The sequence below is a fragment of the Paenibacillus sp. FSL H7-0756 genome, from assembly GCF_038006765.1.
Classification (GTDB): Bacteria; Bacillota; Bacilli; order Paenibacillales; family Paenibacillaceae; genus Paenibacillus_AQ.
The window spans coordinates 1,726,660-1,777,748 of record NZ_JBBOVT010000003.1; the positions used below are offsets into that span (position 1 = coordinate 1,726,660).

The 51,089-nt window shown below is 54.2% G+C and carries 46 protein-coding genes; 34 read left to right on the plus strand and 12 right to left on the minus strand.

The genetic code is table 11. The features are described 5' to 3' along the window. Positions 1–852: 852 nt before the first annotated feature. The gene (locus tag NST04_RS33305; protein ID WP_341188021.1) at positions 853–1,836 is read right to left on the minus strand and encodes a zinc dependent phospholipase C family protein; all 984 of its coding nucleotides are present in this window, start codon (positions 1,834–1,836) and stop codon (positions 853–855) included. Positions 1,837–2,043: 207 nt separating this feature from the next. Between NST04_RS33305 and NST04_RS33310 the strand changes: the two genes are divergently transcribed. Continuing rightward, entirely contained in the window at positions 2,044–2,811 is a 768-nt protein-coding gene (locus NST04_RS33310) for a methyltransferase domain-containing protein (protein WP_341188022.1), read from the plus strand. A gap of 77 nt (positions 2,812–2,888) precedes the next feature. On the opposite strand, the gene NST04_RS33315 is transcribed toward NST04_RS33310, so the two are convergent. The 3 genes from NST04_RS33315 to NST04_RS33325 are packed head-to-tail and all read right to left on the minus strand — an operon-like array spanning position 2,889 to position 5,940. Next, a complete protein-coding gene (locus NST04_RS33315) occupies positions 2,889–3,368 on the minus strand; it encodes a GNAT family N-acetyltransferase (protein WP_341188023.1) in 480 nt (159 codons plus the stop codon). Continuing rightward, the gene (locus NST04_RS33320) at positions 3,368–5,179 is read right to left on the minus strand and encodes a family 20 glycosylhydrolase (RefSeq protein ID WP_341188024.1); all 1,812 of its coding nucleotides are present in this window, start codon (positions 5,177–5,179) and stop codon (positions 3,368–3,370) included. The genes NST04_RS33315 and NST04_RS33320 overlap by 1 nt, the downstream gene beginning before the upstream one ends. Further along, a complete protein-coding gene (locus NST04_RS33325; RefSeq protein WP_341188025.1) occupies positions 5,176–5,940 on the minus strand; it encodes an SIS domain-containing protein in 765 nt (254 codons plus the stop codon). The genes NST04_RS33320 and NST04_RS33325 overlap by 4 nt, the downstream gene beginning before the upstream one ends. Positions 5,941–6,548: 608 nt before the next feature. Here NST04_RS33325 and NST04_RS33330 point away from each other — a divergent pair. The 7 genes from NST04_RS33330 to NST04_RS33360 all read left to right on the plus strand — a co-directional run bounded on the left by NST04_RS33330 (position 6,549) and on the right by NST04_RS33360 (position 15,451). Beyond that, positions 6,549–7,484, plus strand: a complete 936-nt coding sequence (locus NST04_RS33330; protein ID WP_341188026.1) for a carbohydrate ABC transporter permease — start codon at positions 6,549–6,551, stop codon at positions 7,482–7,484. A 67-nt stretch (positions 7,485–7,551) separates the two neighbouring features. Next, complete coding sequence (locus NST04_RS33335) at positions 7,552–8,340, plus strand: carbohydrate ABC transporter permease (protein ID WP_341188134.1); 789 nt, start codon at positions 7,552–7,554, stop codon at positions 8,338–8,340. A gap of 63 nt (positions 8,341–8,403) precedes the next feature. Next, positions 8,404–9,765 (plus strand): ABC transporter substrate-binding protein, encoded by a 1,362-nt coding sequence (locus NST04_RS33340; RefSeq protein ID WP_341188027.1) that lies wholly within the window; start codon positions 8,404–8,406, stop codon positions 9,763–9,765. 124 nt (positions 9,766–9,889) lie between these two features. Next, complete coding sequence (locus NST04_RS33345; protein ID WP_341188028.1) at positions 9,890–11,689, plus strand: cache domain-containing sensor histidine kinase; 1,800 nt, start codon at positions 9,890–9,892, stop codon at positions 11,687–11,689. A 20-nt stretch (positions 11,690–11,709) separates the two neighbouring features. Then, the gene (locus tag NST04_RS33350) at positions 11,710–13,353 is read left to right on the plus strand and encodes a response regulator transcription factor (RefSeq protein ID WP_341188029.1); all 1,644 of its coding nucleotides are present in this window, start codon (positions 11,710–11,712) and stop codon (positions 13,351–13,353) included. 149 nt (positions 13,354–13,502) lie between these two features. Next, the gene (locus NST04_RS33355) at positions 13,503–14,282 is read left to right on the plus strand and encodes a glucosamine-6-phosphate deaminase (protein WP_341188030.1); all 780 of its coding nucleotides are present in this window, start codon (positions 13,503–13,505) and stop codon (positions 14,280–14,282) included. Then, a complete protein-coding gene (locus tag NST04_RS33360) occupies positions 14,279–15,451 on the plus strand; it encodes an N-acetylglucosamine-6-phosphate deacetylase (RefSeq protein WP_341188031.1) in 1,173 nt (390 codons plus the stop codon). The genes NST04_RS33355 and NST04_RS33360 overlap by 4 nt, the downstream gene beginning before the upstream one ends. A gap of 219 nt (positions 15,452–15,670) precedes the next feature. On the opposite strand, the gene NST04_RS33365 is transcribed toward NST04_RS33360, so the two are convergent. The 3 genes from NST04_RS33365 to NST04_RS33375 all read right to left on the minus strand — a co-directional run bounded on the left by NST04_RS33365 (position 15,671) and on the right by NST04_RS33375 (position 17,236). Continuing rightward, the gene (locus tag NST04_RS33365; protein ID WP_341188032.1) at positions 15,671–15,805 is read right to left on the minus strand and encodes a hypothetical protein; all 135 of its coding nucleotides are present in this window, start codon (positions 15,803–15,805) and stop codon (positions 15,671–15,673) included. A 411-nt stretch (positions 15,806–16,216) separates the two neighbouring features. After that, complete coding sequence (locus NST04_RS33370; RefSeq protein WP_341188033.1) at positions 16,217–16,786, minus strand: YdeI/OmpD-associated family protein; 570 nt, start codon at positions 16,784–16,786, stop codon at positions 16,217–16,219. Positions 16,787–17,110: 324 nt separating this feature from the next. Beyond that, positions 17,111–17,236: a hypothetical protein gene (locus NST04_RS33375; protein WP_341188034.1), complete on the minus strand. Its 126-nt coding sequence runs from the start codon at positions 17,234–17,236 to the stop codon at positions 17,111–17,113. 207 nt (positions 17,237–17,443) lie between these two features. Between NST04_RS33375 and NST04_RS33380 the strand changes: the two genes are divergently transcribed. Continuing rightward, a complete protein-coding gene (locus NST04_RS33380; RefSeq protein WP_341188035.1) occupies positions 17,444–19,525 on the plus strand; it encodes a methyl-accepting chemotaxis protein in 2,082 nt (693 codons plus the stop codon). On the opposite strand, the gene NST04_RS33385 is transcribed toward NST04_RS33380, so the two are convergent. Both NST04_RS33385 and NST04_RS33390 read right to left on the minus strand, forming a co-directional pair. Then, positions 19,505–20,404: an NAD-dependent epimerase/dehydratase family protein gene (locus NST04_RS33385; RefSeq protein ID WP_341188036.1), complete on the minus strand. Its 900-nt coding sequence runs from the start codon at positions 20,402–20,404 to the stop codon at positions 19,505–19,507. The two genes, NST04_RS33380 and NST04_RS33385, sit on opposite strands and share 21 nt — an antisense overlap. Before the next feature lie 55 nt (positions 20,405–20,459). Further along, on the minus strand, positions 20,460–21,230 hold the full coding sequence (locus NST04_RS33390) for an RNA polymerase sigma factor (RefSeq protein WP_341188037.1): 771 nt from the start codon (positions 21,228–21,230) through the stop codon (positions 20,460–20,462). 137 nt (positions 21,231–21,367) lie between these two features. Between NST04_RS33390 and NST04_RS33395 the strand changes: the two genes are divergently transcribed. Together NST04_RS33395 and NST04_RS33400 are read left to right on the plus strand one after the other, a co-directional pair. Next, on the plus strand, positions 21,368–21,985 hold the full coding sequence (locus tag NST04_RS33395) for an ATP-dependent Clp protease proteolytic subunit (RefSeq protein ID WP_341188135.1): 618 nt from the start codon (positions 21,368–21,370) through the stop codon (positions 21,983–21,985). A 19-nt stretch (positions 21,986–22,004) separates the two neighbouring features. Beyond that, entirely contained in the window at positions 22,005–22,211 is a 207-nt protein-coding gene (locus tag NST04_RS33400) for a hypothetical protein (RefSeq protein ID WP_036702456.1), read from the plus strand. 168 nt (positions 22,212–22,379) lie between these two features. On the opposite strand, the gene NST04_RS33405 is transcribed toward NST04_RS33400, so the two are convergent. After that, on the minus strand, positions 22,380–24,203 hold the full coding sequence (locus NST04_RS33405; protein ID WP_341188038.1) for an acyltransferase: 1,824 nt from the start codon (positions 24,201–24,203) through the stop codon (positions 22,380–22,382). 111 nt (positions 24,204–24,314) lie between these two features. Here NST04_RS33405 and NST04_RS33410 point away from each other — a divergent pair, with 111 nt between their 5' ends. From NST04_RS33410 to nspC, 3 genes are all read left to right on the plus strand, one after another. Next, positions 24,315–25,166 (plus strand): AraC family transcriptional regulator, encoded by an 852-nt coding sequence (locus tag NST04_RS33410; protein WP_341188039.1) that lies wholly within the window; start codon positions 24,315–24,317, stop codon positions 25,164–25,166. A gap of 528 nt (positions 25,167–25,694) precedes the next feature. Next, a complete protein-coding gene (locus NST04_RS33415) occupies positions 25,695–26,894 on the plus strand; it encodes a saccharopine dehydrogenase family protein (RefSeq protein ID WP_036702452.1) in 1,200 nt (399 codons plus the stop codon). Positions 26,895–26,920: 26 nt separating this feature from the next. Then, on the plus strand, positions 26,921–28,057 hold the full coding sequence (gene nspC, locus NST04_RS33420; protein ID WP_341188136.1) for a carboxynorspermidine decarboxylase: 1,137 nt from the start codon (positions 26,921–26,923) through the stop codon (positions 28,055–28,057). 351 nt (positions 28,058–28,408) lie between these two features. Here nspC and NST04_RS33425 read toward each other — a convergent pair whose 3' ends face one another. Next, positions 28,409–29,941: a stalk domain-containing protein gene (locus tag NST04_RS33425; RefSeq protein WP_341188040.1), complete on the minus strand. Its 1,533-nt coding sequence runs from the start codon at positions 29,939–29,941 to the stop codon at positions 28,409–28,411. A 192-nt stretch (positions 29,942–30,133) separates the two neighbouring features. On the opposite strand from NST04_RS33425, the gene NST04_RS33430 reads away from it, so the two are divergent. Continuing rightward, entirely contained in the window at positions 30,134–30,757 is a 624-nt protein-coding gene (locus NST04_RS33430; RefSeq protein WP_341188041.1) for a deoxynucleoside kinase, read from the plus strand. Then, a complete protein-coding gene (locus NST04_RS33435; RefSeq protein WP_340754917.1) occupies positions 30,754–31,407 on the plus strand; it encodes a deoxynucleoside kinase in 654 nt (217 codons plus the stop codon). The genes NST04_RS33430 and NST04_RS33435 overlap by 4 nt, the downstream gene beginning before the upstream one ends. A gap of 261 nt (positions 31,408–31,668) precedes the next feature. Here the strand turns inward: NST04_RS33435 and NST04_RS33440 are convergent, their stop codons facing one another. After that, positions 31,669–32,088 (minus strand): prepilin peptidase, encoded by a 420-nt coding sequence (locus tag NST04_RS33440; protein WP_341188042.1) that lies wholly within the window; start codon positions 32,086–32,088, stop codon positions 31,669–31,671. Positions 32,089–32,244: 156 nt separating this feature from the next. Here NST04_RS33440 and NST04_RS33445 point away from each other — a divergent pair, with 156 nt between their 5' ends. From NST04_RS33445 to NST04_RS33530, 18 genes are all read left to right on the plus strand, one after another. Continuing rightward, positions 32,245–33,627, plus strand: coding sequence for a hypothetical protein (locus NST04_RS33445; RefSeq protein ID WP_341188043.1), 1,383 nt, complete (start codon positions 32,245–32,247; stop codon positions 33,625–33,627). Beyond that, positions 33,628–34,512 (plus strand): hypothetical protein, encoded by an 885-nt coding sequence (locus tag NST04_RS33450; RefSeq protein WP_341188044.1) that lies wholly within the window; start codon positions 33,628–33,630, stop codon positions 34,510–34,512. Then, the gene (locus tag NST04_RS33455; protein ID WP_341188045.1) at positions 34,494–35,321 is read left to right on the plus strand and encodes a hypothetical protein; all 828 of its coding nucleotides are present in this window, start codon (positions 34,494–34,496) and stop codon (positions 35,319–35,321) included. Before NST04_RS33450 ends, NST04_RS33455 begins: the two co-directional genes overlap by 19 nt. A 14-nt stretch (positions 35,322–35,335) precedes the next feature. Next, positions 35,336–36,802, plus strand: coding sequence for an ATPase, T2SS/T4P/T4SS family (locus tag NST04_RS33460; RefSeq protein WP_340754911.1), 1,467 nt, complete (start codon positions 35,336–35,338; stop codon positions 36,800–36,802). After that, positions 36,786–37,763, plus strand: a complete 978-nt coding sequence (locus NST04_RS33465; protein ID WP_341188046.1) for a hypothetical protein — start codon at positions 36,786–36,788, stop codon at positions 37,761–37,763. The genes NST04_RS33460 and NST04_RS33465 overlap by 17 nt, the downstream gene beginning before the upstream one ends. Beyond that, positions 37,760–38,641, plus strand: coding sequence for a hypothetical protein (locus tag NST04_RS33470; RefSeq protein ID WP_341188047.1), 882 nt, complete (start codon positions 37,760–37,762; stop codon positions 38,639–38,641). Before NST04_RS33465 ends, NST04_RS33470 begins: the two co-directional genes overlap by 4 nt. A gap of 25 nt (positions 38,642–38,666) precedes the next feature. Further along, complete coding sequence (locus NST04_RS33475; RefSeq protein ID WP_341188048.1) at positions 38,667–38,882, plus strand: hypothetical protein; 216 nt, start codon at positions 38,667–38,669, stop codon at positions 38,880–38,882. A gap of 21 nt (positions 38,883–38,903) precedes the next feature. Continuing rightward, the gene (locus NST04_RS33480) at positions 38,904–39,383 is read left to right on the plus strand and encodes a hypothetical protein (protein WP_341188049.1); all 480 of its coding nucleotides are present in this window, start codon (positions 38,904–38,906) and stop codon (positions 39,381–39,383) included. Positions 39,384–39,406: 23 nt separating this feature from the next. Beyond that, on the plus strand, positions 39,407–39,904 hold the full coding sequence (locus tag NST04_RS33485) for a hypothetical protein (RefSeq protein WP_341188050.1): 498 nt from the start codon (positions 39,407–39,409) through the stop codon (positions 39,902–39,904). Between the two features lie 21 nt (positions 39,905–39,925). Continuing rightward, positions 39,926–40,162, plus strand: coding sequence for an EsaB/YukD family protein (locus NST04_RS33490; RefSeq protein ID WP_340754900.1), 237 nt, complete (start codon positions 39,926–39,928; stop codon positions 40,160–40,162). Between the two features lie 4 nt (positions 40,163–40,166). Further along, positions 40,167–41,003: a DUF5050 domain-containing protein gene (locus NST04_RS33495; protein WP_341188051.1), complete on the plus strand. Its 837-nt coding sequence runs from the start codon at positions 40,167–40,169 to the stop codon at positions 41,001–41,003. 11 nt (positions 41,004–41,014) lie between these two features. Next, positions 41,015–44,908, plus strand: a complete 3,894-nt coding sequence (gene essC, locus NST04_RS33500; RefSeq protein ID WP_341188052.1) for a type VII secretion protein EssC — start codon at positions 41,015–41,017, stop codon at positions 44,906–44,908. 36 nt (positions 44,909–44,944) lie between these two features. Then, positions 44,945–45,271, plus strand: a complete 327-nt coding sequence (locus NST04_RS33505; RefSeq protein WP_340754893.1) for a WXG100 family type VII secretion target — start codon at positions 44,945–44,947, stop codon at positions 45,269–45,271. Positions 45,272–45,304: 33 nt separating this feature from the next. Beyond that, positions 45,305–45,595, plus strand: a complete 291-nt coding sequence (locus NST04_RS33510; protein WP_036702412.1) for a WXG100 family type VII secretion target — start codon at positions 45,305–45,307, stop codon at positions 45,593–45,595. 161 nt (positions 45,596–45,756) lie between these two features. Next, positions 45,757–47,064 (plus strand): hypothetical protein, encoded by a 1,308-nt coding sequence (locus NST04_RS33515; RefSeq protein ID WP_341188053.1) that lies wholly within the window; start codon positions 45,757–45,759, stop codon positions 47,062–47,064. Positions 47,065–47,114: 50 nt separating this feature from the next. After that, positions 47,115–47,924: a copper amine oxidase N-terminal domain-containing protein gene (locus tag NST04_RS33520; RefSeq protein WP_341188054.1), complete on the plus strand. Its 810-nt coding sequence runs from the start codon at positions 47,115–47,117 to the stop codon at positions 47,922–47,924. 10 nt (positions 47,925–47,934) lie between these two features. Continuing rightward, positions 47,935–50,652 carry a hypothetical protein gene (locus tag NST04_RS33525; protein ID WP_341188055.1) on the plus strand — a complete coding sequence of 906 codons (2,718 nt, stop codon included), beginning with the start codon at positions 47,935–47,937 and terminating at the stop codon, positions 50,650–50,652. Positions 50,653–50,681: 29 nt separating this feature from the next. Then, positions 50,682–51,089: hypothetical protein (locus NST04_RS33530; protein ID WP_341188056.1), on the plus strand; the 408-nt coding region annotated here is incomplete at its 3' end.

A 51,089-nucleotide genomic window follows, 5' to 3' on the forward strand; every position in this document is an offset into this window, starting at 1 on the left:
TCCTGCTGCTGTGGAAAAGGTGAGTGTAAATTTGTGTGGAGATGACTTCTTGGAATGATTCGCTGAATGACTTTGATGCTGAATGTGACTGAAGGCTGAATGTATGTGAAAAACAGCATACATTCGCTCGCAAGCAGGTAGAAGGACCAAATGTATGGCAAAAACAGCATAGATTGTGCTCGTAAACAGGCACGCGGTCTGAATGTATGTGGAAAACAGTATACATTCTGCTCGCAAGCAGGTAGATGGACTAAATGTATAGCAAAAACAGCATACATTGCGTTCGTGCAAAGTACCTGAGCAGGTATAGGAGCCAGAGCCGGAGGGCGGTATGGCTTTGTGGTTATTTTAGCTGCTGAGGGGGAAGGAGGGACGTTCGGACAAGCAACGAGTTACTGTAAAGGGAATAGGTGGATTTTGTACACTTGCTGATGAACGAAGGCTCTCTGCTGGAACCACAGTTGGATAAACAACACTTAATTTGCCCGTTTCCTCCAACAGTAGCGAAAACTAACTGGAATAAATGTACAAAATCCACTTGTTACCCGATATTCTTGAGAAACCGGCGAAATAAGATACGTTTTTCCGATTGTTTACGGCAGGCACTCGTTTCCTCCAACAGGAAAAGGGTGCGGAGGTAAAAAGGGCGGGCCAGATATTTGCTGTGGGGCTGCTCCCGCTGCCGGGTTCCTGTTCCCCATCCCCGATTACGATACACGTACCTCCGTTCCTGGTCCCCTGTACCGTGCGCGTACCTAATACCCGCTACTCCTTCAGGCACCCTTGTGTGGCTCCCCGTTCCCGCTCCACTGGACTCGCTCCCCGTTCCTGTACTCCATTCCCCGATCCCCCTCAACTCCCCGGCAGACTTGTCCAGATCGGTTCGGCGTATTGATTCTGCAGATTCATGCTGCAATCCTTGCCGGTATCGTAGGAGCGGTTGCCCAGCACCTGTGCGAATTGCTCCAGGTTGCGCCTTGCCGCAGCGGGGTCCTTGCTCTCCAGCCAATCGGCAAGCGCTCCGAGCACCATCCGGCCTTCCGTAAGAGCCGCCTCCCACAGCTCCCACACCGATTCTGTGCGGACCTCGGAATAGAGTGCGGGATGCCGCCATTCGGAGTGCCGTTCATTCAGATAATCCAGCTGCTCCTCGCGCGCGGTAAGCTTACGGGAGAACAGCAGGCGTGTCCGTCCCCAGGTGATAGCCTTTTTCCAGCCCTTCGGGTCATACAGGCACCGCTGGGCCAGCACCATATCGCGGTAAGAGGTCTGCCAGATCTCCTCAGGCAACCGGGCCATCGCCTCCGGGTAATGCTTAAGGGCTGTAGTGTGAAGGATGCGGTGAACCGGACCGGGCAGGCGGGAGCCGGCGTCGATCAGGGACCAGGCCGGGTTCTGCCACGTGTTGAGCTTCCGCCGCCGGTTCATGAACAAGGTGTCCAGATCAATCTCGAACCGCTGATGATCGCGGTATTGATAGCCCGCTTTCCAGTTAATATAGGGATGGAGATTGCGGTCCAGCAGATGATGGGTGAGGAAGCCTAGGAAGTAGAGCCGGGCCTGATCGCCCTCCGCTCCGCCGAGGTTCCGCGCTGACTCCCAGAAGTCTATAAGTACAGGCCCGCAGCTGCGCGAATGCATCAGATCCCCGAGATGCAGCGCCCCGGCATCCTTGCTCCAAGGGAGAAAGCTGTGATACAGCAGAATATCCGGACCCTGACAGCCAAGATGATAGAGGGGCTTCTGCTGCTCCAGCTGCTGAAGAAACGGAAGACGATTACTGAATTCTCCGGCCAGCTGCCGCCCGTACTCGATATGCATCCAGATATTAGGCATGATCGTTACCTCCTATATGTTCTTGTGTCAGCCGCAACTAAGCATATTTATATATTTTACCCCCTGTATGTAAAAAGAAAATCAGAAATGCCGCATAAAACAGCATGCATTCTTTTACAATTCTGTGAATGAACCCAATATGAAAAATAAAACATACACCGGCACAGATTAGCGCTATCCTGAGAAGACATGATCGGAGGTAAGGAGATGGATCAGCGGTTAACCTTCAACGAGGACTCGGCGAATTATGAGCGCTGGAGGCCGGTCTACTGCGCAGAATTATTCCAGGACATCATCGCTTACTCACACATCGGACCAGGCAAGAAGGCGATTGAGATCGGAATCGGTATGGGGCAGGCGACCCGGCCTGTGCTGGAGACTGGCTGTGAGCTGGCGGCGGTGGAGCTGGGCAGGAATCTGGCGGAGTACACACAGCAGAAATTCCTGGAGTACACAGGGTTCAAGGTGCATCATACATCGTTTGAGGATTTTGCAGCCCGCGCGGGGAGTAGCGATCTTATCTATTCAGGCACCGCCTTTCACAGGATTCCAGAGCAGACCGGCTATCCGAAAGTCTTGCAATTATTGAAGACCGGAGGGGCCATAGCGTTATTCTGGAACCGGCCGTTTGCCGCACGGACAGACGATGAATTACATCAGCAGCTCCAGCAGATATACCGGAAGTTCAGGCCCGGAAGTTCCCCGTTGATTGAGCACGATACGGCAAGGTACAATGTGGTCTCGCAGCGTCTGCATACCTACGGATTCAGAGAGATTGAGCTGAAGCTGTATCATCTGACGAGAGCCTTCTCCTCAGCGGATTATATCGGCTTCCTCAATACCTATTCGGATCACAGAGGAATGCCCGCTGCGGCGAGGTTGCTGTTAGAGGAAGAGATCAGAGCGGCGATCCTGAACAGCGGGGATGTGCTGACGGTTTATGACACGATAGACCTGCATTTGGCCAGAAAATAACACAGCAAACAGCGGCAGCCGGGGACAGAGATGTCCCGGCTGCCGCTATTTGCTGTGCTCACACAATACAATCTTATTTAGTCCATGCTGATCAGGTCACGGAATACGCCGGGAAAAGAATCAGGGACCGCAATCGCACCCACGGTCTTCTCATAGAAAGGGACGGCGTCCGCCACCCAGCCTATAATGGCATAGCCATAACCGCTCTGGTGCATGGCCGACAGGCATTCCAGCAGCAGAGCCTTCCCGATGCCCAGCCCCCGGTAATCCTCCAGCACCCCGGTCGGCCCGAAAAAGTTCTTCACCACGACATCATGGCAGGCGAAGCCGATGACCTCGCCCTGCTTCACCGCAATATAGCAGTGGACGGGCAGATGGGCGAAGGCCGTCTCGCACTCATTCCGCCAGCTGGCTGTGAAATGGCGGCCGACAAAATCCACAATCGCCTGCTTATCTCCGGTCATCGCCCGTTTGATGGCGATCCCTTCACCCCGCAGACGCTCCAGCAGCGCTCCGTTGTCCGGCAAATCGTATAGCTTCACAAGCATATCAGGCATCAAGGTTCCCCCGCTTTCTGTTCTATGATCTCAAGATCGGTTATCATGGCTTGCAAATTGGCCTCGAATAATTCAGGCCGGTAGAACCGGGAGCGGATGAACAGCTCCGCCATCTGCGGCACCAGCAGCTCGGCAAGCACGCTCTGCATTCTTAGCTTGGCCCGCTGGAGATCGCCATAGCCGCTCCGGTATTTGTCCCGGAGGAAGGTCATCACTTCCTCGCTGCCCGGCGACATCGCTCCCCGGAAGAGGAAGGTATGCAGCGGCGAGCGGCGCTGTGCCGGAAGCTCATACTGGATCATGGCATCGATCAGCTCAGCGGTCAAGCGGTTCTTCTTGACCTCGGGCAGAAGCTGCGGAATCAATGCGTAATAGTCAGTGACTGCATAATCCGCCCATTCTTCCCCGCTCAGCCGGTCCGCAGGCAGGCCGTGGAACTGGTGCAGGAACCGTGTCAGGAACGTCGCGGTCTCCGCTCCGGCGTTCCAGCTCTGCTCCGCAGCGAAGACAGCCGGATAACGTGAGGTCTCGAACAATCCGTAGGGGCTGCCTAACGAGAACGGGCACCCCCAGTTCGTATGAATAATACCCTCCAGTTGCTCGGTACGGGCGAGCTGAATCCAGTCCTGCACATTCTTGATCCGGTTATGGATCACCGGATAATTCTGGTCGCCGTTATCGTCCCAGCAGCGGACAGAGGAAGCGCCAAGGGTCTGGATGCCCGCATCCCGCAGCTTGTGGAGAATCTGCCGGGCATCCGCCTTCATCCGGTGCCCGCCATAGATCCAGACAACCACGATCACACGCTTGTCCAGCGCCGCAATCTCCTCTGCTGTAGCCTGCATGATCATATCATGCCAGATCATCGGCTGCTTGCCGAGGCTGAGCGTCTTCTCCGCCAATTGATTGACGAAGCGGATGAACGAAGCCTCGGGGGTAAGCCCGGAGCGCTTGCAGTCCGCGCATGTGCCAAGCGTCCAGACCTCGTCACAGCCGAGGTGAAGATAGCGGCTGTGCGGATGAAGAGCCGCCACCTCTTCCAGAATCCCGGCCATCATCTCGAAGGAGCCGTCGCGGTGCGGGCACAGCTCCGACACGGTCTCCGGGACCTCGCGCAGACCGATGTAGGCCGGATGCTTCAGAATGTATTCCAGATGCCCGAAGGACTGCTGCTTCGGAATCACGGTGACAAAGTGGTCATGTGCGACCTGGAGCAGCCGGCGGTGTTCTTCCTCTGTGAAGGCAAGCTCAGGATGGCGCAGGAAGGCCAGTTCCCGGAACGGCAGCTTGTCCTCATATTCGATAATCAGTGTATTGATCTTATAGTCGGCAAGCTCCGCAATATACTCCAGCAGATGCTCATACGTAGGATAGACGGTGCGCAGATCGAGATAATCGCTGCGCAGCTTCAGCTCCGCCCAGTCGGCAATCGTCACCGCAGGCACGGTACCGCCGCCGCTCCCCAGCAGCTGTTCCAGCGTCTTCAGCCCGTAGAATAGGCCAGGAGCGCTGAGTGCATACAGCTCGATCCGGTCCTTATCCGTAATCAGCACGTAACCGTCATGCTTGCCCTCAACCCGCCGGGCCAGCAGCGGATTGAGCGGAGTCCCCTCCGTGACCAGGGCGAATACACCGCTGCCGCCCTGAGCAGCATGCGCGGTTACCCCGGCGAATATCCGTTCAGCCGCCACCACTAGCCGGACATCCTCCCCGGGGCTCCGTAACTGCACTGCCCAGCCGCGAATTCCCCTGACCTGCTCCGGTCCACGGCTCTGCACCACCTGAGGGGTTGGAATCAGCTGAAAGCTCATAGCCAGCGTACCCGGCCCTTGAAGCGCTCAATGAAGCGGTTATTCCACTCGTCCCCGCCCGGGGCGTTGCCGCTGCGCCAGACCGGCACCTCGATCCCTTTTGCCCCGAGGCAGGCGGCCGTGGTCATCATCAGGGAATTCAGCAGAAAAGCGTTAGCGAAGGTAGAAGTGGAGCCCATCTTCGGCTCAATGCCGTCAATGTGAAGCGCAGCGTCACCAGGCTTGACCTTGCTGTCCAGAACATAATCGCAGAGTGCGTAGAGATTCTGTCCCGAAGGGTGGCGGGCAATATGCTTGGCTGGGGTTGCTTCGGCATGGCCCACGGAGGTCACCGCAATAGTGATCACGCCCCGGCGGCGTGCTTCCAGAGCGGCATCGACACAGGCTGTGTTGATTCCGTACGCATTGGCGATGATCAGAATATCGCCTTGTCCGAGCCGGTTGTCTTCAATGACTAATGTGCCATAGCCGGGAGTGCGTTCAACCGCCATGGAGCGCAGGGCGCCATTCGAGATCATCGTACCTTCATCTAAAATGGCGCTGATATGCATCAGTCCGCCGGCACGGAAGAAGACCTCGGTGGCATTCATATTGGAGTGTCCTCCCGGTCCGTAGAGATAGATCAGCCTGTCCTCTGCAATATGCTCCGCGAGCAGCTCCGCCACCTCCAGCAGCTTGTCCTGCGGCTCACTCCGTATCTCATTCAGCAGTTCGACAATAGTATCCATATAAGCGGACATAATATCTGACTTCACGTTCATCACTATCCCTCCTAAAAGTTTTGTAAGCATAAGCCCCCTGGGTCTCTTCGCCAAACTGGCATCGGAAGCATTTACTTAAGATGTAAGCCTAAGCTTCTGCTTGCCTAGAAGATAACAAACCGGACTGCCTCAGTAAATCAACTATTTTGCGCAAATCGGGACCGTTTTTGACTGATTTGGCCAACCGGATGTCATAGAGGTGCATCAGATGTAATTCTGTGAATAAGGTCTGATCCCGGAGGTTCAGTACAATGAAACTGCACCGGCCGGTCGAGTTTGCTCCTAACGGACCTAAGAGACCCTATTCCCTGGAAAACGCTACTTTTTGCGGGTTAACGGACTGAGTGGAGCTTATCCTCTCTCTATAAGATGTTTAAAGTAGAAATTCCAAGAATAAGGCCCATGGGGTCCGTTTCCTTTCCCAAGTGGAGACTATCCTCCGCAATAAGCGCGCCTCAGTCCGTGATGCCGGGCCAAACACTCTAATGGACAGCTCCCGTCTTCGGCAGGTAAAAATTTTTCCGAACGGGTCAGGATCGTGGCTTATGCCTATTGCCTTACCTTTCTATAATGAGAGATAAGATCACGCAAGAGGGGGGACAGAGCCATTGAAGACGTCAGTTACCTTACCGCAGTCCCGTGAGAAACCAACCGCAGGCAGCAGAAAAAGAAAACGGCTGGAGGCCGGGATGGGATACCTGTTCACCGGTCCGATGCTGCTGGGTGTGCTAGTATTTACGCTAATTCCAATGATATTCTCCTTTGTGCTCAGCTTCACCAAATGGTCGTTCGTCACCGGGTTCGACAAGATCCGGTTCAATGGCTTCGATAACTTCCGCCAGCTGTTCCAGGATGAGGTGTTCCTGAAGTCGCTGGGCAATAACTTCATTATGCTGCTGGCCGTACCGGCCGGAATGGGGATCGCGCTGATCCTGGCGGTAATTATCACGAGTCATGTGTACGCGCCGGGGGCTTTTAAAGTCATCTACTTCATGCCCCAGATTTCCAGTGTCGTCGCGGTAGCGGTCGTGTGGCAGGTGCTCTTCCATCCTTCGTATGGTCCGGTTAACGGCTTCCTGTCAGCGCTCGGCGTGGACCATCCGCCCAAATGGCTGGCCGATCCGTCGTATGCGCTTCCTTCGGTCATGCTGCTGATGATCTGGATCGATCTCGGGGTCTCGCTGATTATCTATATCGCCGGAATCAAGAATATTCCTGCCGATCTGTATGAAGCGGCGACGATTGACGGCGCCTCGAAGCTGGCCCAGTTCCGCTCGATCACCTTTCCGCTGCTGACGCCGACGACCTTTTTCCTACTGGTGACCGGGATTATCGGCAATTTCAAATCCTTCGCCCTGGTCAAGGTGCTGACGGACGGCGGACCGGCCCATTCCACCTCTGTTGTCGTATATGACATGTACCAGACGGCTTTCGTCGATCTTCAGACCGGGTATGCTTCATCCATGGTTATGATTCTGTTCGTCATCGTGCTGGCCATTACCGGCTTGCAGTGGCTGGGGCAGCGCTATTGGGTCAATTACTAGAGAAGGGAGGCACACACCTGTGAGAATAGGCAATCTGGATTGGGGAAAAGCCATCATCACCCTGATCATGGCGCTGCTGGGGATCGTGTTTTTGCTTCCTTTTATATGGATGCTGTCCGCTTCGCTCAAGCCTGAGGCCGATGTATTCAAGTATCCGATTGAATGGATTCCGCAGACCTGGAGGGCGGCCTTCAACTATCATTCCGTCTGGTTCGGCAAAGCCAACTTCACGCTCTATTACTGGAACTCGATCAAGGTCACGGCGCTCACCACGCTCCTGTCTGTGGGGGTGTCGAGCATGGCCGCTTACGGCTTCACCAAAATCCGCTTCCCCGGCAGAAATGCACTGTTCGTCCTTGTGCTGGCAACCTATATGATTCCTGCGGAAGCCACACTGGTGCCGCTGTTCATCATCTTCCGGTCGACCGGCCTATACGATACGCATCTGGGCCTGATCCTGCTGGGCGGGTTCAGCGTGCTGGGCACCTTCCTGCTCCGCCAGTTCTTCGCTTCGCTCTCGAACGAATATATCGAATCGGCACAGATTGACGGTGCGGGCCATCTGCGCATCTTCACCTTCATTCTGTTCCCGCTGGTCCGGCCCGCGATTGCCACGTATGCGATTCTGCGGTTTATCTGGACCTGGAATGATTTTCAGACGCCGCTGGTCTTCCTGAACAGTAAGACGCTCTACACGCTACAGCTTGGTATGAACGCCTTCGCCGACCGCAACGGAGCCTTCTATTCGCTGATTATGGCGGCTTCGGTCTCGGCTATTGTCCCGCTGCTGATTGTGTTCATCCTTGGGCAGAAGCAGGTTATCGAAGGTATTTCCTTAGGGGGGGTGAAGGGGTGAGGGCGGGCAGGTTCCCGGAAACTGCATAACCGGGTGTAAACCACATTAGAAGGGGTGTTATTGATGAAAAAGAATGTGTTCGCTCTGGTATGGATCGTCGTGCTTCTGGTAGCCCTGGCGGGCTGCGGCAATTCAAACAACACCAATGGCGCAGCTCCCGCTGCTGGCAGTACGGCTGCACCGGAGGCAGGGGAGAGTGCCGCACCTTCCACAGAACCGGTAACGATTAAGGTTGCCAACTGGTCCCCTGCGGCGGATATGGAGCCTGTGCTGAAGGCCTATGAGGATTCACATCCGGGCGTCACCCTGGAATATGTCGAGCTTGCCGACAACGGGGACTCTGTGGCTGGCATGAAAAAGCTGGATCTGCTCGTGGCTTCCGGCGAGAACCTGGATGTGGTGTTCATGCCCGGAGCCACCGACTATTCACAGCGTGCCGGACTTGGCCTGCTGGCTCCGCTGAATGACCTGATCACCAAGGAAGGGATCACGCTGGCTGACGAATACACGATTGATCCATCCGTGGACGGCAAGGTGTATGCACTCCCGGATACGCTTGAGAATTATTTCGTCCTCTTGAACAAGGACAAGCTGGATGCGGCAGGGTTAGCCGTTCCGACGGAATGGAGCTGGGACGACTATCTCGATTATGCAGCCAAACTGACCAGCGGCACTGGCCCCTCCAAGACCTTCGGCACCTATTTCCATACCTGGGCCATGTACTGGGAGCTCGGAATCATCAACCAGGAGAAGGACAATAATCTGGTCAATAACGGTATCGTAAATATTGACAGCGCGGGCATCCGCAAGTCTCTGGAGCTGCGCAATAAGGCTGAGGAATCCGGAGTGGCCGTACCGTATGCCGATACGATCTCCCAGAAGCTCGCATACCGCTCAGAATTCTTCACCGGACATGCCGCGATGATCGTGACCGGCAACTGGATGATCGGTGAAGCCGGCGGGTCGGAGGAGTTCCCGGCTACGTTCACCACCGCGTTCGCGCCGATGCCTTCGAACAGTGCAGGAGAACCGAGCGGGGTCAGTATTGCTAACGGCAACTACGTTGGAATTCTGGAAAAGTCGAAGCATCAGCAGGAAGCGTATGATTTCATCCGCTGGTACTCCACGGAGGGCGAGCAGATGCAGAATGTATATTCTGCCTGGAAGAATCAGGATGTGGACAAGTTCATTGCAGGCGTCAAAACCAAGGCCATGAGCCCGGACAACATTGACGAAACCTCACTGGCCTATGTGATCAAGAATGCGAAGCCTGCTCCCTTAAGTGTGCCGCCGACCTATCAGGGCGAGCTGGAGACAGCCTTTACCAAAGAAACGGAGCTGTTCATTCTGAAGCAGCAGGACCTGGAGACTACAATCAGCAAAGCGCAGGCGGAGCTGCAGAAGATTGTGGACGCCAATAAGTAAAAATTGGCAGGGCTAAACGGCCGGATTTTACCTGAAATCCTGCGGTGAAATCAGCTGCTGGAGGCGGAAAGCTGATATGATAGAAGCATAGACACGATAGTCTGATTGTGAAGGGGGATTGCCATTGCTGCCAAGAGGATGGAGACTCGGTTTTCGCAATAAGCTGCTCGTCGCTTCTCTGCTCTGTCTGCTGCTTCCCGCCTCTATTACCCTGTATATTTCCAATTCCTACACAGAGCATATCCTCCGTTCCCAGGTGATTCAGAATGAACGCCGTTCACTGGAGCAGGAGAGCCTGTACATCTCGAACCTCTTCAGCAATATGGTGCTGGTGGCGAATTATATCCAGTTCGATCCCGGCATTACACTCATTCTCAAAGAAAACTGGCAGCGCAGCAAGCTGCACCAGCCTGATACAGCCAGACATATCCTGGACTTCAAAGAGGTGACCGACAAACTGGTCAGCGTGACCTCCATGATGGAAAAAACGTTCGTGACCGTCCTCACCTCGGACGGGCAATACTACTCCAATTATTCCTACGCTAAGCTCGATGTCGGGGCACTGCTCCAGCAGCCCTGGATGGATACCGCCCGCAAGCAGCCTGCCTTCGAGCTGTACTGGGCAGGCGTGATTGATAATTATATTCCGACCGCAGCAGCCGGCAGCCCGCAGGTGCTTACGATTGCCCGCAATCTCAAGCTGTCCTCCAGTTCAACCTACGCTACGGTGATCATTAGTATCGCTGAGAGCCGGATCAGCCAGATCTTGAGTGATAGCGGGAAGGGACAGCAGACCCTGCTGATTGCGCCGGACGGAACGGTGATTGCCGCCCGGGACAAGTCCCTGCTGGGCCGGCCGTTCTCACTTATGGATGCCGTGAAGCCCGCCGCCGCTTCCAGCTTCATCGATTACCGGGGGGAGCAGTATCTGCTCAGCAGTCTGGAGATCCCTTACGGCAATTACCGGATTGTCAGCCTGGCGCCTTACCGTGAGGCGGTCAGCCGGATCAGTGCGACCCACCGCTGGAGTACGGCGGTGCAGGTGGTTTCGGGTGCTTTTTTCCTGCTGATCCTGGTGCTGCTGGTCAGGCAGTTCACGAAGCCGGTCATCCGGCTCGATCAGGTGGCGGCGCGGGTGGACCGGGGGGAGCTGGGCCTCCGTTCGGGAGTCCGGGGATATGATGAGATCGGGCGGCTGGGCAAATCCTTCGACCATATGCTGGACCGGGTAGAGCGGATGGTTGTCCAGATCAAGGAAGAGCAGGCACAGAAGCGCAAGGCGGAGCTGGCGATGCTGCAATCGCAGATTAATCCCCACTTCCTGTTCAATATCCTGAACTCGATCCGTCTGCGCATTATGATGCGGGGAGATGAGGAGAATGCGGAGCTGCTCTTCTCGCTCTCCCGGCTGCTCCGTATGACGATTCAACAGCGGGATGAATATACTACGCTGCATGATGAGCTGCATATTGTCAGGAGCTATGTGGAGCTGCTGAATTTCCGCCAGTCCGAGGAGGTGGCGCTGGATACAGACTGTACCTCCGAGAGCCTCAGCGTCCGTATCCCCCGCTTCCTGCTGCAGCCGGTCATTGAGAATGCCTACATTCATGGGCTGCGTCAGGCAGGCGGGCGTATTCTGATCCGAACGTGGACACAGGATCACCGGCTGTTCATTGAGATCGAAGACAACGGGCAGGGGATGGATGAGGTCACTCTGAACCGCCTGCGCGCCGAACTAAGCTCCAAGCCGCCGGGCAAGGAAGCAATGCCGCCTGGCAGGCTGGCCCATATCGGAATGTCCAATGTCTATGAGCGTCTGTATCTGACTTACGGTTCAGCCTTCCAGATTACAATGGACAGCAGGGCCGGCGGGGGGACAACCTTCCGGTTCGTGCTGCCCGGGCAGATTCCGGATCAAGCTTAAGGAAAGGGAGCGTGGTAGTGATGTATAGCGTAATGCTGGTGGATGATGATCAGCCGGTACTGGATTTTCTGTCGGCAATGATTCCCTGGGACGAGCTTGGATTCACGCTGCATTCGGCCTGCAAGAACGGTCTGGTTGCTCTGGAGAAGGCCGGGGCGGACATGCCGGATATTGTGATTACCGACATTGGCATGCCGTATATGGATGGTCTGGAGCTGATCCGCGAGCTCAAGCTGCGATGCGGGGAGGTGCGCGTGGTGGTGCTGTCCTGCATGGATGACTTCACCTATGCGCAGCAGGCGGTCAAGCTGATGGTGAGCGACTATATTCTGAAGGAGACGATGAATAGAGAGCTGATCACGAATCTGCTCCGGGAATTAGGCGTGGAGCTGCGCCGCAGGGATGAAGAGAAGGCCCAGACGCTGAAATGGAAAAGCATGGCTGAGCATCAAAAGGGGCTGCTGAAGCAACGGGTACTGGAACGGATCATTGCCCGGGAGCTGTCAGGCAGCGAGTGGCAGAGTGACGCTGCCGAGCTGGGCATTCAGCCTGAGCTCACAGCCCATGTCGCTGTGCTCTGCCGGATCAGCGGAGACAGCGGGGAGGCTCCAGGGGAGGAGCTTGCGCGGATGTCCCTGGTGGCATCGGCGGCTGAGTCGGTGTATCAGGACAATAATGCCGCCCTATGTCTGCCCTACAGCGGCCGTGATTGTGTACTGGTTTTCACCGGCGGTATGGGGAACGGGGCAGAGGCCGGACACATTTCTATGCTTGGCAGGCTACGCTCAGCTATTCAAGCCGTGCCGGGGGTGAGGGCGTCCTTTCAATACCTGTGTATCCCTCGGGGCAGCGGGCATTTTCGCGAGGGGCTGATAGGGCTGCTAACCCAAGGCCGGGAGCATGCCTTCTACCTGAAGCCGGGTGAGCTGGCCGGACTGAAGGAGCTTCCGCCGTTCACCGGGGAGGACCTGTTCACCCGTTACGCCGAGGCTGCGCATGAGATCCGTGAAGCCTTCCTGGAGGAATCAGCGGACAGGCTTGCGGAGCTGCTGACCAAATGGATGGACCACATCCGTCTGAAGCGTTATGCCCCGCGTCAGGTGAAAGAATGGATGCTCAAGCTGCTCTATGACAATCAGATGCGGCTGATGGCCCGCCAGCAGTTCCAGTCCACTTTTTCGCTGGAGCTGCTGCATGATACCCTGGCAGATATTGACGATATCGGCACGCTGGAGAGCTGGTCCCTGGCCTTCTTCTACGAACGGCTTCCTTATATCCGCGAGATGTACCAGGAGACCCGCCGGGAGGAGATTAAGAAGGTAAAGCAATATGTAGACCGCCATCTGAGCCGGAAGATCACCCTGGAGGAGGTGGCGGAATATACGCATTTGAATTCGAGTTATTTCAGCCGTCTGTTCAAGAAGGAGACCGGAATGAGCTTCATCCACTACGTCACCCATATCAAAATGGAGCAGGCCAAGGAATGGCTGGACCAGTCTCCGCAAAGTGTGGAGCAGGTTGCCGAGCGGTTAGGATATGAGAATAAAAGTTATTTCACGAAGCTGTTCAAGCTGCATACTGGAGCTACGCCCGGAGAATTCCGGGGAGAGGAAGGCAGCCGTTCCGCACAACCCCCTGAAGCAAGGAGGCACTACCCATGCTGACGATCAAACCGATTCATACGCTAACGATCAAACCGATTCACACAACCCTCTGAAGCAAGGAGGCATTACCCATGCTGACGATCAAACCGATTCATATGCTGACGATCAAACCGATTCACACAACCCCCTGAAGCAAGGAGGCATTACCCATGCTGACGATCAAACCGATTCATACCGAGCTGTCGGGTGCTATGCTTGTCCGGGTATACAAAAACCGTGCACAGCTTGGAGCTGCTGCCGGACGTGAGGCAGCGGGGGCCATCCGGGCGCTGCTGGCCTCCAAAGCGCAGGTGCGGATTGTCTTCGCCGCCGCCCCCTCGCAGAATGAATTCCTTGCTGAGCTTGCCGCTGCGAAGGAGTTGGACTGGAGCCGGATTACCGCGTTCCATATGGATGAATATACCGGCCTGCCAGAAGACTCGCCGCAGAGCTTCGGCGCCTTCCTACGTATGGCGCTGTTCGACAAGGTACGGCCGGGAACAGTTCATTATCTGAATCCTGCCGCTGGTAGCGAAGCGGAATGCAGGCGTTATGGACAGCTGCTGGCAGAAGCACCTATCGATATAGTCTGTCTTGGCATCGGGGAGAACGGTCACCTGGCGTTTAATGATCCGCCGGTAGCCGATTTCGCTGATCCGCTTCCTGTGAAGCTGGTGGTTCTGGATGATATCTGCCGGAGGCAGCAGGTGAATGACGGGTGTTTTGCCAGTCTGGAGGAAGTGCCGCAGCAGGCCTTGACGCTGACGATTCCGGTGCTGCTGTCCGCGCAATGGCTGTTCTGCATGGTACCGGGCGCTTCCAAGCGCGGTGCGGTGACCCGTACGCTGCATGAAACCATCTCTACGGCCTGTCCGTCCACCATCCTGCGGGAGCATGGAGATTGCCGGATGTTTGTGGACACGGACTCTTTCGGGGCGGTCTTCTCATGAAGCTGGAGGCGCTGCATTACCGGACGGGCGAGCCGGTCCGGCTTACGGTGGAGGAGGGCTTAATTGCTGTTATCGAACCGCTGGAGACGCGGCTGACGCTGGAGGAACAGGCAGAGCTGCCGCTGGTGGCTCCGGGGCTTGTCGATCTGCAGATCAACGGCTATGGCGGACATGATTTCAATCATCCGGCGCTGACGGCAGAGGATGTCAAGAAGGCAGTCCGCGCGGTATGGCGGGAGGGGGTGACCGCCTGTTACCCTACGGTGATTACCGGCGCGCCGTATACCATCCTGGGAGCAATGCGGGCCCTTGCCCGGGCCTGTGACGAGGACGCAGCCAGCGCGGCAACCATCAAGGGCATCCATCTGGAGGGCCCGTTCCTCTCGCCGGAGGACGGTCCGCGCGGGGCGCATGCCCTGGAGCATATCCGGCCGCCGGACACGGCCCTGCTGGATCAGTGGCAGGCGGCCTCCGGCGGGCGCATCGCCATCGTGACGCTGTCCCCCGAGTGGGAGGGGAGCGCGGAGTTCATCCGCCACTGTGTACGGCAGGGGATCACCGTCTCCATCGGGCATACGTCAGCGGATGCCGCGCAGATTGCCGGGGCGGTAGCCGCCGGAGCGCGGCTGTCCACGCATCTGGGCAATGGCGCGCATGCTATGCTGCCGCGCCATCCGAACTACCTGTGGACCCAGCTCGCGGCAGATGAGCTGTGGTGCACATTGATCGCCGACGGCTTCCACCTCCCGGAGGAGGTGCTGAAGGTGGCGATGAAGGTCAAGGGCCAGCGGGCACTGCTGGTCAGCGATGCCGTTGCCCTGGCCGGGCTGGCGCCCGGCAGCTACGACACGCCGGTCGGCGGCCGTGTCGTGCTGACCCCGGCGGGCCGGCTGCATCTCGCCGGCGAGCCCGGGCTGCTGGCGGGCTCGGCGCAGATGCTGCTGCGCCACATCGCGCGCCTCAGCGCCGCGGGCCTGGCCGCGCTGCCGGACGCCTGGGACATGGCGTCCGTGCGCCCGGCAGGCTTCATGGCCCTGCCGGCGGCGGCGGGCCTGGCGGCCGGGGCACCGGCCGATCTGGCGCTGATCCGCCGCACCGGGCCGGGCAGTGCCGGGCTTACGCTGGCGGCGCTGTGCCAGGCCGGCGGCTGGGTGTACCGCCGGGACTGAGCGGCGCGGCGGTAAGGTGTGCACAGGCCCCCAGGTTATGGGGGCCTGTTATGATATGTAAGTGAATCGCTCAAATTGAGCGATTACGGAGGGCTAGAGCGGCAGGGGCTGGGCAAGGCAAGGACAGGGCAAGGACACGGACATGGCTGTTGCGCCAGCGTCTGCACCACGCCAGTAACATTAATAGTAAATGTATTCGGTTTTCCGCATACATTCGTATTAGCATCTGCGCGATGCACGCACTAGCGTCAACGTCTGCGCCAGCACCTGGACCACAAGCTGCATCACATCAGCATCAACATATGTGTACTGAATTAGCCTTATCGTCTGCATCAGCACCAGCCTCACCTTCAACCTCAGCCCCAGCCGCAGGGAACAGTTGGATTTTGGGCACTTGTTCAGGGGCGGAAGGGGGCATAGCGAGTCCGTAGTTGGATAAACGACACTTAATATGCTGGCATCAGAGCCATAGAGGGAGTTCGCACGAACATAAATGTCATAAATCCAACTAAGTTCCGCAAACACTCCAAAGGACCTAGAATAAGATACGTTTTTCCAACCATTATGCATTATGTAATCTCCATCATGTAATACCCATCATGCAGAGCAACCCCCAGTTACTTTCAATGCACCCATCACACATCCCCACACCTACCGCTTGCGCAAACCATTCAGGATCTACATGCCCCAACTGTATGGACAATTTGTCCGAAATCAACCTCACCAACAGAACTAATAATCCACCACAACTACACTCCAACAGAACTAATAATCCAGCAGACGCCCGCCGTCATGCCATTGGCCGTACATTTTGTTCACTCTGGTATTCTCTATGAATTTGTCTAATCTGCGTTCGAACAGCTCCGGCTGGCGGATGTAGCTCTGAATGGTGTCGATCCGCACCCGCTGATACAGCGCCGGGAAAGCCAGGAAATGGCGGTACACCTGCTCGTCCGCCTTCAATCTCTGCTCAATCACGGGATCGATCCGAAAAGCTTCTACATCCATATCCGGCAGGCACCGCCGTCCCTCGGCGCGCATCAGTCCCAGCTTCTCCAGGCGGCGGACGCGCTCCTTATTCAGCTCGGTCCATGAGCTGCGCTTGCTGCGCGGGGATAATCTCTGCGCCAGCTTCGAGTCAGCCCCCGCCTTTTTCACCCCGTCAATCCAGCCGAAGCACAGCGCTTCTTCCACGGCGTCCAGATACAGTATCGTCCCCGGGAGCGGCTTGAGACTGACTTCTATCCAGCAAGAACCCTCTGTGGTGCTGTTCGCCATTAGCCAATCTCTTAATTCTTCTCTTGAAGTAGCTTCAAGCCTATTTTCAATGCTCACTGTTACTCTTCAGTCCCTTCTTGCGTATGCCTTCTGCGCTCTTGCTGGTACAAATCCTGCATATTATACAACTTCTCCCTCATTAAACTAATCCTAATCTGAAAATATTGCACAAAAGGCAGCATTTCCTCTTCTCTAAGGGGTTGGGCGGCGATATTCCTGCATTTTGTGCAACAATCTTTAGAATTACCCTTTTATCGGTATATCAATGTTGCAATTTGTACAACAACCGGGCCTGTCGCTGCAGTCCCACCAGTCGCTGCAGTCCCACCAGTCGCTGCTGTCCCATCAGTGGTTGCTGTCCCATCAGTGGTTGCTGTCACATCAGTCGCTGTTGTCCCACCAGTCGCTGCTGTCCCACCAACCGTTGCTGTCCCACCTTGTCTCTCTGACCCCAACCGGCCGAATCGTCCCGTACAAATAAGCCGTGTTCCTATCCAATAGTCCCAATAGTCCTATTAGTCCTGTCATTCCTTAAATTCTGCACATTTGTTAACAGTATCGCAACAGATTCTTTACGCTGCGCATACATAACTTAGGAGGACAATTAATATCCGGCTTTTACAATTAGAGAGTATTAGCAGAATATACCTATTGCAAAATCAGGCTGGATATGAAGGGATGATACTTTTGAAGGGGAAGCCGCTGCACTTTTCGATGAAATGGAAGCTGATCTTGAGTTTCTCGGCGATTACACTTATTTTTCTGGGTGTGGCCCTGTACCAGGGACATAAAATCAAGCAGGTCGAGCAATCCATGGAACGGCAGAAGAGCGAAATGGAGAATAGAATTACGGTCTCAACCATCACCCAGCAGCTGCAGGAGCTGAACCGTGCGGAGACTTCCTTGGCGGAATCCAGTGACCTGGAGCAGGCCGAACCGTTGCGGGAAAAGCAGCAGCAGCTGTCTGCGGAGCTGGGCAAGGTGAATTTTGAACAGGGTACGCCTGCTTCTGCCAGTTATAAGCTGCTGTCTGCACAAGCAAAGGAATATGGCGCTCTAACGAAAGAACTGGTAACGACGATGTCGGACGAGACCCTTGATCCGCTGAGTGTGCTGGAGACCATAGATGGTATACATACAAAAGCGCTTGCGCTGAATCAGGACATGCTGAAGACCAACAGTGAGCTGTACACCGCTGCCGCTACCCATGCCGATCAGGCCCAGGGTGTCTCCTTCGCTCTGCTGGATGATACGGTATCCATCGTGATGTACGCTGCAATTGCAGTATCCTTGTTCATGCTGGTGCTCGCCTGGCTGCTGATCCGCTCGTTCCTGTCACCGGTGCGCAAGCTGCAGGCGGCGCTCAGACAGATCGCGGAGGGCGATCTGCGGCAGCAGATTAACTCTCCGTACAATGATGAGCTGGGACAGCTGAGCCATCATTTCGACCATATGGTCGGCAGGGTACAGGGGATGCTGCGGCAGACCTTGTCTGCGGCAGGCTCGCTTGCCGATTACGCGCAATCTTTCGAGCAGTCTTCGGCGGTTACAGCGCATACGAACCAGAATATTGTCAGAACCATACAGGAGATTTCGCTTGGGGCAGACCAGCAGGCCAGCCAGTCGGAGCAGAGCACACAGCTCCTGGAGGAGCTGGCCTGCGGGGTTCAGGAGATTACTGACTATACGGATGTCATGTTGACGACAAGTGAAGCCGCTAACCGGAATAGACAGCAGGGCTCGGATACCGTTACAGCGCTGCGCCAGAGCTCCCGGCATTCCCGGGCGTCCATCAGCAAGGTCTACGGGGCGCTGGACAAGCTGGTGAACCAGTCCAAGGATATCTCGCGCATTACCCATTCGATCACCGAAATCTCGAAGCAGACGAATATTCTCTCACTGAACGCCGCGATTGAAGCGGCCAGGGCCGGAGCAGCAGGCAAAGGCTTCGCCGTGATTGCCGATGAGGTGCGGCAGTTGTCTGTGCAGACGAATGACTCCTCGGTGCATATCAGCAGGATTATTCAGGAGCTGCAGGCCGGTATGGAGGATTTTCAGGGGCATATGATGGAGACCCGGGACAGCCTGGAGCAGCAGGACCATCAGGTGGAGCAGACCCTGGCTTCCTTCGCCGCTATCGACGAATCGATTACAGGCATCAGCACACAGATCGGGCAAATTCACAATAAGGTGGAACAGACCCGTACCCTCAATTCGCGGCTTGCCGAATCTGTACATTCGGTTGCGGCAGTAGCCGAGCAGACGGCGGCCGGAGTTCAGGAGGTTAACGCTTCCAGCACCCAGCAGGATCAGGCTATTGGGGACATTGCAAGGCAGGCCGGGGAGATTAATGAAATCTCGCAGCGGCTGTTCCGGGAGATCAATGTGTTCAAAATACCGGAGGCTGCTGAGGACGGAATTACACGGGAAGCAGCATCTGAGCATGAATCAGCAGCAGATTCCGGTTCAAATTCAAGTTCAGCATATGCAGATACAACGGTTCGCGGAAGGGTACAGGCATCGAAAGCGAAGGCGGAAGTGCCGGGGCAGTTGATGCTCGAAGAGAAGCTGGAAGCGGAGACAGCCGGGAGAATCCAGTCCAAGCCACAGCGGGAGATGCATGCGAACCTGACTGAACAGCCGGAAAAAAAGGCAGAAGCCGGAATTCACCGGCCCCTGCCTGCGGGAATACCGGTGCAGGATAAGCCTGCACCCGGCCTGAGTACGCTTGTGAACGAACCGGAGAAAGAGATCTCCAAAGAACTGGAGGAGGAGCTACTGGTCCTGGCGAAGTGAACGGGTCAGCGAAGAGACCAGCTCCGGGAACCACTCTGATAAGGACAGGAAGCTGAAGCCCGCGCTGCGGGCTTTTGCCGTATCCATGAACCAGGATGCACCGATGCCAAAAGGCGATTGGTCGCCTTCCGCCGCTTCACTCTGGACGATAGCGGTCCTTCCGGTGATCTGCTCGATGATGGAGATGACGCCGCCAATGGTGAGGGTGCCGTCCGAGCAGGCGTTCACCGGCCCCGTAACGGCTGAGCCTTCCCGGCCCAGCCAATGCAGGAAAGCAGCCGCTTCGTCCGAACGGATGAACGAGATCTCCGCCTGCGGATTAGGGATGCCAACCGGCCTTCCCGCCAGAACATGCTCGATGTGAAAATGCAGCCGGCGCGTATAATCATCCGTGCCCAGCACAATCGGAAAACGCACCGCAGCCACCGGGAAATCCGCTGTCTGAAGCAGAACCGCTTCGGCTTGCCTTTTGCCTTCCTGGTAACTGACTTCCGTCTTTCCGCCAGACTTCAGCGGATAATGCCAAGGATCGAAGTCCGTTTCAGCCAGCGCCTCCGGCTGCGGATCGTACACGGATAAGCTGGAAGTCAGGATATACCGCTTGGCCCGCCCCGCCCAGATCCGTACAGCTGCCGCCGCCTCATCCGGCGTGTAGCAAATGTTATCATAGATGATATCCCATACAGTATCCCCGACAGCCTGCTCAAGAGCCGCTTCATCCGTCCGGTCCACAGCCAGCCGGGTGACACGCTCGCCGAAGGTATCCTCAGTTAGACCCCGGGTGAGAATGGTGACTTCACTGTCCTGGTCCTGGAGCAGCAGCTCCACCAGTCTTTTGCCGAAAAATCTCGTCCCTCCAAGCACAAGCACCTTCTTCATGGGATCATCCTCCTAAGGTATAGTCAGAGCAGAGCCACTGCTCCTTACATCCGTATTATGCAGCCATCCGAAGTCCGCCATATGCAGGCACTCCATGGGTATAGGCGTATCTGGTGTTGTCTGTAAACATGGAATACACGGACTGAACAGTAAATGTACTTACAGCAGCAGTTACCTCTCCAGCATTCTCCTGGCGCAGCAGCTCCAGCAATACTGGAATCTGCCCTTGCTCATAGGCCTCAGCCAGCGCCCGCAGATAACCCCGGTAATCGGCATCCTGCGGAAGCGCGGGACCTTCATGCTGGATCAGCTCCTCCCGGACCTTGCTCAAGGCTTGACGTGCACGGTGCAGCGCTGCTTTGACTGCTCCTTCCGTGGTTGCCAAGAGTCCGGCGGACTCGGCGGCTGAATACCCCAGCACATCGCGGAGGACCCAGGCGGTCCGCTGCGGCGGCGAGAGATGGGCGAGCAGCGCCTGAAAGGTCAGTTCCGTCCCGGTCAGCTCCTCTAGGACTGCCGCTGCAAAAGCTGGATCGGTTGACACTCCAGACCGTTCCATGGCCCGGATGAGCGATCCCCGGCGGCGGGAAGCGTCAATCCAGGTATTCTTGGCAATCCGCAGCAGCAGGGCTTCGGGATTGGGGCTGATGGTGAATTTGCGGTAGCCGAGCGCTTTGGCCCAGGTCTCCTGCGCCAGATCGTCGGCGTCGAAGCGGGAGCGTGTGAGCGACAGGCAGTAGCGCTGCAGCGTTGCTCCCAGCTCCTGAAGATGTCTTGTATCCATAGCTATCGTATCCGGTGTCCGGTGATGTTCAAGAATCGTCATAGTAGCCCTCTCCTTCAATGGGTTGCGTTGCTTCTATTATATAAACGAACGGCACAATGTAAAAGATACGCACCCCGCTATTTCCGCACCTCTTCCGCTTTCCGTATCTTTTCGCGCAGGCAACCCGTTTACAGGGTATCCACACTAAAACAGATCAGAGGAGGCATACCAGAATGAGTGTAATACCCTATGTGATAGAACAGACGGCCAGAGGAGAGCGTTCCTATGATATCTATTCCCGGCTGCTGAAGGACCGGATTGTATTCGTGGGTGCGGCAATTGATGACGGGCTGGCTAATAGCATTATTGCGCAGTTGCTGTTCCTCGCGGCCGATGAGCCGGAGAAGGATATTCAGATGTTCATCAACAGCCCGGGAGGTTCAACTACCGCAGGCTTCGGTATTTATGATACGATGCAGGTAATTAAACCTCAAGTCAACACGATCTGCACCGGTTTTGCTGCTTCGTTCGCCTCACTGCTGCTGCTTGCGGGAGCCACTGGCAAAAGATCAGCCCTGCCGAACAGCGAGATTATGATCCATCAGCCGCATGGCGGGGCGCAGGGGCAGGCCAGCGATATTGCGATCAGCGCCAGACGTATTCTTCAGATCCGTGAGAAGATTGTCGGGATCACCGCTGAGCGGACCGGCCAGCCGAAGGAGAAGGTGGAGAAGGATATGGACCGGGATTACTTCATGTCGGCTGAGGAGGCACTGGAATACGGAATTATTGACACTATCATCACCCATTTGTAAGACGAAGGAGAGGAAGAGCATGCTGGAAGCGCTGAAGGGACAGGAAGTTCATATTCATTTTTTGGATGGTACAAGTGTTAGAGGAGGCGTATTGGAGGAGCTGGATGAACGGTTCGTGAAATACAGTACGGAGTATCAGACCCTCTACATTCCCATTACCTCGATCCGGGCAGTAGAGCTGCAGACCAAGGAGCGCGAGCGTCCGCGCGTCGGCTTCGGGCAATAATCGGAAGCTGCAAGTAAAAGCGAACAAAACCCCGTCATCTCTGCTCAGAACGAGCGGAGACGACGGGGTTTTTGCGCTGAAACGGTACCATCTTTTAAAGGATGGCACAGCCGTTTCGTTTCCACTTATGAAAATAAGTTCAAGCCGCCTTGTGGGCGCAAGCTGCGTTTATACGGATAACGAGAAGGCAGGCTCCAGGCGGTGTACTCCCTTCGGGGAGTAGCCCAGAGCGGAGCTTAACCCGCACAGATCGGCCAGCAGATAAACGATGCTCAGCCACATCTCCGTGCCCTGCAGGCCGGTCTCCTGCTGGCGCGACAGCTGGAAGGCAAAGCCGCGTCCGGGAACCCAGAAGGGCAGTACTTCGCCGAGCAGCTTCTCTGCCCAGGCGCGAATCTCCGCCTGCCGGTAATCACTCTGCTTCAGGCAGAGCCAGAGCGGGTGGACGACATCCAGCACGTTGCAGGCATTCAGCGCATCCAGGCGGAAGAAGCGGCGGTCCCGGCTGTGAGCCAGCACGGTATCGATGCTCTGCTCCGGGTAAGGCAGGGGCAGGCCGAACTGGGCATAGGTAGCGCGGGTAAGCCGGTAAAAGCCGTTCACCGGCTGCAGCCAGCCCTCCTCCGCAGTCGGCAGACCCCACAGCCCGGAGTCCCGGCGGCAATGCGTCGCCAGCCAGCCGAACAGATCATCCGGGCGCTTGCCGGAGCCGAAGGACTTCAGATTGTGATACAGCCCGGTAGCGTAGCAATCAATCCAGTCGCCGCCGCCCCAGGCATTGTCCGCCCAGGGCAGACTATCAAGCTGCTGATACAGTGTGGCGGTATCCATATTCTCGGCCACGGCAACGGGATAAGGCAGAGCAGAACCTAACACCTCAAGCGCGTAGCCTACAGCGAGAAGATGATAACGCGAGAGATGATCGGCCAACAGCTCCGGCTGATCCTCCGGCCCGGGCGGCGACCACGGGTCGGGCAATAATCCGGTCCGGCTATCCTGGAACTGCTCTAATGTAGCGATCAGCTCCTCCTTCGTCCAGCCAGGCGGCAGATTGCCGAACATCGCAGCGATCTCCACGGCATCGCAGTAGGCCCGTACAGTCCGCCCCGCTCCCGGCCGGTCCCGGAACAGCTTCTCTCCCTCTAACGTTTCGGAGTAGAACGCAAGCAGGGGAGTTAGCTGCTCTTGCACCTGCTTGCTGAAATTCGCGAGCTGCTCATACAGGCTTGAAGGAGCAGGCTCCGCTCTGCCACGCGGCAGTACTCCGCTGCCCATTCCCGCTCCTTCAAGCTTAGCAGTATCTGCCTCATATTCAGCAGACGACAGTCTCTGCGCATCCGCTACATGCTCTGCATATTCGCGAGCCTGCTCTTTCATCTCCATTGCTGCATCCTCCTTATGATCTTCTGTCACTGTCTTCCCGGCCAGACGGCTGCGGATCAGCTTGGCCGGATTGCCGCCGACAATGCTGTACGCCGGTACATCGCGGGTTACGATCGCCCCCGCCGCAACAATGCTGTGCGACCCGATCCGCACTCCGTCAAGAATCACGGCATTCGCCCCGATCCACACATCATCTCCAATGACAATGCCCTTGACTGTCAGAGGCTGGCGGAAGACCGGAACATCCGTCACGGCATAGCCGTGATTGAAGCCGTATAGACTTGCATGGGAAGCAATTCGTACACCATTTCCCATGGTAATATCGCCTGACAATATACTATAGCTGTTAATAGAGCAGTCGCTGCCTGTGACCAGCCGTGTGCTGCGGACAATCGCACCTCCGGCGATGTAGCTCCGGTCGCCGAGCGTAAGCTGATCCGGCAGCACAATGGCTTGCGGCGAGACGAAGCAGGCTTCTCCGAAGGTGCAGGGATAATCGGCAGCAAGCTGCTGCTGGTGCCGGTCCTGCTGAAGCCTTTCTTGTTCGGACAGGCCAATCCAAGGCATGTAATCCAGGGCTTGTGCCGTAGTGGATAAGGTTTCAGTCATCTGGTATCTCTCCTTCATCATTCCAGCCGTTAATGTCCTAAGTGTAGCAATGAATACAGGGGAGTGGCATGGTATAATGAACAGAATTGGCATGTCAAAAACGCTTCAGAAATGACAGGCCGAGAAACGGAGGAGCTATTCATGGAGGAGATTCCGCAGAATCTGGTGATAGATATCCACTGGATTCATGACAAGACCACCTTCCCGCACTGGAGGGATATCCGTCAGAATATACATGTCCACAGCCTATACTGGATTCAGGAGGGGGAGGGAGTGTTCTGTACAGATACAGAGGAGCACCCGGTGTCGCCGGATATGCTGTTCTATCTGCGGCCGGGACTGTCCATGGAGATGAGCAGCGGAGGCGGGATGCCTCTGCGGATCACCATGATCCTGCTCTCGCTGTATACAATGTCGCCTTCAGCGGACAATCAGGGGAGGGTAGAGCCGCTTCCTGTGCTGCCTTTACCTTTCCGCCTGAAGCCGGGGAGGGAGCCGGGCAGAGCGCTGGGTCAGCTCTTCCGCCAGATTGCCGGAGATTTTGTTCCGGGCAGTCCCGGAAGCCAGCTTAAGACTAAGGCGCTGCTCTATCAGCTTTTGTACGAATTATTTCAGGCTAAGGAGAGCGGCCTTCCTGACCGGGGGCAGGGATACGAATTATTCTTACGGATGAAAGAGGAGCTGGAGCGGCGCTACAGTGAACCCTTGCAGATCCATGAGCTGGCGGTGCGCTACGGCATATCCTCCTCGTATGTACGCAGTCTTTTTCAGCAATATCTGCACAAGAGTCCCAAAGGGTATTTAAGTGAGATCCGCTATGAGCATGCGAAGAAGCAGCTGCTGTATACCAGGCTAACCCTGAAGGAGATTGCGGCCGCCTGCGGATACAGCGATGAGTTTCATTTCAGCAAAGCCTTCAAGCAGCTCAGCGGACAACCGCCGTCTGCGATGAGGTCTGGTTAATCCGCAACGCCCAGGTATGACAGAGGTATGGGAAAGGCAGGGTTACGCATAATAAACGAATGGACCGGACCGGATCGGATCAGATTAGTCAACATTGGGCGACCTTTACACTTATCAGTTAACGGCAGCGAAAAACGGGTAAGTTATTATAATGTGCCTCATTTGCACTTTTGTCCGGCTGCCTTGCTTAAATTTAAAATAAAAAGTTGAACAACACCGCCGTTGTGATATAATTATCCGGTTGGCCTGATGGACTGAAATGTGGACGCGACCCTAAGCTGGTTCTCAATTTATTAAGGTTAAAAGCGAAGGAAAACGAAGGATTTCAGTGCAATGAAGTGAATAACAGAGTATTAATGTAGAAAACTGCAGATTTTACACGGAAGATCACAGTTTTTGTCGGATTTTATTGATTTATTGAGAAAGTTTCTGTATAATCAGCGTTGTTGATTTTTCATAGGATGTAGCCTGTTCCAGAGCAGCAAGGCTAATAACTAATAACTTAAGCATAATTAGGGGGTTATTAATTTGGGAAAAGCGTTAATTATTGGCGCTGGCGGTGTAGCGAGCGTTGTTGTTCATAAATGCTGCCAGAACCCGGATGTATTCGAAGAGATTTGCATTGCCAGCCGTACGGTGTCGAAGTGCGATGCGCTCAAAGAGAAGCTGGACGGGGGCCTGACTAAGATTTCTACGGCCAAGCTGGATGCTGACAACACGGAAGAAGTCATTGAGCTGATCAAGAGCTTCCAGCCGGATGTCGTGATTAATGTGGCTCTTCCTTACCAGGATCTGACGATCATGGATGCCTGCCTGGCTACCGGAGTGCACTATGTAGATACAGCCAACTACGAACCGCAGGATACTGCGAAGTTTGAATATTCCTGGCAATGGGCGTACAAGGAAAGATTCGAGAAGGCCGGAATTACAGCGCTGCTCGGCAGCGGCTTCGACCCTGGCGTAACCGGAGTATTTACGGCCTATGCGCAGAAGCATTATTTTGACGAGATCCATACGATTGATATTGTGGATGCGAACGCGGGCGACCACGGTTATCCGTTTGCTACCAACTTCAATCCTGAGATTAATATCCGCGAGATTACTGCGAACGGACGTTACTTCGAGAATGGCGAGTGGATTGAGACCGCGCCGCTGTCTGAGAAGAAAGTATACGATCTCCCGGAGATCGGCCCGAAGGATATCTACCTTTTGTACCATGAAGAGTTAGAATCACTGGCTGTTAACATTCCTGGCGTGAAGAAGATCCGCTTCTGGATGACCTTCTCGCAGAACTATCTGACTCACCTGAAGGTGCTTGAGAATGTGGGCATGACTTCTATTGAGCCTATCAATTATGAAGGTAAAGAGATAATTCCTTTGCAGTTCCTGAAGGCTATTCTGCCTGACCCGGCTTCCCTGGGACCAAGAACCAAAGGTAAAACCAATATCGGCTGTATCATTCAAGGAACCAAAGACGGCCAGCCTAAGACCTATTATGTCTACAATGTCTGCGATCACGAAGAGTGCTATAGAGAGGTTGGCTCACAGGCCATTTCCTACACTACCGGCGTTCCTGCGATGATCGGGGCAATGATGATTATCAAAGGCATCTGGAACAAACCGGGTGTACACAATATCGAAGAGTTCGATCCAGATCCGTTCATGGATGCTCTTAACAAACACGGCCTGCCTTGGCAAGAAGATTTCTCGCCGACGCTGCTGGATTAAGGCGCATGGCCATGAAGAACAAGGACATCGATATTGATATCAGCAATCTGCCGTCGCCGGCGTACCTGGTGGATGAACGGCTGCTGACGAAGAACCTGGAGACCCTGAACTATGTGCAGGAGAAGAGCGGAGCGAAGATTCTGCTTGCGCAAAAAGGCTTCTCCATGCATGCCATGTACCCGCTGGTCGGCAAATACCTGCATGGCGTAACCTCCAGCTCCCTGTTCGAGGCCCGGCTGGGCTTCGAGGAGATGGGCAAAGAGGTCCATGTCTATGCACCGGCTTATGTCGACCGCGAGTTCGATGAGCTGCTTCGTTACAGCGATCATATGGTGTTCAACTCGTTCGACCAATGGAGCCGCTTCAAGCAGCGCGTGCAGAACGCACCGAAGCAGATTAGCTGCGGGATTCGCGTCAATCCGGAGTATTCCGAGATTGAAGTGCCGCTGTATGATCCTTGCTACAACTTCTCCCGTATGGGCGTAACCCTGCCGAACTTCCGGCCGGACGAGCTGGACGGCATTGACGGCCTGCATTTCCATACGATGTGCGAACAGAACTCGGATACGCTGGAGCGTACGCTCAAGGTGGTCGAAGAGAAGTTCGGGCAGTATCTGCACAGTATGAAGTGGCTGAATTTCGGCGGCGGGCATCATATTACCCGTCCTGACTATGATCTGGACACCCTGATCAAGTGCATTCTGCATATGAAGCAGACGTACAACGTGGAGATCTATCTGGAGCCGGGCGAGGCGATTGCCTTGAATACCGGTTATCTGGTAGCAACGGTACTCGATACGATGCATAACGGCATGGATATCGCGATTCTCGATACCTCTGCCGAATGCCATATGCCGGATGTGCTGGCGATGCCGTATCGTCCGGGGATTATCGGGGCCGGAGAACCGGGCGAATTCGCCCACACCTACCGGCTGGGCGGCATGACCTGTCTGGCGGGGGATGTCATCGGCGATTATTCCTTCCCGGAGCCGCTGAAATACGGCGATAAGCTGATCTTCACCGACATGGCGCATTACTCCATGGTGAAGAACCACATGTTCAACGGCGTGAACCTCCCGGCCATTGCTTCTTATAATGAAGAAGAAGGCCTCAAGGTGATCCGCGAGTTCGAATACAGTGACTTTAGCGGCCGGTTGTCTTAATCGGGTAGATGATAATAATAGAAGCGCCCCTTCAGCTTTGGCTGAGGGGGCGCTTTTTGGGTGGGGGATGGAAGGGGCGGCTTGCTAGCGGACAGTCTGCGATATTGCCAATTGTCGCTCCGCTCCCCGCCGCTGGAAAAGCTGCAAAAAATGAAACATTACTGCCCCCGATCCGTCCATCTGCCTGAAATCCTGCACAAAATGCAACAATAGGCTGTCTGACCCGACAAACCGCGGGAAATCCTGCAAAAAGTACAACAATTCGCATCTTTGCTCCTTACTCAGCCAGAAATCCTGCATAATGTGCAACATTTGGATGCTATCTCGACCCCTGGTTTCCCTCTATCCCCCTTACTTCATACTAATCGCAATTCTGCTCTCCTGCGGCAGCCAGTCGACCTTGGCGCCAAGCTGTTCGCTGATGAAGCGCAGCGGCAGGTAGACGGTACCATTAACTACAAACGGCGGCGTTGCCAGAGTGACACTTTTACCATTTACAGTGGTAGCTCCGTTCACGGTCTTGATGACGATGGTTAGCGGCGTTTTGTCGGCAGTGGTACCGGTGATCGTTACCACTTTGTCCATGGAATAACCGATAGTAGCTCCCATCTTGGTGAACAGTGAACGCAGCGGAATGAAATTCTGTCCGTTACGGGTAATGACACCATTGGTGAAGGCGATGGATTCACCATTCAGGCTAACGGAGATCGGCTTCTGCATCGGGACAGGCTCTTTGTAGCTGAATTCATAAGTACCGTACCCGAGCTCAGCATTCTTGTTCACGCCCCACCCCCAGAGAGTGCCGTCGTTCTTCTGCATAATGACGTGTCTTCCGCCGCCTTTTATTGACTGGATACCGGAAGCGAGCAGGGGAAACTTTGCATTCGGCGACATCAGTTCTGCGGCAATCGAAGCTGCATAGACTTTTCCGTCTGCCGTCAGTGCGACAATAGATTGCTCAACAATGTAGGCATCGGTCACCTTGCTGATTCCTGAGAAGACAACCGGAACGGGTTCATCCTGATAGGTGGTTCCATCCGAATATCCGGTGACTGTGGAGCCCCAGAACCAGAGACGGGATTGCTTGTCAATCGCGAGCCGGCTGCGTCCATTGTTGTAGAGGGTTCGAATATCTTTTAAGCCGGAAAAAGGAGTTGCAGTTATCTTCGCCGGGTCACTATTGGTTTCCGGTAAATAACTATCCTGGTCCGGCCAGGTCCAGACGCTGCCATCCTTGCTGAGCGCATAATTCTGTTCGAGCTGGACAATATCCTTCAAATTGGGAACTGGTGTAAAAGTGGCAAGTTCGTCGATGCTGGTCCAGACCGTCCCGTCTGTCTTCAGGAACAGATAACGCTGCCAGTCGCTATACTTATTGTTAAGCTTGTTGCTCTCGGAATATTGGGAGATGGATGCAACGTGATCCAAGCCAGGAACAGGTGCAAACGGAGGAGTCGTATTATCGTCGGTTGACGTAACTGAAGTATATACCGCACCCTCTCCAGTGACTGCCAAATGACGCGGGTATACTCTTTGAAAACTGGTTATATTCTTCAATTCGGGCACAGGTGTAACTTCAATGGCCATGGTTCGGGCATTACTCTCCCACTTCCAGACCGAGCCATCCTTGGTGGTTACCATTGCACTGTAATATAGCGGGAAAGAAGCCTGTACATCTTGTAGTCCATGCACCTGCGTAGGTACGGACTTCGTCTCCCCCCAGACCCACAGGGTCCCGTCATCCTTAATCAGATAGTCAGGTCCGTAGGAAGAGATGCCTGAGCCACCGCCACTCGCTGCTGCTGTTGCAGCCTCGGGAGTCCCAACAGTCAGACAAGCCGTCAAACCCATCACCATGCTCACAAGCAAATTTCTTTTTTTCATCACGATATCCTCTACTCTCTTTAGAAAATTACTGAATTAGGTAAATAAAAGAATATATTACCTTGAATATAGACGCTGCTTGGCCCTGAAAAGTTTCTTTGAAAATTAACCGTTGCTGGCAGCGCTCCTGTGGTACAATAATTTAGTCTGTTTTTTTGGAATTGTCCGTACTTGAGGAGGAAATTAGCGTTAATGAAACATGCACCTTTTATAGCCGTGGAAGGCCCGATTGGAGCCGGTAAAACCACCCTCGCCACGATGCTCGCCACCGAACTGCAGCTTCCGGTCATTAAAGAAATTGTCGACGAGAACCCGTTTCTGGACAAGTTCTATCAGAATATGGACGACTGGAGCTTCCAGCTTGAGATGTTCTTTCTCTGCAACCGGTTCAAGCAGCTTGAAGACACGACTGTGCAGTACATAGATCAAGGGAAGCCGGTCATTTCGGATTATCATATCTATAAGAATCTGATCTTCGGGGAACGGACGCTGAAGGGATCGAAACGGGACAAATACCGGGAGATCTATCATATTCTGACCGATGATTTCCCCAAACCGAACATCATTTTGTATATCCGGGCGAACCTGGATACGCTGCTGGCCCGGATTGCCAAGCGCGCGCGTACATTTGAAGAGATCATTGCCCCTGCCTACCTCCAGCAGTTAATTGAGGATTATGACGATGCGATGGCCTCCCTGGCCCGCCGCGAACCGTCCACCGTTATCGTTACCATCGACGGAAATCAGGTGGATTTCGTAGAAAATCCCGAAGATTTCAACACCATCGCAAAGCAAGTAAAGGAGCTTATGAAATGAACAGTTACAACATCCCGGACAATGCAATTATCACGGTAGCCGGTACCGTAGGCGTCGGCAAGTCGACGCTGACCGCAGCACTCGCGCAGCGCCTGAATTTCCAGACCTCGCTGGAGCAGGTGGATCATAACCCGTACCTGGAGAAGTTCTACCACGATTTTGAGCGGTGGAGCTTCCACCTGCAGATCTATTTCCTGGCGGAACGCTTCAAGGAGCAGAAGAAGATGTTCGAGCTGGGCGGCGGGTTCGTGCAGGACCGTTCGATTTATGAAGACACCGGGATTTTCGCAAAAATGCACGCCGACCAAGGCACCATGTCCCCGACAGATTACGCAACCTACACCAGCCTCTACGAGGCTATGGTGATGACGCCATACTTCCCGCATCCCGATGTGCTGATCTATATTGAAGGTAGCCTGCCTTCGATCCTGACCCGCATTAATGAGCGCGGACGCGAGATGGAGATCCAGACTGACGTCTCCTACTGGGAGCATATGCACGGCCGCTATTCCCAGTGGATCAACGAATTCAGCGCCTGCCCGGTGCTGCGGCTGAATATTGACGAGTACGATGTGAAGGACCCGGCTTCGGTGTCTGCGATCCTGGAGCAGGTAGGACGGACGATCGGGCAGCGGGCGGCACAAGCATAAAGTGTTTATTTACAAAAAAAGAGCGTTTCACAGCCGATAGAGACTGTGGAACGCTCTTTTTCGTTAGGACGAACGTTTAGTTCGATTGATCTACATCATAATAAGCGGTTCGCCGGAAAATTTTGCTGTCTATAGGTCTGTATAATATTTCGCATTTGCACCTTAATTTGGGTAATAGGGCCTGTTTCAAATCACCTGCCATTGGATTAATTAAAAACATAAGGAAATATTACCAATTGAATAAAGCTAAATCAAATCAAGTTAATACATAATTAACACGGTCAGAATGACTGGAACAGTAAGAAAAGGAGCGAAGGGCACGGAGCCGGGAATATCCTGCCGGTAGGTCCGCTTCAAGAGCAGAACCGCAGCACATAACAGACAAGCCGCACCGAACAGGGCCAGATTGAGGAGTCCTCCCAGCCATACCCCTACAGCCGAGATTAGCTTAATGTCTCCTGCTCCAATCGAACGGGAGTACCTGCGCAAGAGAAGAAGGGGGGCGGCGGGAAGAAGCAAACCGTTAAGCGAGTTCAGCAGAGACCCGTACAGGATCATATGAAGAATGCCCATTCCCAGAATTAAGGCTGTCAGCATATTGGGAATCTTGCGCCGGCGGATATCACTTAAGCTACATAAGATCAGTATTAGCATAAGGCTGGATAACAATAGGAGTTTCATATAGGACACCGCCTCGGATTCTGTGTGCTGTGCTGGGTTTTGTGCTCTGCACTATTAGTCGTTTTATGGAAAATTTTCTCATGATGTGCCGTATTGTGTCAAGGCTGAAGGCCGGGGTTCTATACCAGGCAAATTCACAATGAAAGAGGATTGAAGATGAGGGTACTTCTACTCGCAGGTATAGCTCACGGGTACATCACTGCCCATATCGCAGATCCGTGGACCACGATGAATGACGGGAGCCTGCGGGTCCGGGATACAGCCGGATTATTGCAGAATTCCACCCTTCCCGGACCGGAAGCTGTTGTGATTACAGACGAAGGATTGCCGGACGGACTGGCTGCTGACAAGGAGTCTGTTCATACTTTGTTAGAGCATCTATCCCAGACACGGGAAGACACTCCGGTAATTATATTAACGAGAGACCCGGGTCAGAGAGAAGCCTGGTCATCGCTTGTAAGACAATATCTGGGGCTCAGTGTTCTTGAATATCATACGCCCAGGCTGCCAATCGCATTGGTGAAGCAGGCTTTGGCACAGCTTGCAGATCGTCAGAGGAATAATGGGCTAGGATCAGGCAGCCTAGAAATGCGCTTCACGCCAGCCCGGGAGAGTGAACCGGGTGAGCTGAAGGCCAAGAAGCGTTCTTTCCTGGACAGGTTCCGTTCCAAAGGCAAGGATACAGAAACCTTCCAGTCCACTGATTCGCTCTCCCGGGAGCTGGCGAACATCAGCCGGGGGATGAGCCGGGTCGTGGCGGTGACCGGACACCGGGGCAGCGGGCTGACGAGCACCGCGGTCAATCTGGCGGCAGAAGCTGCAAAACGCGGACTGAACACTATTCTTGTGGATATGGATACTGAATACAGAGGGATTAACTTGTATTTCAGCGGATTTGATGAACAGGCGCACAAGGATGAGCATCTGGGGAGTTCCTTGATCCGGATGCTGGCGAAGCCGCAGGATTACAGGACCAATGCTTTTCCTGTCCAAGGGAATCTGTGGATGACTACACTCAGCTACGGATTCCAGGACAAGCGGGCGATTCAGCAATTCTACACCAGCGAGAAGCTGGCCGGATTGTTATCGGCTCTGCGGAATAACTTCAACCTTGTCGTACTCGATCTTCCCCTGGATGCCATGCGGCAGATGGAGAGTGCGCTGATTCATATGGATACCTTCGGACTGTGTGTTCCTAACAACCTGTATTCGGTGCTAAGCACCCTGCGGAATATTGAATTAGTGCTTGACCGGGATTCTGCCGCCTATCTCAATGCCAAGACCAAAGTGATTGTCACCCGCTATAATCACAGCTTCCGTTATCACGGTGACCTGTTTACCCCGGAGAAGGTCGGTGAGCTGCTCGGCTCGGGCCTCAGTGACAGCTTCCGGTACGAACCGGCACTGGCCGGCTACGTGCCTGCCAGTGCCGAATTTGACCAGCAGATCGAAAGTGATATCCCGATTGTGAACAGCGGACCGGAGTTCGAGCGGGCGTTCGGCACCATACTTCTTAGATTGATGGAGGGTTCGGGGTAGATGGATATCAGAGGTGTAAAAAATGTGGCTCCCAACCGGAACCTGTTGAAACGAATAGTTGCAGTACTGTTCAGTCTGATCGTCATTGTCGTCTCATACATAGTCATCACCAACGCCAGCCAGGATGCCCGTGATACGGTAGAGGTGCTGCGGCTCACAGAAAAGGGAGGGCTGCCCGCCTTTACGGTGCTGACAGAGAAGCAAGTGGAGACCTATAACATTATCCGCACAGAGTATACATCCGATATGGTGCTGGCGGACAAGCTCCCTGAAGTACTGGGCAAGTTCACGAAATATTATATTCGGGATAATAGTGTGCTGTATGAGGATCAGCTGCTGGATGAGAAGCCGGTCAAGAATGAATGGCTGTATAAGCTGGGTGAGAAGCAGGAAGTCCTCACCCTGCCCTACAACTTCCTTGAGGCTGGCGGAGACATTCTGATGCCGGGAGACCGTGTCCGTATCCGGGTGTCCTACAATGTGGAAGAAGCTGCAGCTTCTGGAGCAGGAGGCAATCCTAATGCCGTATTCAACTCCTCACAGTCCTCCGTTACGAAGACCGAGATTCTGTTCGACAGTATTGTCATCAAGGATATGCTCAACGCGAACAGCCATTCGATCTATGAGGTATACAAGGAAGTGCTGAAGCTGAGCGAGGACAAGCGGCAGGAGGTTATGCGCAGCGACGATTTCCTGAAGAGCATTCAGCCCAAGGCTCTGCTGCTGGAAGGCTCAGGTGAGGAGATTAACAAGTATGCCAAATACAAAAGCCTGGACAGCAAAAGCTTTCTGATTACGATGCTCAGCAGAAGCGGCAGCACGGTAATTATGGATGAGCTGCCTACACTGCAAAATGAGGTGGAATCATGGATCGAAAAGAAGTAAAAAAACTGGAGAGCATCTTCCGCAAGATATCCTCCAAGGAGCTGGTCGGAGCCGAGTTTCGGGACAGCCCGCTGATCTATAGTGTTATTGGTTTCTTGCCGGCCTGTGAAGGGACAGATCAGGCCATGCTGATCGGCAATTTAGGCTATCTGCTGGCGCAGCAAGGCTTTAACACCTGCATCGTGGATTTTAAAGTGTTCAATCCGAACCTCTACTATCTGTTTGGTGTAGACCCTCCCGCCAGAGGAAAAGGGCTGATCCGGGTGCTCAAAAGCGATAAAGCGGATATGCGTGAAGATATTGCTTCTACTTCAGAGGAGAACCTGTATCTGCTCTCCCCCAGTCCCTATGATCTGCTGGAGGAATACTTCGAATTTGGTTTCGCGCACATTGAACAGGTATTAGCCACACTTAAGGGAATGTTCGATATTATCCTGCTGGACATTCCATATAATCCTCCACTCGAATTCTGCACGGGGGCGATGAAGCACTGCCATATCGGATATTTTACAGCAGCCGAGCGGATCGAGGCTCCGGGCAATATGACCAAGCTGCTGGACTTTGCCGCTTCCATTGGCATCAGCACAGCCAAGTTCACCAGTGTGATTATGATGAACCTGCATGAGATCGGGCTGGATTATAAGGTGTTCAAGCAGATGGGCTTTCAGATCGCAGCAGCGCTGCCCTTCGTGAAGGCCGCAGCGGCGTACACCCAGGACGGCAAGCTATATGTTAAAGATCATCCGCTGCAAAATAAGGCATTCATGAAGGAAATGAACCGTTTGCGGGATTCCATTATTAATCAGTGAAGGAGGCCTGAGCCTTGCTAACCCGGGCAAAAGTAAGTGAAATGCAGCAGAAGTTCTCGCACCACAGCACTCAAGAGGAAGATATGGATGCACTCAAAAATAAATACACCACCATCAGCTTCGAGGAAGCGCTGGAATTATGCCAGAAATACATTAGCAAGGCAGCAACGAATGCCTTCCGCCGGGAGAGAGACCCGATCCGCAAACGGGAAATGACCCAGGGGTATATTATGGAGTTCGTCGATTCCCAGAAGCCTAGTGTGGAGGGGTATGGCGGTTTGCAGTCTTTAAAGAATGCGCTGATTAACGAAATCACGCATTATGGCCCGATAACCGAGGCCATGGAGGACCCGCAAATTGACGAGATCCGGGCCAACGGGCCGGAACAGATCTTCGTGGAGACCGGCGGGAAAACGCTGCGCTGGGACCAGCATTTCACAGACCGCGAACATATGGAGCGTATCATATCGAAGTTAATTGGAGTGTCCAAGATGCGCCTAACACCGAAGGTTCCGATGGTGAATGCCCGGACGGTGGAAGGGTACCGGGTAAATGCCACACATGCGGAAATCTCGCCCTATGAGCTGCCTGCTTTTGTCATCCGTAAATTCAGCAAAAAAAGTCTTACTCCCGCCATGATGATTCATGAACAAAGCTTCTCTGTCAATATGTTTCGGCTGCTCTCTCTGATTCCCAAGGCAGATCAGTCATGGATTACTGTAGGGCCAACCGGCAGCGGTAAAACGACGCTGAATGAGGTGTTAGTGAAGCAGATTCATCCGCTCTCCCGGATCATAACGATTGAGAATCCTTCCGAGATGCGGCTGCACCGCCGGGAAGGGGGAGAATTTGGCCCCATCATCAATGATGTGCTGCAGTACGAATCCGTGCCTGAAGAGGATGATGCCAGTCCGGCTACGATGGAGAACCTGCTGATTAATGCGATGCGGCAGTCTCCGCATTGGATCGGACCGGGCGAGCTGAGGACCCCGGGTGAATTCGCGACTGCGCTGCGGGCGGCACAGACGGGGCATTACTTCTTCACCACACTTCATGCCGAAGGGGATGAGGAGGCGATCTACCGCTTCCTGACTGCCTATCTGATGGTGTCGAATGAACCGGCTGAGCTTGCCTTGCGCAACATCTGCAGTGCAGTCAAATTCGTAATCTACCAGGAGAAGCTGGCTGACGGAACCCGCAAGGTCACTTCGATATCTGAGATTCTGGGGTCAGAAGGGTTGAAGCCGCTGATCAATCCGATTTATAAGTTCATCTATGATGATGTGGTGGAGGAGGCGGGCGGCACAAGGGTGGTCCAAATTATCGGGCGGCACAAGCGGGTGGGCAAGCTATCCCTGCGTGCCCAAGAATCTATGCTCAAGGCCGGCATTAAGCGCAGCCGGTTTGAATTCCTCACCCGGGAGCCCCTCGAGGACGAAACGGAGGGTTATGCATTCGATGAATGTGAACTTACTCATTAGTCTGCTGCTCGGCGTTGCGGCCTTCGTGCTGTTCAATACAATGTTTCAGGTCCGCTTCTTCGAGGGTTCTCTTCACCGTCTATTAGATCTGCTGGATACGGTGGCTGACCATCTTGGTAAATACAATACCAAGCGTTACGTTTCCCGGATTAAGCGGGAGCGTATCGTCAAGCGGAAGGAGAGCCCGATCGCGAAATACAACCGGCTGGTGGAAGGGCTGATTCTGGATTTCAACCTCCCGGTTACCTTGGAGAGCTTCACTTCTCTGCTCTGCATTTCTTTCGCGCTGGTAGCCGTGGTCATTGTGTTCTTCATGAATAGCGTAACGTTGTCGGTAGTCGTGACCATCTCCATTTTTGTCGGCCTGATGACCTGGTTCGTGATGCAGTCCAAGATTATACGGGCCCAGGATATCGAAAATATTATGGACGCAGAGGATCTGATCTGTCCGCTGGCACGGGACGGTGTGCTGGTCGCGATCAAGAAGGTGATGGAGAGTGACGAATACATCAGCCCTAACATCCGGGTCTATCTCCGGCAGTTCATAGATAACTGCGAGAATAACGGATACAGCTTCAGGCAGGCCATCACCCTGCTGAACCGTCAGCTCGGTCCTAAGTTCGATGATTTTACAAAGAAAGCGATTGTGTTTGAATATAACGAACGCAAGGGAATGGCCGACATCTTCCTGGATATTGTAGATGAGAATGCGGTGCTGAGGGAGATCAATGCGCGTAAGGAGACGATTTTCCGCAAAATGAACCGTGACTTCCTGATGAAGACCGTCATCGTATTGCTATTCTTTATCTACGCCTTATCCATTGACGGATTTCGCGAGTTCATGCTGTACACGCAGGCCGGGAAGCTGATTAACACGATGATGATCTGTGTAATCTGTCTGAGCTTCGCCCGTACCCAGGCGCTCCAGGGTAACCTTGGGGGAGGAAGTGACCGTAAATGATCTTTATCGCCAAGGTGTGTGCCTTAACGTCCATTCTGTACTTGATCAAGCTGTTTCTCTTGCCCATGTTGAAGCCGGTCAGCGGACGAAAGAAGAAGCGCGCACGCCGGTTCATGAACGAACGAAAAAGCACGCAGCTGAAGCAGCGGGTAGCATTGTACAAAAAGAATTTTGCCCTGAAATATATGACAGGCTTTGTGGGCACAGCTGACCGCATCCGCTTCCGCAAGATGATAGACCGGCTGGAGCTGCTGGTCCGGCCGGAGGAGATTCGGTTAAATCAATTGCTCTATGCCTCGGGCGGAATGCTGCTGACCCTTGTGCTGGGCAGTGCCAACCGGCTGCTCGGCTGTGTGACCGCCATCTTCATTCTGCTGGGCTGGATCTATCCGGTGAAGAGCCTTGAAGAACAGATCGAGAAGAAGAACCGCAATATCTCGCTTGATTTCCCTGCCTTTTACAGCATGGTCTACTACCAGTACTCCAAATCCATCAATATCTATCTGGCGGATGTGATTCGTGATTACCTGCCCCATGCGGGCCAGGATATGGCCGAAGAGCTGGGTGTGATGCTGGACAATATTGAATACGGCGAGGAATATGCGCTGAAGCAGCTCAAGAAACGGGTTCCTATGCGTTATGTGATCAAGTTCTGCGACATCATGGAGACCCGCCTTAGAGGCTATGACAATGTCTCCCAGATGGTGTACCTCAAGAATGAGGTCAATCAATTCCGGGTGGAAGCGCTGGAGAAGGAACTGCTGCAGCGTGAGCGCAGCAATGCACGAATCCAATGGATACTCATTATCATCTTGTTCGTGTACATTGCCATTTATTATCTGTTCCTGGTCAAGGGTTCACTGAAAATGTTTCAATAAATTTTATATTCGGAGGTTGAACAATATGGAGAAGAAATCGCAGAACGTGGCTAAGCCTAAGAGTCAAGAGAGCTTTTGGACAGAGGAGCGCGGGGATATCGGGGTGAAGCAGATTGCACTTACCGTAGCAGCAATTGTCATAATCGGTGCGGCTATCGTAATTGTGCAAGACAATCTGGGAACCTGGATCGGTGATATTTGGAAGCTGTTCATGAATCAGATTGAGAAATTCACACAGTAATCTGAAGGAGGTACACCGGCTATGCGGGGAGTCGCAAAATCCTTTCTGGTCGCGATTGTGGTGGCAGCCACCATTATGGTGTTCACCAATCTGGTGTTCTTCTTCCCATGGTACATGACGCTGGTCATCGAGACCTTCAACCTGTCACAGGTCGCTGCCGGAGATAACTACATCAAGCAATCCTATTATGATGATGCGCTGCAGCGTCTAAAGGAGCGGCCGATCTACCGGGAGCATCCGGATCAGATCGAAGTTGAAGCTTTGAATGAAGATGACGGCAGGGCCGTCGGGAACGATGATGAGACGGTCTATGCCAATGCGACCGAATTGGAGAAGCCCTACCGCCAGCGGGGAGAGCCCGTGACGGTCACGGTACGCGCAGTTTATCCGCTGAGCGTTAAGCTATGGGGGGAAGAGATCCGCACGGAGATTCCTGTGTCTTTTTCGCTAACCTCAGTCGGGCTGAAGCATTATAAGGATCTGGACTATTATTTCGATTAACTCACTGAGATGAGAAGCGGGGAATGAAGGACTTGAGAACAATCGCGGTGTCCATTCTGATCGCTGTGATGCTGTCCATCCTGATTGCACCGCTGACCGAAGTGTTCAATATATCACGCGAGCAGATTGTGCTGAGTACGGCGCTTAATAACGCGCTGCGTTCTGCCAAGGACCGGAGCCTGGTCTATGAGAAGCTGCGGGGGCTAGATGCGGAGGTGGATGAAGAACGTTTCGCGGAGTACTTCGCTGAAGCGTTCGGTGCAGCGATGAAAGCCGGGCTTACAAGCAACGATGGAGGTCAGCTAACCTTCGCAGGGGAGCAGCAGGCGATACAGGTAACCCTTGAATTTAGGCATGAGCCTGAGGCATGGAATGGGCGGCAAACCACTGAAGTGCATGTCCTGGCGGAAGTCCCTTATGTGTTCAAGACCAGATATTTACGGCTGGCCCGGGAAGCCGGGCAGGATGTGGATTTCGTCATGACAGGCGAGCGGATGACCGTACTCTCTGTGAAGAACTAGGGAACGGAGGATAGGATTCTTATGGAATATGTGATGGTTACGCTGAAGGCAGGAACGGTGGAAGCCGATCTGAAGCTGCCCTCGGAAATCCCGGTATCTGAACTGCTGGAGATGCTGGAGGAGCCGCTTGCGCTGAAGAAGCCGCAGAGAAGGAGACTGCAGGCAGAGCCGCTGGGCCGTATTCTGGAGAGCGCACGTTCACTTGAGGAAGAGGGTGTCAGCCACGGCGCGCTGCTGACGCTGATAGGAGAGGAATGACAGCATGAATGATAATATTGCAGGCGGCGGACTCCTGTTACAGACTCCGGGTGTGTTCTACATAACGGATCTATGCGGGACGCTGGAACCGGAACCCGGAACTTACATACTGAACCGGGATGAAGGAGGAGCTGAAAGGCTGCCGGGAATTCTCTGGTTCATGAATGAAGCGGGAGGGTTGCTGTTTGCCAGTGACCAGAGCCGTGGCAATGTCCTGGTTAGAGTGGATACGGAAACGCAAGAGGTGAAGGTGGTGCTGCATGAACCTTGCCGTGAGATCAGGCTCAGAGCAGGCTGGCTGTTTTACATTAATGAAAAGGATGGAAAATTGTACCGCTGTCTGCCGGATGGACGCAAGCCCGAACGCCTTACGGACAGTGTGGTGCAGTGCTATACGATCTTGGGAGAACAGCTCTATTATACTTGCGCACAAGGGATCTACAGTTGTCCATTGGAGGGTAACCGCTCTGCCCGGCTGACTGAGGGAGGCGCTGCTTATCTGCAAACTTGCGGAGCGCGGCTCCTGTATGCGGATTTGACGAACGGATATGCCTTGACGCTGCTTGATCCGCTGTCCGGTGAGCAGGAAGCCTACCCGGACCTGATTCCGCTCAGCATGATCAGCGAAGGTGGTTACATCTACTGCTGCAATGCGGGCAATGACGGATCGATCTATAGGCTGGATCTGAAGTCTGGTGAGAGCCTGCGCATGTATGGAGAGCGTGCGGACCGCGTGCATAAGGCAGACGGGCAACTGTTCTTCGTACATCAAGAGCTGTGGTACACCATGCCCATGTCAGGCGGACAAGCGGTTCGCTTTCAGGCAGACAGAAGTCGTTAAGGGGGATGAAGATGGCAAAAGTATACGAATTCAGCCGCCAGCCCAGATTTTTGCCGGATATGCCTGGCGGTGAACTGGAAATTCCGAATCCTCCGCATGCCTATGCTAAACCGGAGATCGCCTGGATGGCGCTGCTGGTGCCACCTGCCGTAATGCTCGTCATTACCGTGCTGCTGGCACTGACAGCCCAGTCTATGTATATGATGCTCTCCATTGCCATGACGGTAACCACGCTTCTGTTTTCCTTCACGGGTGCAGCGTCGCAGATCCGTAAGTATAACCGGCAGAAGAAGGAGCGGGAGCAGAAGTATCTGCAATATATTGCCGATGTCCGTACCGAGCTGTCACTGGCCCGGACTCAGCAGAGCAAGGCGCTGCACGAGATGAACCCGGAGCCTGAAGCCTGTCTGCATCGGCTTCAGCAGCATGACAGCAAGCTGTGGGAACGGACGCCGGTTCACCAGGATTTTCTCTCCTTGCGGCTGGGAGTAGGCAGTGTGCCGTCCGCCTTACGTATCGTATACAACAAGCAGGCAGTCGTGCTGGAGAATGACCCGCTGCTGATGGAGCCGCACCGGCTGGCGCTGGAGTTCGCCAAGGTTCCTGATGCACCGGTTACGGTTAACCTGCTGGAGGCAGAAATCTGCGGCCTGGCAGGAGAGGCAGAGCGAACCCGGCATCTGCTGCAGCAAATGGTCCTGCAGCTGGTGACGCATCACGGATACGATGATGTGAAGCTCGTGCTGCTGGTGCCGGAGGAACGTGTTCAGGATTGGAGTTGGCTTAAGCATCTGCCCCATGTGTGGAATGAGGATTTCACCACCCGTTACCTGCTCTGCGGCCGGCCGATGGCCCACCCTGTGCTGGGTGAATTACAGGAGATTCTGAGGGAACGGGAGCTGCGCACGGTGCACGGGAGTTTGCATCCGCATTATGTCTTTATCATTGAAGATCCTTCGCTGCTTGAGAATGAACCTATTTACAATTATCTCTATAACGGGAATTCCCGGCTTGGCGTATCCTCGATGTTCATTGCAGCCAATAAAGCCTATCTTCCGATGAACAGCCGCGTAGTGATCCATATGAACAGTAAGAGTGCTGAACTCGCGGACAAAATATCGGGAGTCAAGCTGACCTTCGTGCCCGATCAGGTGAATACAAGAACGCTTGAACAGTCGGCCCGTAAGCTGGCCCCTCTGCGTCTGCGGTCTACGGGAGCAGCGTTTGCTCTTCCTGCTTCGGTCACACTGCTGGACATGCTGGGGGTCCGTACCGTGGAGGAACTGGATTTCCCGTCCATTTGGAGCCGCAACAAGACGTTCAGGGGAATGAGTGTCCCTATCGGTGTACGCGCAGGCGGAAACGCATTTCGTCTGGATCTGCATGAGAGCGGGCATGGCCCCCACGGCCTGGTTGCCGGGACCACGGGTTCAGGCAAAAGCGAGCTGCTTCAGAGCCTGATTATTTCGCTGGCGATCCACTATCATCCGCATGACCTGGTCTTTGTCCTGATTGACTACAAGGGCGGCGGGATGGCCGATGTATTCCGGGGGCTTCCGCACCTGGTGGGGACGATTACCAACCTGGGCGGGAATGAGACGAACCGGGCGCTGCTCTCCATCAAAAGCGAGCTGCTGCGCCGCCAGCGGCTGTTCGCTGAACAAGGCGTCAACAATATCGACCGCTACCAGAAGCTGTATCATAACGGAGGCCTGGAACGCGGCATGACGCCTATTCCGCATCTGATCATGATTGCCGATGAATTCGCGGAGCTGAAGCAGGATCAGCCCGACTTCATGAAGGAACTGGTCAGTGCCGCGAGAGTAGGGCGAAGCCTGGGGGTGCATCTGATACTGGCTACGCAGAAGCCGGCAGGAATCGTGGATGATCAGATCTGGAGCAATGCGAAATTCAAGATCTGTCTGAAGGTCCAGGATGAAGCGGACAGCAAGGATGTTATTAAGCGTCCGGATGCGGCAATGATCAAGGAGCCGGGGCGGGCGTTCATCCAGGTGGGGAATGACGAGATCTTCGAGATGTTCCAGTCGGCTTACTCTGGAGCGATGTATGATCCTGGCAACGTGCAAAGGCATCACCTCCGGCACAAGCGCATTTACCGGCTGCAGCTCAACGGCAAACAGGAGCAGATCTATCCGCTGGATGAAGAGAAGCTGCCTGAGATGGAGGTGCCAAGCCAACTGGAGAGCGTGGTCAAATCGCTGGCAGCTTCTGCCCGGAGCGCAGACATTCACCCGCTCCCCGGACCCTGGCATCCTCCGCTGCCTGAATCGGTACATTTAGCGGAATTGTATAAGGCTGGCGGGGGCTGGGAGGAAGCCGGCGGCTGGCCGTCCGTCCAGGAGACGCTGAGTATCCCTGTTGGTCTTGTAGATGACCCGCGCGGGCAAAGGCAGGAAGCGCTGATGCTTGATTTGGCCGGGGAGGGCAATCTCTTCATTTACGGTGCGCCGGGCACGGGCAAAACGGTGTTGCTGAGAACCTTATGTTTGTCAGCGGCTTACCGGTATTCACCGGAAGACGTACATCTATACCTGATGGATTGCGGAGGCTCTTCGTTCAAAGCGCTTGAAGCGCTGCCCCATTGCGGGGGTGTGATGACACTGGAGCAAGAGAAGAGTATTCTCCAGTTTACTAAGTTCCTGTTCCGCACCATGAATGAGCGCAAGCGGATTTTTGAAGACAGCGGGGCGGACGGCTTTGCCGATTACCGGGCAAGGATCGGCAAGCTGGCGTCTGTGGTGCTTGTGATTGACAACTATTTCGCCTTATCGGAGACCTATGAGGAATTGGATGAGCAGATGGTGGTGCTGGCGCGGGAAGGGACCAAATATGGAATCTATATGGTGGTTACGGCTACCAATGCTTCGCTTGTACGCTATAAATTCGCTATCAATTTCAAGAATGCCATCAGCCTGCAGATGACAGAGAAAAGCGAATATGAAATGATTGTCGGCCGTACGGAAGGCCTGGAGCCATCACGCGCGGCCGGCCGGGGACTTGTGCGCAGCAAGCCTCCGCTGGAGTTCCAGACGGCATTGCCGCTCCTGCCAGAGCAGAAGCATGGAGGAGTGGAGCAGTGGATACTTCACCTGCGTAAACAGGCAGACACCGGGCTGTTAACGGAAGCACCGCGGATTCCGGTGATGCCGGCTTCCATTGATATCCGTAAGCTGAATGAGGCTTGTGCACTGCCGGAAGGGCGGCTGGCGATTGGACTATCAGATAACGACCTTCAGCCTGCCGTCCTGGATCTGGACACAACACCTATCGTCATGGTAGCCGGAGATCCCATGTCCGGTAAAAGTACATTGCTGGTATCCTGGGTCACACAGCTGCTGAGACAGTCTGGGAAGACCGCCATCTACGCGCTTGATTCGGGGAGTATGGGAATCTACAGTGTGCTGGGGCAGCCCGGTGTAACGGATTTGGCAGCCGTCGATGATATGTATGCCTTTGCAGAAGAAATCAAGAATGAGCTTGAGGGCAGACGCCGCTCCCTGCTGGAGGTCAAGAGCAGCGGCGGTGCAGCCGCAGAGCTGTATACCTCATGGCCGCGTATCGTCTTCGTCATTGACCGGCTTACGGAGTTCACGAATGGTGACCTCTATGCCTTGAAAGAATTGCTGGAACGAATGGTGAAGCAGGAACGGGCGCTTAAGGTTGCCGTTATTGCCGGAGATAACACCTCCGAGCTAGCCGGGAACTGGGACGGACTCGGAAAGGCGATCCGCGAGGAACAATGCGGACTTCAGCTGGGCAGCCTGAAGGATCAGAATCTGTTCAACGTCCGGTTGCCTTACGGTGAGAAGGAGAAGGAGCTGGAGCCGGGGGATGGCTACCTGATTATGAAGAATAAATACTCGGGTATCCGCACGGCTACTTAGGGCCTTCGAATGGACCCATTTGAGGAGGTGAGCTTGTTGCCTACGCCGCAAGAAATCCGCCGGCAGTCAGGAAATGTAAGCAGTGCGGCGGAGGATATCCGCCGGGAGCAGAGTAAGAATGACAGCAGTGCGGCTCAGAGCAGCAGCTGGTGGAAGGGCGGAGCCGGGGATACTTACCGCAGCGAGTATCAGGAGATTACCCGGGATGTAACCCGTTTGCTTGGACAGATGCGGGAGCTGCAGAATCAGCTGCAGGCCCTGGCGGGCGCTGTCCAGCGGGCTGACGATGAACGCAGGGCGAAGGCGAAGGCGGAAGAAGAGGCCCGCCGCGCGCTGGCCGCAGCCGCTGCGAGGAAGAAGTAACGGCAATAGATTCCACGAAGGGAGGTGAATCGAATGGTGAAACAGGTGTTCAGTCCTGAGCAGGCTAGAAGTGTAGCCAGTTCCATTAAAGCTAAAGGCCAAAGTGCTAAAGATATCATCAACAAGCTGGATAGTGAGATCAAAGCTGCTGAAGCATGGTGGCAAGGTGAATCCTCCAAGGCCTTCATTGAGGAATTTAACCAGTTGAAGCCGTCGCTCGACAAGCTGGTCGAGTGTGTGAATGGCATCAGTATGCAATTGAACAAGGTAGCAGAGATCAAGGAGCAAAGCGATCGCGATATTGCCAGCCAGCTTCGCAGATAGAAGCAGGCGGAATATAGGTATAGGCGGCCGGAAGCATAGGCTTCCGGCGCGGCTATGCTTGTTATACATAACTTCAGAATATCAGACATCATGAAAGTGATGGTTCAGACATAGAAGTGAAGCAGGCGCAGCAGCAACACTCGGAAAGGGGCAACCGCCATATGAAAAAAATGTTCTGGATCATCAGCCTCAGCACAGCACTTATGATTACAGGCTGCGCACGGACAGATAAGGCTCCAGCCCATGAAACGGGTCAGGCTGCCACGCAGAGTCCGGCAATCGAAACCCCTGCTCCCAGTCCTTCAGCAGTCCCGGCCAAGCAGGTCATTACCGATGAGCAGGAGAATGGAGAAGAGGGCATGTTCCAACTGGGAATGACCCTGGATGAAGTACGCAAACAATTGGAAGCTGAAGGCATGGACGACAGCAATGAAATTGAGAACGCAGGTGATCCCGCCGATTGGAATCAGGGACACCGTACCGTTATGACGGACCAAGCTGATTTTACCTTCGATGAGCATGAGCGGCTCTACAGGATTGATGTGACGCATGAATCCCCCACAACAGCAGGCCTTAAGGCAGGGGATGCGGAAGCAGAAGTGCTCCGGCTGTATGGGGAGGAGTTCCACACCTATGAAGGGGCTGACGATGGAAGCCGGGTCCTGGAGTATGTAATGAAGGATCATTACTTCACGGTATGGCTGCAGGAACAGAAGGTTGGCGGCTGGGGTGTCTCCTCGTATAAATGGCAGACGAATAGTCCCGTTACGGAGAGCTATGATCAGGTGAAGCCTGCCGGAGATCATGAAGGCACTGCACTGAAAGAGAAGCTGTATGGAGAGCTTCAGGCCAATATGCAGAAGGTGGAGCAAAACTCTGATGATTTGATGGACGGCGAACTGGCCTCTGACCGGATTCGCGGGCTGCAGAGCATCCTGTCCATCGTGCTCAGCGATGCGGAAGTAGAGGAGATGCTGGATCAGCAAGAACAGGTACAGCCGCTGCTGAATGACTCTGTCATCTATACTGGCTATTCGACGCAGGGTGTGCATCTGATGGCGATTCTGTCGCCAACTACGCCGGGGAATGAGAAATTTAAAGCTGCGATGAACCAGCTGCGCGGCAAGGAGGATGAATATGCCTTCCTGTCCGCAATTACAGAGGCATCAGATGAACGTTCGCTTGAGGTTGGACTCGATCTGCATGCAGAGGATCTGGCAGGCCCGCGTGAGGAGATTAAGCTTAGCTCGATTACCGTCTCGGACAGTACTAGCGGAGCAGAGCAGGTAGTGCCTTTTACAGGCAAAGACCTGGAACCGCTCTTGACTCAATACGGCCGCAAGCACAGTTCAGACCTTGCACTGGCAAGCGGAGCCTGGCACGCCTTCGGCTTCATGGGCACGCTGATCAACGATCCTGTCATAACGGTAGAGCTAGACGGAGAGCCAGTGATTCTGCGGCGCCAGTAGAAGGAGTAAAGATAAGGCTTGTCACAAGCTCATTTGAGGAGGATATGAAGATGAAAAAAATAACAACATGGTTCACAGCTCTATTACTGCTAATCTCGCTAATGCCTGTATCGGCACATGCCGCCCAGTCTGTCCGGGTGGTGGTGGACGGCTCCAAAATCAGCTTCCCGGATGCCCAGCCGTTTCTCGACAAGCAGAACCGGGTACAGGTGCCGGTCCGCTTCGTGAGTGAAGCACTGGGGGCGAAGGTTGGCTGGACTCCAACTTCCAAGACGGTAACGGTGGAACTCAATGGCAAGAAGCTGGTGCTGGTCATCGGGAACCGGCAATTTACGTTGGATGGCGTTAAGAAGACGATGGATACCGCCGCCCTGATGAAGAACGGCAGAACGTTCGTGCCGCTGAAGTTCGTCAGCGCAGGGCTGGGCGTAGGCGTGAACTGGGATCAGCGGGTCAGCACCGCTTATATTTCTACGGATGGCAAGACGCCTGTGATCAGCTCCGCACCCGCTAAGGGCACTGCCAAGACATCCAACGGATTCACTTATTATACGAATACAGGCTCTATGCTTCAGGTTAATTCTTCTACTGAGAATCCTCCCAAGGGCAAGGCCGTCCTTGTCATTCTGGTCGATTTCGAGATCGAGGGTGCCGATTATGCCATGCAAATGAAGGAAGCAGAAGCGATTATGCGGCAAAAGATTGAGCCGGCTACTGTAGATGCCATGCTGGACTATGTTGCTCCAAAGAAGACAGTAGAGTACAACCTGCCCTTTAGAACATTTGAAGATGCAAAATACAAAATTAATGTGTCTTCTACCGAATATAACGCGCTGGTTTTTACTATATACAGAAAATAGGTGTAGATGGATGAAGAGAGCCCTGGTTCTAGCCATACTATCGGTCATTTTTGTCGCTGCCGTCTTCCAAATGGATACCTATTCGGATGCACGCGGGAAGCCGGCCACTCCGGCCGAAGTGCTGAAATTCGCCAACGAAGATTACCTGGACTTATATGGTGTGAAGGATTACTTCAAGGAGGAGACCTCCAAGGGCAGCTACCGGAAGGATCTGCTGCAAAAAAGGATTGCTTCAGGTGCCGAACGTTACTATGAAATCGTCTACGGGACCAGTCATGGCACCCAATTGGACGGAGGGCTCTATGAATATTCCGGCTATACCCGGGAAGGCAACTCGGTACCGACAGAGAATGTTCCCTGGTTCGCCGGGTGGAGCGGGACGCAGATTCAGAATCTCTCCCTGATTAAGGAATCCTGGGAGGATGATGCCGTTCAGCAAAAATTCAAAGTTAACACAAATAAATTTGACCGCTATCAAAACACTAACAACTCAAAGCTCACCGCCTATCTCACAGACGGGACCTTTGAGCAGGCGATTATCGAGGGCTTGAATTTTGAATACGGCGGCAACCGTACGTATAAGGATTTCATGTACCGTGATCAGAATAAAGAGCTTCAAGATAAGAAGGTCTATACCAACAACGCCACTCCGTCCAAGGGCGGCAAGTGGATTGACTATGTTCATGTGCTCCAGCCGCCCACGTATTTCTCGTGGGGGTATGGAACCGTCTATATCTCCCATAACAGCGGGAATATCACGTATTTGGACATTCCGATTGCACCACTGGCACTAGTCGAGCAGGAATACGACTTGAAGGCTGAATTCGAACAGCTGCCGCTGCAGGCACAGACCGGTGAACAGGTGCAAGTACAGATCCGGGTGGATTCATCTTTTCCTGAAGAGATTAAGACCCCCTTCCGTTGGGAGATTATTCAGGTGAGTACAGGCAAGGCCATCAATAGCTCTTCGGCAAAGCTGACGTTCACCGGTCATGCGCAGAAGGGTAGCGGGGAGCTCGTCATTCCCAAGAACGGGGAGCGCTTGCTGAAAGCCAGCTTCAAAATGCCGGACAGCGAGGTGCGAATTAAGTTCAGTGTGAACCCGGAGGGGAAGACCCCCAAGGAGAAGCAGCTGGCTAATAACGTGCTCGATTCGCATCCAATCGCCGTCAAGCTGCTGAAGCCGCAGCCGCTGGGCTATAATGTGCTGACCCGGCAGGTGGAATTCCCGATCTACGGCGGTGCACCGTTAGTTGCCCAGTTGTACTTACCCCGCGGAAGCTGGATCAACAATGCTACCGGACAACTGCATGTGACCAATGCGACCCCGGATGTATTCCGGCAATATAATGTTTCGGGCAATCCTGTAGTGGATGATCCGGGGAGTCACATTTCGCGCCAGCCCATCGTCAGCGCGGTGATTGACCGCAAGGATTTCGGCGATGACCCTGAGCATGGCAAATGGCTGAATCCGGCTAATCCATACTCTCCTGCGGTAAAAGAAGGCCGGGTGGACTTCCAGGGCGGAGTCCAAAGAACCTATAAGTATGACGTGACGAGCTGCAGCAATGGTACCTGCACCACACGGACAGTAACTGATACGGCAACCGCCAGCTTCCCGCAGGGAACGGACCGGAAGCTCTATGAGATGTATTTCTATCATGGACGCAAGGAAGTACCAGAGCCTGTGGTAGATAGTAAGATCGAGCAGAACACCGGGACCTCTCTATCCAAGAAGCTGCTGTGGAGAACCGAGCCGTATCCGGTGGATGTCATCCGCTGGATGTACCATTTAGATAAGAATAATCAAGCCTATCAGGCTGTAGCTGTAAATGGGCAATACAAGCGTTCGTTCACGCAGCAAGGTATGGGCGACATTGCATGGAGTGCAGACCGTCCGCAGCGCCAAGAATACCAGACTTCACGGACTGCGGCCAAAGAAGGACAAGCGGGTAAAGCTGGCTATGATAAAGCGGTGTTCGCCACGGACCGGGAATTGCAGCGCTTCAATTATCCGGTGAAGTCGGGCTACTATTTTAACCCGGCAGGGTCCTATTCCTTCAAGGTAAAGACCGTAGTGTACAAGCCGGTCAAGGACGATACCGAGGATCATAAAGAGCTGGTGCAGCGGGTCATTGATTCGTTCCGTTATGAGAATGATCTGATCTACATCAACAACAAAAAGATTGCCGTAAACCTGAGCAATGAGCCGCTTGCCAAGCAGGGCGGAGGGTTTGCCCGTAAAACCGGCATACTGACTGCCGCGAGTCCAAAGGGTGTGAATGGTGAAGTGCTGCTGGCCGTAACGGACCGCAGTACAGATGGCAGCCGTTACAGCAAAAAGGTAGTGGAGCTGGAGCATTCACAGGACGTAAAGGGCGATACCCATGAATACTGGAAAAAGGTGATGGAGGGCTATAGCCAGTCCTCTACGGCAGGGAGCAATACTGCTTTTGAATATAAGGAATTCGTAAAAGACGGGCAGAAAATGTATCAGATTACGGAAGAGACCCGCGTTACGATTGTGATCAACCCAAAGAACAGCTATCTGTATACCCACGCCAATATGGCGGACGGTGAGTATCCGATTAAAGTGTCGGTTGGGAATGTGGAGCTTGGCAAGAGCAAGCTGGCTTATCGCACGTTAGGCTCCATTCAAGGTATTACGACACTGGACGGCATGACGGTAACGGTAAAAGGCTCCATGTTCGACGACTTGAATAACTAGACGGCGGATTAGTACTCTGGAGGTGAAGCATGCAGCAGCAGGTGGAGATCAAGCGGATGCTGGAGCTGGAGCAGGGACTGAAGCGCTTGAACCGCATACTGGAGGAGCAGGTCACCGGTATAGACAGAAGCGTCGGCGGTTTGGTTCGTTCGGTGCAGGCTGCTTACCCGGAAAGTTATGTGCAGTCTCCCTCCCGCGAGGCGGATCGGTTGCTGCAGGAGCTGGCAAGGGAGGCACAGTCGCTTAGTGACCGGATAGAGCGTAAGCAATCGGCGTTACGCTGGGCGGCCGGGCAATATCAAGCTGCCGAGACGAAGGCGCAGAGTCTGGTTCATGCGACACCGGCATTCACCTGGAAGCAGGCAGGCAGCATGTTCAGCCGGTGGCTGCAAGGCCTAAGGGATCAGGCAGCACGTGGGATTCAGGATGTCCTTCGT

Excerpts from the sequence above, each read along its gene's own strand:
- NST04_RS33305 (WP_341188021.1), bottom strand. The coding sequence starts at position 1,836 with ATGCCTAATATCTGGATGCATATCGAGTACGGGCGGCAGCTGGCCGGA.
- NST04_RS33310 (WP_341188022.1), top strand. The coding sequence starts at position 2,044 with ATGGATCAGCGGTTAACCTTCAACGAGGACTCGGCGAATTATGAGCGC.
- NST04_RS33315 (WP_341188023.1), bottom strand. The coding sequence starts at position 3,368 with ATGCCTGATATGCTTGTGAAGCTATACGATTTGCCGGACAACGGAGCG.
- NST04_RS33320 (WP_341188024.1), bottom strand. The coding sequence starts at position 5,179 with ATGAGCTTTCAGCTGATTCCAACCCCTCAGGTGGTGCAGAGCCGTGGA.
- NST04_RS33325 (WP_341188025.1), bottom strand. The coding sequence starts at position 5,940 with ATGAACGTGAAGTCAGATATTATGTCCGCTTATATGGATACTATTGTC.
- NST04_RS33335 (WP_341188134.1), top strand. The coding sequence starts at position 7,552 with ATGGCGCTGCTGGGGATCGTGTTTTTGCTTCCTTTTATATGGATGCTG.
- NST04_RS33340 (WP_341188027.1), top strand. The coding sequence starts at position 8,404 with ATGAAAAAGAATGTGTTCGCTCTGGTATGGATCGTCGTGCTTCTGGTA.
- NST04_RS33350 (WP_341188029.1), top strand. The coding sequence starts at position 11,710 with ATGTATAGCGTAATGCTGGTGGATGATGATCAGCCGGTACTGGATTTT.
- NST04_RS33355 (WP_341188030.1), top strand. The coding sequence starts at position 13,503 with ATGCTGACGATCAAACCGATTCATACCGAGCTGTCGGGTGCTATGCTT.
- NST04_RS33360 (WP_341188031.1), top strand. The coding sequence starts at position 14,279 with ATGAAGCTGGAGGCGCTGCATTACCGGACGGGCGAGCCGGTCCGGCTT.
- NST04_RS33380 (WP_341188035.1), top strand. The coding sequence starts at position 17,444 with ATGAAATGGAAGCTGATCTTGAGTTTCTCGGCGATTACACTTATTTTT.
- NST04_RS33385 (WP_341188036.1), bottom strand. The coding sequence starts at position 20,404 with ATGAAGAAGGTGCTTGTGCTTGGAGGGACGAGATTTTTCGGCAAAAGA.
- NST04_RS33390 (WP_341188037.1), bottom strand. The coding sequence starts at position 21,230 with ATGACGATTCTTGAACATCACCGGACACCGGATACGATAGCTATGGAT.
- NST04_RS33400 (WP_036702456.1), top strand. The coding sequence starts at position 22,005 with ATGCTGGAAGCGCTGAAGGGACAGGAAGTTCATATTCATTTTTTGGAT.
- NST04_RS33405 (WP_341188038.1), bottom strand. The coding sequence starts at position 24,203 with ATGACTGAAACCTTATCCACTACGGCACAAGCCCTGGATTACATGCCT.
- NST04_RS33410 (WP_341188039.1), top strand. The coding sequence starts at position 24,315 with ATGACAGGCCGAGAAACGGAGGAGCTATTCATGGAGGAGATTCCGCAG.
- NST04_RS33425 (WP_341188040.1), bottom strand. The coding sequence starts at position 29,941 with ATGAAAAAAAGAAATTTGCTTGTGAGCATGGTGATGGGTTTGACGGCT.
- NST04_RS33430 (WP_341188041.1), top strand. The coding sequence starts at position 30,134 with ATGAAACATGCACCTTTTATAGCCGTGGAAGGCCCGATTGGAGCCGGT.
- NST04_RS33435 (WP_340754917.1), top strand. The coding sequence starts at position 30,754 with ATGAACAGTTACAACATCCCGGACAATGCAATTATCACGGTAGCCGGT.
- NST04_RS33440 (WP_341188042.1), bottom strand. The coding sequence starts at position 32,088 with ATGAAACTCCTATTGTTATCCAGCCTTATGCTAATACTGATCTTATGT.
- NST04_RS33445 (WP_341188043.1), top strand. The coding sequence starts at position 32,245 with ATGAGGGTACTTCTACTCGCAGGTATAGCTCACGGGTACATCACTGCC.
- NST04_RS33450 (WP_341188044.1), top strand. The coding sequence starts at position 33,628 with ATGGATATCAGAGGTGTAAAAAATGTGGCTCCCAACCGGAACCTGTTG.
- NST04_RS33455 (WP_341188045.1), top strand. The coding sequence starts at position 34,494 with ATGGATCGAAAAGAAGTAAAAAAACTGGAGAGCATCTTCCGCAAGATA.
- NST04_RS33470 (WP_341188047.1), top strand. The coding sequence starts at position 37,760 with ATGATCTTTATCGCCAAGGTGTGTGCCTTAACGTCCATTCTGTACTTG.
- NST04_RS33475 (WP_341188048.1), top strand. The coding sequence starts at position 38,667 with ATGGAGAAGAAATCGCAGAACGTGGCTAAGCCTAAGAGTCAAGAGAGC.
- NST04_RS33480 (WP_341188049.1), top strand. The coding sequence starts at position 38,904 with ATGCGGGGAGTCGCAAAATCCTTTCTGGTCGCGATTGTGGTGGCAGCC.
- NST04_RS33485 (WP_341188050.1), top strand. The coding sequence starts at position 39,407 with ATGAAGGACTTGAGAACAATCGCGGTGTCCATTCTGATCGCTGTGATG.
- NST04_RS33490 (WP_340754900.1), top strand. The coding sequence starts at position 39,926 with ATGGAATATGTGATGGTTACGCTGAAGGCAGGAACGGTGGAAGCCGAT.
- NST04_RS33495 (WP_341188051.1), top strand. The coding sequence starts at position 40,167 with ATGAATGATAATATTGCAGGCGGCGGACTCCTGTTACAGACTCCGGGT.
- essC (WP_341188052.1), top strand. The coding sequence starts at position 41,015 with ATGGCAAAAGTATACGAATTCAGCCGCCAGCCCAGATTTTTGCCGGAT.
- NST04_RS33510 (WP_036702412.1), top strand. The coding sequence starts at position 45,305 with ATGGTGAAACAGGTGTTCAGTCCTGAGCAGGCTAGAAGTGTAGCCAGT.
- NST04_RS33515 (WP_341188053.1), top strand. The coding sequence starts at position 45,757 with ATGAAAAAAATGTTCTGGATCATCAGCCTCAGCACAGCACTTATGATT.
- NST04_RS33520 (WP_341188054.1), top strand. The coding sequence starts at position 47,115 with ATGAAAAAAATAACAACATGGTTCACAGCTCTATTACTGCTAATCTCG.
- NST04_RS33525 (WP_341188055.1), top strand. The coding sequence starts at position 47,935 with ATGAAGAGAGCCCTGGTTCTAGCCATACTATCGGTCATTTTTGTCGCT.